Origin of the sequence: Alcaligenes sp. SMD-FA, assembly GCF_025960365.1 — a bacterium.
GTDB classification, from domain to species: domain Bacteria; phylum Pseudomonadota; class Gammaproteobacteria; order Burkholderiales; family Burkholderiaceae_B; genus Alcaligenes; species Alcaligenes aquatilis.
Map to the genome: position 1 here is coordinate 1,427,644 of NZ_CP110108.1, position 56,429 is coordinate 1,484,072.

Genomic DNA, 56,429 nt, shown 5'->3' on the forward strand with positions numbered 1-56,429 from the left:
CGCCATGCAAACCAGCAAAAAACCCATGATGCGTGAGATGGCATCGACGCCATTATGTCCGATCACGCGCACGATGCTCAGCGAGGAGCGCAGGCAAATGAAGAAGATCAAGCCGATCAGCAGGGCCAGAATAAGGGGCGTTGCCACCAGCACCCATTGGGCATAGTGTTCGCGCATGCCTGCCATTTTGGAGGAAGCACTAATGACCAGAGCCATGGTGCCGGGGCCCACGGTAGAGGGCAAGGTCAGTGGGACAAACGCGATATTGTCGTGGGCGGCCGTATTTTGATCCGCTGCTTTGGAGACGACCTCGCTGACGGACGGGGGGAACAGCATGCGAAAGCCGATATAGGCCACAATCAGCCCGCCTGCGATACGCATATCCACCATGGAGATGCCCAGGGCCGAGGTGATCCACAAACCTGCGTAATAGGTAATCAGCAAAGCAAGAATGACATACAACGTCGCTTGGCGCAGTTGCTGCTTCTTTTCTTGCGCGCTCAGGGTTTCGCCCAGAGACAGGTACATCACCATGGAGGTCAAGGGATTGGCCATGGGCAGCAAAAACGCCAGCCCCAGACCGATCAATTTGAACAACTGCATCAATTCGTTTGGCATGGACATTCCTAGAGGATGGGGGTCAGACGGGTAGAGCGTTCTTGTATAGCTTGCCGTCCTTGATGATCAGCAGCAGGTTCTGCTCGGGCTGCTCCAGAAAGCTCAGGCTTTGCTCGGGTTCACCATCGATCAGCAGCAAGTCGGCCAAAGCACCGGGGCGGATTACGCCCAATTCGCCGTCATAGGCTTGTCGCAAGCCCGACAGTTGTAGCAGTCGGCCATTGTCGCCGGTGGCCATTTTCAGCACTTTGAGCGGATCGTAAAAACGGGTCAGCTTGGACAGCATGCGGCCCTGGTGGGGCAGGTGGGCGGGGGTGAACAGAATGTCGGTGCCCCAGGCGGTCTGGATCTGGTACTTGTCTGCCAGCTCGTAGGCACGCACGGTGCCCACGGCCACTTGTTGCTGCTTGGCTTTGCTGCGCGGGTCGTGCTGAACGTTGGCATCCTCATCAGCCAAAAAGGGTTGCAGGCTCCACCACACGCCTTCGCCTGCCATCATGCGGGCGGTTTCCTCGTCCGCAAGCTGGCCGTGTTCGATGGATTTCACGCCTGCCTTGATGGCACGTTGGATGCCACGGGCGCAATACACGTGCACCATCACGTAAGTCCCCCAGTCGCTAGCGGCGCCCACGGCGGCGCGCAGTTCTGCATCGCTAAATTGCAGCCCTTCCAGCGGATCGTACAAGGAGGTAACACCGCCCCCGGCCATCAGCTTGATCTGGCTGGCGCCGAGCATGAGTTGCTCACGAGCGCGGCGCAGAACTTGATCGGCTCCATCGGCAATGCAGGTGACACCGGCTCGTTCCGTGTGGCTTAGCTCGCCCTCGGCGCGTGGGACTTCGTAGCGCATCCGGAAGTCCGCGTGGCCGCCCGTTTGCGCAATCATGGCACCACTGGGATAGATGCGCGGGCCATGCAGCAAACCCATATCAATACCGCGCTTCAAAGAGAAGCTGGGGCCACCGGCATCACGAACCGTGGTAAAGCCGCGCAGCAAGGTGCGCTCGGCTTCTTTGCTGGCAATCAAATGCAGGTCGGCTGGATCAGCCATCATGGCCGTCATCTGGTCGACAGCGCACAACAAACTATGCCAGTGGGCATCGATCAGGCCGGGCATCAGGACTTTGTTCTGGCAGTCCATGACCGTGGCGTCGGCCGGAATCTCGGCAATGGGCATGACAGCGGTAATGCGACCCTGGTCAATCTGGACGGCTAGTCCTTTTTTCAGCTCAGTCGTTTCACCATCAAACAGGCGCAGATTGCTCAGAATCAGTTTGGGAGCCAGGGTGATGGGCTTTTGATCCAGTGCATTATGGGATTGAAAGGCCGGGCCTGCGGGAGCCGCGTTTGGTGCAAAACTGGCCGAGGCGCTTAAACGCGTGTGAATGAAGGGGATGGAAGGGTGCGCGCAAACGCAGGCTGGTACACCGTGGCGATAGGCCTGGCGTTGCTGGCGCAGGGCAGGGGACTGTCCCAGGTAAGAGTGAGTCTGCATGGCGTCCTGAAAAATCAAAAAAGCATGAAAGAAGGAGGGCGGACTTAAGACATATGCAATTCGACCAGGTCTAACAAGCGGACCCGTTCGCGAGCCATTTCATCGGATACTTGGTGTGTACGGGCTAAAGTGTAAACGGCCTTACCTCGTCCATAGCAACTCGGCATACATGATGGCTGTCATTGAGACCCTAGCAGAAAATGGTTGGTCACTATACGCGTAAAAATGCGAGGTACACAGGGATCTAATTGGGCAGGAATAAATGGAATGGGTTTGAAAGGGCTCAGGTACAATTCTTCGCAGCGATCGGGGCAGCCTATGCAGATCGTATTAAAAACAATCGGGAGATGCCACGCATGCGTGCGCTAATAGCCGCTCTGGCCGCCTTGCCCTTGCTGGGGGGATGTTCTCTTGCACCGTCGGTCTCTCTGGCGGGCTCGTATTTTCCTGCCTGGCTGGTGTGCGTGTTGGGCGCCTTGCTACTGACTTTACTGATTCGTTGGGGGCTGATTCGCGCAGGTGTGGATGATGCCCTGCCCATGCGTTTGCCTGTCTATGCCTGCCTGACGCTAGCCCTGACCTTTGCCGCACTTCTTCTTTTTTTCGAGTGACTGAGCCATGACCCAGGCACAGAAATCTTCTTCCCGTAAAGGCGCTGCCCGCCTGCTGAGTGTGCTGATTGTTGTCGCCGCCCTTGTCTTGGCCTGGTGGTATTGGCAGCGATCTGCCAACAACCCCTTGTCCGAAGATGCGGTGGTGGGTGCCGATGTCGTGCATATCTCCAGCTCCTTGCCAGGGCGAATTGAGCGCATGGTGGTGCGTGACGGCCAGTTCGTTCACCGCGATGAATTGCTCTTTACCGTGGACCCGGTGTTTTATCAGTTGCGTCTGGAGCAAGCCCAGGCTGAACTGGCGCTGGCTCAGGCGACGCTGGACATGAAACAGCGTGCCGTGCGTGCAGAAGGGCATAACGCTGTGATTGCGGATGATCAAATTACGCGTGCAAAAACCAATTTGGCGATGGCTGCTCAAAGCCAGCGCCGTTTGGCCAATCTGGCGGCCAAGGGCTATGTGTCCCAACAGCAATTGGATGAGGCCAATACCTTGTTGCGCGATGCGCAAGTCACCTTGAAACAGGCCACCGAGCAATCGGGTGCGGCTCAGGCGCTGGTCGGTAACACGCAAGCAGAAGAAGCGATGGTGCAGGCGCGCCAAGCAGGGCTGGCGATGGCCCAGCGGGATCTGGAGCATACCCAGGTGAAGGCACCCCACAATGGTCGTATCGTGGGTTTGCGTATCGGGTCGGGGGAGCATCTGCTGCCGGGCACGTCTGTCTTTACCTTGCTGGATACGGACTCCTGGTATGTGACGGGCATGTACCGGGAAACGGATCTGAAAGAGATCAAACCGGGCACGTGCGCCACCGTGTATGTGTTGTCTGATCCTTCGCGCAAGCTCTCGGGCAAGGTGGAGGAAATTGGTTGGGGCGTCAGCAGCCAGGAACAGATCAATCTACCGCGCAGCCTGCCGTATATTCAAAAATCCATGAACTGGGTGCGGGTAGCACAACGTTTTCCGGTGCGTATCCGCCTGGATGCCCCGCCCGAGGATTTGATGCGTATGGGGGCCTCGGCCACCACGATTATTCATCGCGATGGCAACTGCTAAGACCGGTTTGTCAGGGCTGGCTCGGCTGGTCTGGCAAGACTTGCAGCCCACCCCTGGCCGTCTGGCGCAAAGCTGGCGAGTGGCCGTGCTGTGCGCCTTGATGGTGCTGCTGGCCATGAATTACGGCATTCCCGAATCTGCGGTCAGTTGTTTTGTCATCTTCTTTGTGATGAAGTCCGACGCCGGGGAAAGCTCGGTACTGGCGTTGGCCCTGGTGGTGCTGGTGTCTCTGGTGGTGCTGCTGCTGATACCACTGATCCAGGTCACGATTCAGTATCCGGCCTGGCGTTTGCTGGCCATGGTGCTGACGTCCTTTGTGCTGCTGTTTTTAGGGGTAGCCAGCAAGCTGGGCCCTTTGGGCGGCATTATCGCTTTGGTGATCGCCTTTGTGCTGACCTTGCTGGGCTATGTGCCTTTTGGCGAAATTGCGACCCGTGCGGTGTTGTATGCCTGGCTGATGACCTTCGCCCCCATGGGCTTGGTGCTGATCTTCAATCTGTGCTTTGGTTTGTATCCGCACAAGGTGTTGCGCCGTGAGCTGGCAGCGCGTTTGCGTTTGGCGGCTCAGGGTTTGACGGGGCAGGCAGACACGCAGGATTTGTGGGACGAGCTGGCCTTGGGCGTTAGCGCACAACAAAAACGACTGGGCTGGATACGGCTGTTTTATTTGCGGCCCACACACGAGCAGGCGGACCTGGATCAGGCCATTTTGAACAGTTATCGCGCCTTGCTGGCCGTGGCCGTTTTGCGCGATCAGCATCTGGATAATGAGCAGGCCACCGCTTTTGCCCAGATTTGCGAGCGCAGTGCACAGGATATTGAACAAGGCCGCTTGCCGCAGATGGATGATCTGCCCGAACTGCCGGCGTCCAGCTCCTTGGCGATACAAGACTTACGAGATGCTTTGCTGGCTTTGTCAGGGGCGGTGTCCATTGGCAAAGCGGACCCGGAGCATGGCTCTTTCATGGTGCCTGATGCCTTCACCAATCCCGTGTATCAGCACCATGCCTTGAAGGCAACAGCGGCCGCCGTGCTGTGTTATCTGATCTACAGCGCGGCAGACTGGCAGGGTATTCATACCGCCATGATTACCTGCTATGTGGCGGCCTTGGGTTCTACCGGGGAAACTGTGCACAAGCTGGCTTTGCGGATTGTGGGCTGTTTGCTGGGGGCGGCGCTGGGATTTATCACCATCCTGTTCGTGATGCCGCATTTGCTTGATATTGGTGGCCTGATGGTCGTCGTGTTCCTGGTTTCCTTGCTGGGAGCCTGGGTGTTTTATGGCCCAGAGCGTATTTCCTATGCCGGCATTCAAATTGCCTTTGCCTTTTATCTGGTGACTTTACAAGGCTTTGGCCCTAGCTTCGATCTGGATTCGGCTCGTGATCGTGTGATCGGTATTTTGCTGGGCAATGCGGTCATGTACGTGATGTTTACCCAAATCTGGCCTGTCAGTATTGCCGGTTCGGTGCGTCAGCGTTTGGCCAAGGCCTCTGATAGCTTGATGGGCTTGGCGGCGTTGTGGCAGGAGCGCCCGGCTCAGGCCGTGCAGCAGTCGGCCAGTGTGGCCCAGGAGCTGTCGGCGGCAAAATATGGATTGGCCTTGATGCAGTTGGAGCCGGCGCGTTTGCGGCCTGACGAGCAGCAGGCCCAGGACATGCAATCCCAATGGCAGACGCTGCGCCAGCAGTTCATCACTCAGGCCTATATGCCTGTGTCCAGCCACCCAAGCGATTGATAACCCTCATTACCTAGAGGTGATTTTCCTGTCTTTGACGGCTCGTAGAATGGGCCTCACTTCCCATTCTCGGGATTAAAAGAAGCGCCGCAAAGGCCTCGGTTCGGTCGGAGACACCCCCGTATACCTTTTTCTTCCTCGTCCATGTCTGCATTTTGTTGCGGGCAGGGCAGGACTCGTCTTTGCTCGGTACTTCCTTTGATTCAGTTTGTGTGAAGCCTCTCGCCCTTCTTGGGGCTGGGACTGTCCATTACTGATTCCTGATGACGGCAACGCACCGTTTCAGACATCACAATACTGATAAAGGAGCATGAAGTATGGCTGAGCAAGAATCCGCATTGCGACCCGGGCAGCAGGCCCTGGTCCCGCCACTTGCGGGTGGTTGGTTGCAAAAACATTTTGCTTATACAGAGCGCGGCAGCTCCTTGCGCCAGGAAGTTCTGGCAGGGCTGACCACGTTTCTGGCAATGGTGTATTCCGTCTTTGTGGTGCCGTCCATGCTGGGCAAGGCGGGCTTTGATACCTCGTCGGTTTTTGTGGCCGTGTGTCTGACCAGTGCCTTTGGTTCTTTGCTGATGGGGCTGTGGGCGAATCTGCCGATTGCCGTGGGCTGTGCCTTGTCTTTGACGGCATTTTTGGCCTTTGATCTGGTGCTGGGCCAGCAACTCAGTCCGGCTGTCGCCTTAGGGGCCGTGTTCCTGATGGGGCTGATCTTTACCCTGATTTCCGCCACCGGGATTCGCACCTGGATCCTGCGCAATTTGCCCTTGGGTATCGCGCATGGCACGGGTATCGGGATTGGCCTGTTCCTGCTGATGATCGCGTCCAATGAAGTGGGCTTGGTCACGCGTAATACCGGTGCAGGTTTGCCGCTTGCCTTGGGGGATGTTACGTCCATGCCGGTATGGCTGAGCGTGTTGGGTCTGGCCGCGATCTTTGGCCTGGAGCGCCGTCGTGTGACAGGCGGCATTTTGCTGGTGATTCTGGGGCTGTCGGCGGTGGGTCTGATTTTCGATCCCAATGTGCGCTTTACCGGCTTGTTTGCCATGCCTAGCCTGCTGGGCGAGCACTCCTTGATCGGTGCGATGGATATAGGCGGGGCGTTAAATGCCGTGGTTCTGCCCAGCGTTCTGGCCTTGGTGATGACGGCGGTGTTTGATGCCACTGGCACGATCCGGGCGGTGGCAGGCAATGCCGGGCAGTTGGACAAGGACGGCCAAATCATCAACGGCAGCCGCGCCTTGACGACAGACTCGCTAAGTTCTTTGGTGTCGGCCAGTCTGGGGGCGTCGCCTGCTGCCGCTTATATTGAGTCCGCAGCGGGGACGGCAGCAGGTGGCCGTACCGGTCTGACGGCCGTGGTGGTGGGCCTGGGTTTTCTGATGCTGATCTTCCTGTCGCCTTTGGCCGGTCTGGTTCCTTCCTACGCAACGGCGCCAGCCTTGATGTACGTGGGCTTGTTGATGCTGGGGGGCGTGCGTCATCTCAATACCGACGATACGGTCGATACCATGGCCGGTTTGGTGTGTGCCGTGTTTATCGTGCTGACCGTCAATATTGTCACGGGCATCATGCTGGGTTTTTGTACCTTGGTGCTGGGCCGCCTGTTCTCCGGCGAGCTGCGCCGCTTGAATGTAGGCACGGTTCTGATTGCACTGGCGTTGGCCGTTTTCTACCTGGGTGGCTGGGCTTTATAAGGTCGGACTTGGGAAGGGCGGGGGTTCCCCTTTACACTAGCCTGTTTTCCAAACACCAAAGGGGTATCTGTGCTGGTCGCATTTGATTTTGATGGCACGATTACAGATCGGGACAGCTTGCAGGACTTTATACGCCGCATGCGGGGCTGGCCGGTCTGTATTCGTGCTTATCTAGCCTGCGTGCCCCGCGTGTTGGTGTGGGATCGCGGCCCGCAGCGTCGTCAGGCGATCAAGCATCGTTTTTTGCGTAGTGCCTTGGGTGGATTGAACCGGGAGCAGGTTCAGGCTTTGGCCGACACGTATGTGCGGGACTATGTGCCACAGATTGTCCGTCCTGAAATGATGGAACGAATCCGTGCTCACCGAGAACGGGGCGATACTGTGCTGCTGGTCAGTGCCTCGCCGTCTATTTATTTGCAAGCCTGGGCTAAGGCTCAGGGCATGGTGCAGGTGCTGGCAACAGAGCTGGCCTTCGATGAGCAAAAAGGCTGTGTGGGAATGGCCAGTGCTAATTGTTGGGGGCAGGAAAAAGTAAATCGTCTTCAGGCCTGGCTGGGGGATAAACCAGTCGCACTGGATATGGCGTATGGCGATAGCCCTGGCGATGCGCAGATGCTGGCGCATACGCGTCAGCCTTGGCTGCGAGGACGAGATGCAGCTTTGCCGGAATTGGAGAGCCAATAATTGCGCTGGACGTTGGGTCAGAGAGTTGTGCTTCGAGTTTATTAGCGTTGGCCAATTTGGCAGCCGATGTTTTGCGGATGAGAAACAGCAAACAGGGTTCTAGCTGCAAGGGCTTTCCTACCTTTATGTGAAAATAATGCCCGACCAGACTGAGGCTGTGATCGGGCATTGTTTTGTGAGTTGTTATGTATTGCGCAGTGCTAACAAGGCGATCAAAACAGCAAGCAAACTTGCCTTTGAGTGTTGCTGTCAGATTACGTGTTGCTGCGTTTGATCGCCATGCCAAGCAAGAGGCTAGCCCAACCTTGGGTCAGCAAATCAATACCCAGGATCAAGCCCAGAATCCAGACACTATTGCCAGGCCAGCCTGCCGCAATGATCAAACCGGCTGCCAGCGTAATCAGGCCGGAAAAGGCCATCCAGCCGCCGCCTGCCTGGGCCCGGTTCTGGAACCAGATCCAGAGTCGGAACGCGCCGGAGGCGATCAGGAATGCGCCAAAAACCAGGGTCAGGACGGTAGCACCCACCAGAGGATTGCTAATGGCAATCAGACCGGCGAACAAGTACAAAATGCCGCTCAGGCTCCAGAACAGAAAGCCGCGCCAGCCTTTGGCGCTCCAGGCATGAGCCAGATGCAGCACGCCGCCTATGCTCATCAGGATACCGACATACACCACGCTGGCAACGGTGGCGCCAACCACGTAGATCAAGGCGATCAGACCCAAAATAATCAGGGCAATGCCCAGACCAATGAACCATCCTGGTTTCAAGGGCAGTTGACGTAGCAACTCAGAGCGATTGTTGTCATGTGGACTTAGAGCCATCTAGGTACTCCTTGCAAGGTTAAACCGACGCTACGGTTTTAACTGTACTCCAGACCTGGGCAGGGGCCTAGTGATACGCAATGAGACGGCTCCAGAAACACGAAGGCCCTACCGTTGCGGTAGGGCCTATATGCCGCTCTGGCGGCGGTGAACTACCATGATGGCAGTTTTGGGAAGCTGTGTTTCAGACAGCTTACTGACACTATGTCAGTGATTTCACTGTACGTCAGCGAATCAAAACCCGCCAATTATGGAAAACCCGCAAGTCTGAAACAAAGCCCTTCAAACAGCTAAGGTAGCTCGTGTTCAGGACTGCAGGCAGGTGGCTTAGTGGCCGTGTGCACCCTTGTGGCCCTGGTTGGCTTTGGTGTTCAAGGCACGGACCGGGGCGTTGATTTTCAGCTCCTCCTTCTGGCCAGCGGCATTCTGGATTTGCAAGGTGAGATCCACCGAGCTGCCTTCTTGAACCTGCTTGTCCAGACCCAGCAGCATGATGTGGTAACCGCCAGGCTTGAGTTCGACAGCTTTGCCGGTGGGCAGGTCGATTTTCTCGACCTGACGCATACGCATAACGTCGTTTTCCATGGCCATTTCATGCACTTCCACTTGTTTGCTCAAGCTGCTGCTGGCACCCACCAACTGGGCGTTGTCAGTCGATTGCAGCACCATGAAGGCGCCAGTGGCTTGCTGGCCGGGAACCGTGGCGCGAACCCAGGGATCGGTCACGGTGACTTCGGCCTGGGCCAGGGTAGGCAGGCTTATCAAAGCGGCCAGGGAGAAAAGCGAGGAAGCAATAGTACGTTTCATGTTGGTAATCCTGTTGGGGTTCATTTGCTCAAAGCCAGTACCTGGCCGATATCAGCCACGGCTTCTTCAGCCGTTTGCGTATGACGCAGGGCGATCTGCAACTTGCCTTGTGTGTCATACACATAGGTCAAGGCACTGTGGTCCATGGTGTAGCTGGAGCCGGTAGGAACCTTTTGGTAAAAAACTTTGAAGTCGCTGGCGGTTTTGGCCAGCTCCTCTTCGGTGGGGCGCAAAGCCACAAAACTGGGGTCAAAAGCCTGCATGTAGGCACGCAGCAATTCGGGCGTGTCGCGCTCCGGGTCAATGGAGATAAACAAGACTTGCAGCTTGTCGCCATCCTCGCCCAACTGCTCCTTGATGTCGACGGCCCGGGTCAGTGCGGTCGGGCAGACGTCGGGACATTGGGTAAAACCAAAGAAGATCAGTACGATCTTGCCGCGATAGTCGGCCATGGTGCGACGTTGGCCTTCGGTATCGAGCAAGCTGAAATCCTTGGCAAAGTCGGCACTGCTCATATCCACACCTTCCAGATTGCGAAAGGCAGGCTGCTTGGGGGCTTTGTCGCCGCAGGCGCTCAGGACCAAAGGAGTGGCCAGCATGGCAAGCAAGAGCTGGCGGCGTGAGAAGGAGGCGTTCATAGAAATATCCCGCTAATTGACAACATGGAGTGGCTGCGCCGGGCAGCCAGGGCTAGTCAGGAAACGGACGTAGCGGGAGGTCCGCGCGCACTCAGGGGCGGGCCCGTTAGGGGAAGAACGGGAGCCGCCGCCTGTTGGGCAGTGTCCCAGGTATGTCGTGGTGTTTGTGCCAGATCCCAGGCGGGGCTGGGCGTATCATTCAGGGCTTTTTGTGCTTGGGCCTGAGCAAATAAACAGGCGGCATGCAGCGTGTGCTGCTCGTCGTGTTCCGGTCCGGAGAATTGACCGCTCCATTGCGCCAGGAAAGGGTCGCCCTGTACGCATAAACTGAGGGCGGCTGCATTGGCGGGGTCGGCACTGGGCATATAGCCATTGGGAATCAGGCCACGCAAGAGCAGGGCGCATATCGCCAATACCAGTAAAAACTGGCGGCGAGTACCTGAGAGGGGGAGTGCGCAGTGCCTGACCATGATCAGAGCATTCTAGTACAGATGGAAATTTGTTTGCCCAAATTCTGTGGCACAGTAGACGCCTATCATCAAGGAGCTTGATATGCGACAGATTTATGGGGTGCTGAGCGCCTTGGTCATGGTCTTGGGACTGGCAGCGTGTTCAACACCGGACCGTTCAGCCGACAGCAGCTGGAGTCGGCCTTCCGGTGTTCAAGTCTACGGGGAAGTCGATGCAGGGGTAGGGATGCAGCGGCAGTCTCGCTAGGGAAACAGCCGCCATACCGCGTTCAGACCAGGGTTTGGCCGGCGCTGTCGGCGGCATCCTGTTTTTTGATTGTGTCCTCGGGGTCAGCCTCATCATTCAAGTAGGACAAGGCTTTGCTCAGGCTGTAGGCCGGTTCGAAGGAGTCGGGATTGGCCATGGGCCAGCCTACGCGGAAAATCGTTTGACGGTAGTGGCCGCGCAGCAGTTCGCCTTTTTTCAGATCCGGGAACAGAGCCGACATCACACGCACTTCGCCGTTGCTGATACGACGGGCGATATGGTGAGGGCGTAGCTGGTTCGGATGTTCCAGGCCTGCCGCACCCAGCAATTCAGCCAGCGCTTTGAGGGTATTGCCGTGAAAGCTGGCCACGCGCAAGGACTTGTCATCCACCACCAGGGCCTTTTGACGTTGCGGGTCTTGCGTTGCCACGCCGGTTGGACATTTGTCGGTATGACAGGCCTGGGCCTGAATGCAGCCCACGGCAAACATGAAGCCGCGTGCGCTATTGCACCAATCTGCGCCCAAGGCCATGATGCGGGCCATATCAAAGGCACTGATGATCTTGCCCGAGGCGCCCAGGCGGATTTGCTCGCGCAGGCCAATACCGACCAAGGTGTTGTGGACCAGACGCAGAGCCTCGCGCAAGGGAGTACCAACGTGGTCAATGAACTCCACGGGGGAGGCACCGGTACCCCCTTCAGCACCATCGACCACAATAAAGTCCGGTGTAATGCCTGTTTTCAGCATCGCTTTGGCAATGGCAAACCATTCCCAGGGGTGCCCGATACAGAGTTTGAAGCCTACGGGCTTGCCGCCGGACAAAGTACGCAGCTTGGCGACGAACTCCAGCAATTCGACGGGGGAGTGAAAGGCGCTATGGCTGGCTGGCGAATTACAATCCACGCCCTCGGGTACACCGCGCGCCAGGGCAATCTCCGGTGAGACCTTGGTGCCGGGCAAGATGCCGCCGTGGCCGGGTTTGGCTCCCTGCGACAGCTTGATTTCAATCATCTTGACGTGATCCTGGGTGGCGCGCTCGGCAAAGCGTTCGGGCGAGAAGTTGCCTTGTTCATCCCGGCACCCAAAATAGCCCGAACCAATATTCCAGATCAGGTCGCCACCGTGGCGCAGGTGATAGGTACTGATGCCGCCTTCGCCCGTGTCATGCGCAAAATTGCCCATCTTGGCGCCTTTGTTCAGGGCCAGGATGGCATTGGCTGACAGCGCCCCAAAACTCATGGCTGAAATATTCAGCACCGACAGCGAGTAAGGCTGGGTACAGTCCGGTCCGCCGACATCAATACGGAACTGCGCGTCCTTGATGTGTTTGGGCGTCATGGAGTGGTTCATCCACTCATATCCATTGTTATAGACCTCCTGGTGGGTACCAAAAGGCTGCTTGTCAATTTGCTGTTTGGCTCGCTGGTACACCAGGGAGCGGTCCGCACGTGAGAAGGGCAGTTGCTGCTCATCGCCCTCCAGAAAGTACTGGCGAATTTCTGGGCGAATGGCTTCAAAAATGAAGCGCAGATTGCCAATAACCGGATAGTTGCGACGAATGGCGTGACGAGTTTGCGTGATGTCCACCAAGCCCTGAATACACAGGGCCAGCCCTGGGATCGCCAGCCATAGCCAGCTTGCGCTTTTGAACAAGGAAAGCAGCAAGAACAAGGCGGTCAGGCCAATGATGATGTAGAAGGCGGTGTAGCGTGTCAGCCACTTTTGCATAATGACTCCTGCCAAGAAAACGGGGTGATAGGGCAGGATTTCGGGTACCCGCCTATCAGGATGCCAACATCATAGAACGGTCCCGTACGGTTTGACCATGTCTGGAGAGCGATAGTTTATGAAAACTGACAATGAACAATGAGGTGGCTGATAAATAGGGGTCAGGCGCGGGGTGTTTAGCCCTTAAAGGCGGGTGTTAATTGAATAGGTAGGTAAGCTATCTATATAATCATGCTTTAGCGACTGTTCAGTTTCCCTTTTCTTATGTTTGCCTTTTCTCCCTGGATGCAGTTGGATCGGCCTGCGCTCTTGCATGGCCTGAATATGGCCATGGCTGCCTGGCTGTCTTTTGCGATTGCTGTTTTGTTGTCCGTTGATAACCCCTTTTGGGCTGCCATGCCGGTGTGGGTCTTGTCCCAAGCCTATCGGGGCCTGGTGTATGAGCGGGCCTTGTGGCGAATCTTGGGAACCTTGATAGGAGCAGGGCTGGGCTTGGCGTTTTTACATTTGCCCAACGCCTATTTGCAATTGTTGGGTATGGCGCTGGTGGTGGGCGTGGCGTCGGCTTTGACCCACGTGTTGCGGGGTGCTTTGTCCTACTTGCCCATGTTGGCAGGCATCACCATTGGTGTGGTGGTCTTGCCGTCTGTGCTGGCACCGGATACGTCGCTGGACTTGGCCTTGTCGCGGGTGGAGTGCACCTTGATCGGGGTGCTGGTGACAACCTTGTTGTGTTCCCGGACGACACCGCGTAGTCAGCGCAAGACGTATTACCAGCGTGTGCGGGTTTTGGCAGCCGATGCCTTGCGTTTGGCGGCGCACGCCTTGGGGCCGTCTTATGCACAGCCGGATCAGGCCTTGCTCAGCCGGATCCGCCAGGAGATGGTGGACCTGGACGGCCAAGCCCGTATTTTGGCGGCCGGTTCCTGGGATGCGTATCGCCGCTTGCCTTATGTGGATGCGTTTTTGTATGCGGTGATCGAGTTGCTGGCTGCCAGTGAAATGATTGTGCGTCAAAGAGAAAGAGGGCGGTGCCTCGCCGCTGATTATGCATCGTCCTTGCTGGAGCAGGCGCAACGCCTGCAGGACGGTCAGCCTTTGAAGGTGCTGGCAAAGACGGCAGCCAGACAGGAGGGGCAAATCAGCCTGGCCCGTTTGCGCCGTGCCATGGGGCAAATCCAACGGGCAGAAGAAGGTTTGTTTGCCACTCAGGCGCCCGCCCGACGTGGTCGCCACCGCTTTCTGACCACGCCCGCTATTTCTGTAGATTGGCCCTTGGCAACTCGCACGGGACTGATCAGTGGCTTGGCGGCTTTTAGTGCCGGGGCAATTGCCTTTGCCTTGTCCAGCCCGGCGCTGGAATTGATGGCCATGGGGGTGTGTACCTTCTCCATCATTCTGGGCTCCATGCCGCGCCCGCAGTTAATGAGTCGCACCATGTTTACCGGGATTACTGTGGGTGTGGTGGTGGCCAGTTTGTATCGTTATCTGCTTCAGGGGCATTTGGTGACGGACTGGCAGGTGATTGCCTCGGTACTGCCCTTTGTGGTGATCGGCGGTTTGTTGCGTGCAAATCGTCCAACATCGGCTTGGGCGCTGGATGCGAATATGTGTTTTCAGTTGGCCAGCCAGGCGGGAATGGCAGCGGTGACTGGACCCATCATCCTGAAAGAATCCCTGCCTTTGCTGGCGGGTTCGGCGGTGGTGTGCAGCGCTTTTTTCCTTTTGCCGCGTCGTACGCATCCTCGTGGCCAAGCGCTGGTGCGGCGAGTCGTGCGTGAGCTGTATCCCTTGATACGTCGTTCCCGCCCCCGTTTGTTTCGTGTATGGCGTGGGCGAGTGGCCCGGCAATGGGTGCAGTTATTGCACTGGATGGGGGAGCAGACTCCGCCGGGCCTGTTGTCACTGATCAATTTGGGGCGTGGCGTGATTGAACTCAAACGCCTGGCCAAGCGCGGGGCGCAGCAGCAGGCGTGTGTATCGCTGGTAGGTGAGCTGCTGGAAGGGTTTGAGCACCAGCCGCAGGAATTGGCCCAACAATTGCAGCGCATCAGCCAATCTTGCAGCGATACCGTTTTAGCGCAGGCGATACTGGACGTCGCCCAGTCCCTGCAAGGGGCCACACCGGTTTTGGTTTATGCTTACCCGCCTAATGCTATGCCGCGCGCTGTGGAGACCTCCTGATGAATCACCAACTTTATGAACGGTTCGGCTTGTCCATGATTGTGCTGGCGCGCCTTTACCGTCGTGAATTGGATCAGACCCTGGTGCGTTACGGTGTGTCCGAGGCCACTATTTTGCCTATCCGTTATCTGGCTCAGTTGGGCGAACCGATACGGCAAGGGCAACTGGCACGCATGATGCGGCTGGAGGGACCAACGCTGGTGCGTCTGATCGATCAGTTGGAGTCTGGCGGCCTGCTGGCGCGCCTGCCCGACGAGCAGGACAAGCGTGCACGCCTTTTGTGCCTGACCGATAAAGGGCGCGACTTTCACAAACGTTTGCTGGAATTGCTGCGCCAATCTCGTGCTCCCTTGTTTGAAGGGATCCCGGACGAGGATATAGAAGCGGCCTTGCGCTGCTTTGATCAACTGGCTAGCAATCTGGGGCTGGAAGCAACGGATATGTCCAGCCTGTTTGGGGACTGATCAAGTTTTTGGGCAGCGTAAGCGTATGTTCCCGATGGTGAGCAGAAAGCAGGAGCTGGTTTCCTGCTTTTTTACTTTATGGTTGAATAAACCGTCCTTGTTTCAGCAATAAGGAGGGTATGCCATGAACGATGTAGATCTTGCTCGCTTGGTTAAAACCATGACCGAGGCCCGGCTGACGCTGGCAACCGCAGAATCCTGCACAGCAGGTCTGATTGCGTCCACGCTGGCTGACCAAGCGGGGGCGGCAACCGTACTCGATTGTGCTTTTGTGACTTACTCGCCGCAGGCCAAGTATCGATGCCTGGGCGTCGATCAGCGGGTGCTGGCAGAAAACAATCTGTGCAGTGAAGCAGTGGCACGGGCTATGGCCAAAGGAGCGGCGGAATTGACTCCGGCCAATGTGATCATTGCCAATACGGGGGTGGCGGACGATATTGCAGAGCCGCAGATTCCGGCCGGGACGCAATGTTTTGCCTGGCTGTTCAAGCCGCAGGATAAATATGATCCTTTGGTCGTCTATACCGAAACCATTGTGTTTGATGGGACGCGGGATGAAATCCGTCAGCAAAGTGCGCATCACGCCTTGCTGCGCATCGAGCATTGGTTGCGACTGGCCAAACAAGAACGCCAGGGTGTGACCCCTGGCGTTTGATGTGGCGAACTAGCTGGATGAGCTAAGCCTGCACAGGCTTAGTTCTCTAGGTACTTGCGCCAGACGCGTGGCAGGATACCGCCGTGGCGCCAGTACTCCATGTCCTCGACCGTATCCAGACGCACGATCACCGGCACGGACTGGGTGCTGCCATCCAGACGGTGGATGATCAGTTCGGCTTGGGAACGTACCCCCAGGTTTTCTTCCAGGCCTTTCACATCAAAGGTTTCGGTGCCATCCAGACCCAGGGTGTCGGCATTGGTGCCGTCCTGGAACTGCAGAGGCAGCACACCCATACCGACCAGGTTGGTGCGGTGGATACGCTCAAAGCCTTCTGCGACCACGGCCTTCACACCCAGCAAAGCGGGGCCCTTGGCGGCGGAGTCGCGCGAGGAGCCGCAACCGTAGTTCTTGCCGGCAATCACCAGCAGGGGAACCTGACGCTCTTGATAGGCCTGGGCCGCTTCAAAAATACGCATCACTTCGCCTTCAGGCATCACCTTGGTGACACCGCCTTCCACGCCGGGAACAATCTTGTTGCGCAGACGGATGTTGGCGAAGGTCGCACGTTTGACCACTTCGTGGTTGGCACGACGCGTGGTGTAGTTGTTGAAGTCTTTTTGCTCCACCCCCTTGGACAGCAGGAAGTCAGCGGCAGGCGTACCCAGGCTGATCGAACCTGATGGCGAGATGTGGTCGGTGGTGATGGAGTCACCCAAAATCGCCAGCGGACGCATGCCGCGCAGGTTGGCCACGGGGGCGGGCTCGCGTTGCAGGCCGTCAAAGTAAGGCGGTTTGCGGATGTAGGTACTGTCGGCTTCCCATGGGTAGTGGCCGCCATTGCTTTCGCGGGCCAGGGCGTCCCAAGGTTCGCCGCCGTCGTACAGCTCGGCATAGCGTTCGATGAACAGGTCGCGGTCGTAAGCGCCGTGGATAGCTTCTTGCACTTCGGCCGATTTGGGCCAGATGTCGCTTAGGTAGACGTCTTTACCGTCCTGATCTTTGCCCAGCGGGTCGCGGGTCAGGTCTACATTCAGGTTGCCAGCCAGGGCGTAGGCTACGACCAGAGCGGGCGATGCCAGGTAAGCAGCACGCACGTTGGCGTGAATACGGCCTTCAAAGTTGCGGTTGCCCGACAGCACGGCGGTGGCGATCAGCTTTTCCGACTCAATTGCGTTGACGATATTGGCAGGCAGCGGGCCCGAACCACCGTTACACGTGGTGCAGCCAAAACCAGCAATGTTAAAGCCCAGCACATCCAGGTCATCTTGCAGTTGGGCGCGTTCCAGCACGTCGGCAGTGACCTGGCTACCGGGCACCAGCGAAGTCTTGACCCAAGGCTTGCTGCGCAGACCACGAGCCACGGCGTTACGGGCCAGCAAACCGGCGGCCATCATATTGGCGGGGTTGGCCGTATTGGTACAGGAGGTAATAGCGGCAATGACCACATCGCCATCATTCAGAACAAAGTCCTCGCCTTCCACGGGCACCGCACGTTGCGGGTCGTAAGGACGGCCAGCAATTTTCTGGTGATGGGCGGGGAAGGACTGGGCCGCAGTATCCAGATCCAGGTGATCTTCGGGATTGCTGGGGCCAGCCAGACTGGGTTTGATGCTGCTCAGATCCAGTTTCAGTACGGTGTCGTAAACAGGAGCGGGAGCAGCCGGATCGCGCCACAGCTTTTGAACCTTGCTGTATTGCTCAACCAGATCAATCTGTTCTTGCGGACGGCCCGTCATGTGCATGTAGTGCAGGGCAGCGTCGTCAATCGGGAAGAATACGGCGGTGGCGCCGTATTCAGGGGCCATATTGGCGATCATGCCGCGGTCGCCCAGGGACAGCTCGTCCACGCTGGGGCCAAAGAACTCCACAAACTTGCCCACCACGCCCAGTTCGCGCAGTTTCTGGGTAATGACCAACACCAGGTCGGTAGGTAGCACGCCGTCATTCATCTTGCCGGTCAGCTCGATACCCACTACGGCAGGCAGGGCGATGGCAACGGGCAGACCCACCATCACGGCTTCGGCTTCAATACCCCCAACACCCCAGCCCAGAATGCCCAGGCCGTTGACCATAGGGGTGTGGCTGTCGGTGCCCACACAGCTATCTGGGTAGACCAGATCCACGTCCTTGCCTTCCTCGGTCCAGACAACCTGGCCAATATGCTCGATGTGCAATTGGTGCATGATGCCTTTGCCGGGCGGCACGACTTTGACGCCATCAAAGTTGCTGGAACACCAGCGCAGGAAGGCAAAGCGCTCGCCATTACGTTGGTATTCGCGTGCCAGGTTGATGTCGGCTGCCTTGGGGTTGGCCCAACTGTCCACTTGCAGGGAGTGGTCAATAATGACGTCGATAGGCACCTGTGGCCGAACGCGGCTGGCGTCGCCACCGGCGGCCTCAACGCCTTCGCGTAAAGCTGCCATATCCAGCAACATCACCAAACCCAGAATGTCCTGACCAAATACGCGGGCAGGGTAGAAGGTGATGCCGTCGCCCACCTTGCGCTGGAGCAGGGAATCAATCTCCTGATCCACGTCGGCGTGACGCACGGCCTTTTGACGACAGAGGTTTTCCAGTAGAACGCGCAGCGAATACGGCAGTTTTTCAATACCGGGTATGTCGGCGATAGGAACGTAACGTACGGAACGTCCGTTCAGGGACAGCGTTTCTAGGGCAAGAGACTGAGACATGGCAAACGATTCATCCGTAATGAGAAGGTTGGAGGGGGCCGACCTGAGGGCCCTCTGACTACGTCATCGCTGTGTGAATCCGTGTGGACTCGCGCGATGTCAGCGGGCTTTCGACAAGAATAATCCCAACAAAATTATGCGTCTGGAGCCTTTGTAAAACAATTAAATTGTATTTTGTTTGTATATAATACAATAAAACGATCCAGGATCGCTTCGATTTTTAGGAATGTCGGCATGAAAAGCCAATCCAATTCTTTGCATGTCACTTTGGCGCATCGCCTGCTGGATTACGTGCGGGCCGGGCATTTGCAGGCCGGGCATCATTTGACGGAACAATCTCTGGCCGAGGCGCTGGGTGCTTCGCGCTCGCCCATACGCGGGGCGCTGGCCTATCTGGCGGAAAAAGGGATTGTGGGCGCACAGCCACCTCGGCGTGGCTTGTACCTGTTGAAAGGGGCGGACCAGCTCGGTGTGATCGAAGAAGAGCTGGGCACCAGCCAGGACGACCAGATCTACTTGCAACTGGCCCGCGACAAGCTCTCGGGCATCTGGGGTGATACCTTGTCGGAAAACGACGCCATGCGCCGTTACGGTCTGACGCGCGAACGTGTGCGCCGTATTCTGGCTCGTGCCGCTAATGAGGGCTGGATAGAGCAACGTGCCAGCAAAGGCTGGTCTTTCCTGCCCATGATTGACGGCCCCCAGGCCTGCGAAGAAAGCTATACCTTGCGTCAGATGCTGGAACCCGCCGCCATGTTGCTGCCCGGTTTTGCCATTGACTCCACCGTTTTGCGCCGTGTGCGGCTGCAACAGCAAGCCTTGGCCGACGGCGGCTGGCGTCACGCCGGGCATGCCGAGATGTATCAGGCCAATGCCACCTTCCATGAGGCTTTGGCCTCCTTGTCCGGCAATCGCTTTATCGCCCAGACGGTGACGCGTCAAAACCAGTTGCGGCGCTTGCTGGAATATCAGGAAACGCTGGATCGGGAACGTATTCGTCGTCAATGTCTGGAGCATCTGGCGATTCTGGACTTGCTGGAAAAGGGCGAACGCGCCCAGGCCTCCGCCTTGCTGGCCCGCCATCTGGGCAATGCCAGCGAGGAAAAAGTGCAGCAACTGGAACGACAACAGCAGCGCACGACCCGATCAGACTCTTTTAGTGAACCGATTGTCTCTCACGCCGAACCCATGCAGGAGACGGCGCAATTTTCTTTAATGGCGCAAGCCAAGAACCAGGAATAACGTGATGAAGCAAAAATCCCTTCCCGCCGTGTTCATGCGTGGTGGCACCAGCAAAGCCTTGATGCTCAATATTGCAGACCTGCCTGCCGAGCGCGACGACTGGACGCCTCTGTTTTCCGCCGCCATGGGTACGCCGGACCCTTACGGTCGCCAACTGGACGGTATGGGCGGCGGCGTCTCCTCCCTGTCCAAGGTGTGTATTATCGGCCCGTCCAGCCATCCGGATGCCGATGTGGACTACACCTTTGCGCAAGTGGCGATCAAGGAAGAGAAGGTGGATTACCGTGGCAACTGCGGCAATATGAGCTCGGCAGTTGGCCCATACGCTGTTGAGCAAGGCATGGTCAAGGTTCAGGACGGTGACGCGTGTGTGCGCATCCTCAATACCAATACCAACAAGATCATCCACGCCCATTTCACGGTGGAAGAGGGTCAGCCCCGTTACGACGGCGATCTGTCCATTCCCGGCGTAGGCGGCACAGGTTCGCCTATCCGTCTGGACTTTGTAGAACCAGGCGGTGCCTCTACCGGTTCCTTGCTGCCTAGCGGTGAATTGACCGAATGGCTGGATGTGCCCGGCGTAGGCCGTATCGAAGTGTCGCTGGTGGACGCGGCCAACGCGGCGGTGTTTGTCCGTGCGGCCGATGTAGGTTTGACCGGTCTGGAATTGCCCGACTGGCTGGAAGCCCACCCTGAAGTACTGGAGCGTCTGGACGCGATTCGTGTACAGGCCTCCGTGCGCATGGGTATTGCTCCGGATGTGGACGCTGCGCGTCAGATTCGCATCGTGCCCTTTGTCTGCATCGTGTCGCCCGCCCAGGACAACCCCACCTTGTCCGGCGACGTGGTTCCCGCCCAAGAGATTGATCTGGTTGCCCGCGTGATTTCCAACGGCCAGCCGCACCGCGCCTTGCCACTGACCATCTCCTTGTGTACCGCTGTGGCGGCTCGTTTGACGGGCAGTCTGCCCTCGCAATGCCTGTCCGACTCGGTTGCCCCGCAAGGCCCGCTGCGTCTGGGCATGCCCTCTGGCGTACTGACAGTTGGTGCGGAAGTGGAAAAGAAAGACGGCCAGTGGTATGCCAAGGCTGGTTCCTTCTACCGTACGGCGCGCCGTCTGTTTGATGGCCGTGTCTGGGTTCCCGGCAAGGCCCTGAAGGACTAATCCACGATACGCAAGTCCTGCGAGGGCGAACGCCCGAAGCGGGACTTGTAGTCGGCACAGAAGCGGCCAAAATGGTTAAACCCACAGCGCAAGGCAATCTCGCTGACCTGGGTGCCCGGCACCGCGTGGCGGATGGCCTGTTGGGCCGCTTCCAAACGAATCTGCTTTAAGAACTGCATGGGGCTTAGCCCCCGTTCCGTACGGAACGCCAAGGTCAGGCTGCGTACACTGGCACAGGCAGCGGTGGCGATTTGCTCTAGCGTCAGGGCCTCGTCCAGGCTGGCCCGCATGAAATCTTCGGCTCTTTGTACCCGGCGCGAACTGGCCGGGCGCACGCTTTGCTGCAATTGCTGGCTGTAGTTACCCGGCTGGGTATGGAACAGATGCAGCAGAAGATTGTCCTCGGCCTGACGCGACCACTGATCCATTTCCGGCGGCAAATGCCCGCCATAGGCCAGCAAGCTGCCAATCTGGTGCTGCCAGGCACAGCCGTGTGGCGAGTCCAGAGACATGCCCGCCGCAAACTCAATGGGCCGATCCAGGCTCAAGCCCAAGGTCTGCCTGGCCACTTCTTCCAGCCTGTGGCGTGGGATCTTCACTAAAAACTGCTCACAGCCCTGTTCCCAATCCAGTTCAACCTGGAGGGAAGGGGAGATCACGCTGGCAATGTTAGGGTTGGCCTGGACGTACTCCCGACCAACCCGAATACAGGATCGTCCCTGTATGGGGACTTGAAACAGCAAAAAGTCTTCCAGAATGCCGGGCGATACCTGCACCGCCGCGCCATATTTCAGCAAGACAAAGGAAAAACTGTGGCTGCTGGCGTAGCGCAGGGACGCGTCGACTGGGCCGTCATTCCAGGTCAGACGGTGTTCGGTTAGAAAACCGGCGGTCTCGCTGCGTGTCTGGTCCGGGCAGCGCGATTCAAAGCGCGGCGCACTGTGTTGCAAGGGGGCCAGCCCTGACATAAACCACGCTTGCATGATGTGTGTCTCCAAATTTTTGCCGGTTAGGGATAAGGCTTGCCGAATCTGGATAGCCGCCTGTTCTGAGCTGGTCTAATGTATTTCAAACCTAAAACAGTAATCCTGTCCCGGCACCTTAGCAGATTGGGATACGACTGGGAATTGCTGTATTCACGTAGTCCCTTGGGGCCGTTCTCTGCGGCCTGCAGGACAAGCGCCGCACAAACCACAGGCGTCAGTGATACACAGCTTCCGTCGTAGTGGGGGTGATCCCAGGCAGACCTGAAGTCCAGTTTTTTGACAGACAGAGGACGGAGACAAACATGAAAAAACAAGTAGCGTTTTGTATGAGCACGCTGGCCTTGGCCCTGGCCTGTAGCCCGGCGTCCAGTCAGGAAGTATTCAAGGTGGGGCTATTGACCACCTTGTCCGGCCCTGGTGCGGCTATTGGCCAGGAAATCCGTGATGGTTTCGAGCTGGGCCTGAACCACTCGGGCGGCAAGTTCGGTGGTGTGGATGTGACCTTGGCGGTGCTGGACGATCAGCAAAAACCGATGGAAGGCCGTCAAGCAGTGGACCGTCTGGTCAAGCGCGACAAGGTCGATGTCATTACCGGCATTGCTTTTTCCAACGTGCTGCTGCCCGTGATGCCCACGATTATGGGCAGCGACACCGTCTATATTTCCGCCAACACGGGCCCGGCTGAGTATGCGGGTGAGCATTGCAACCCCAATTTCTTTAGCGTGTCCTGGCAGAACGAGGATATCCCTGCCGCCATGGGCAAGTACGTGACCGATCAGGCGCACAAGAAAGTCTATTTGATCGCCCCCAATTATCCCGGTGGACGTGAGTCCATTGAAGGCTTCAAGCGCCTGTTCAAGGGAGAGATTGCCGACGAAGTTTATGTGAAGGTTGGCCAGATGGATTACGCCGCCGAATTGGCCCAGATGCGGGCTTCGGGTGCGGATGCGGTGTTTTTCTTCCTGCCCGGCGGTATGGGCGTGTCTTTTATCAAGCAGTTGATCAACTCGGGTCTGTCTACGCAGATGGCCGTATATACCCCTGGTTTCTCGGCTGACCAGGACACGATTGGTGCTATTGGCGAGTCCATGAAGGGCATGGCCAACGCCGCCCAATGGTCGCCGGATTTGGATAACCCCGCCAACAAGCGTTTTGTGGCGGAGTTTGAAAAGACCTACGGTCGCCTGCCGTCCATGTATGCCTCCCAGGGCTATGACGCTGCTTTGTTGCTGGATGGCGCATTGAAGTCTGATCCCAAGGCCGCCACCGACCGCGAGGCCTTGCGCAAAGCCTTGCGCAGCGCACCGTTCGAGTCCGTGCGCGGGGCTTTTGCCTTTAACAACAACCAGTATCCGGTGCAGACCTACTACATGCGCGAAGTGGCCCCGAATGACAAAGGCCAGATGAGCAACAAGATTGTGTCCACCGTATTCGAGCAGTTCCAGGATCATTTTGCACCGCAGTGCAAGATGGAAAAGTCATAAAGAGGGTGCGTCAAGCATCCGGCAGCAAGGAGGTAATGATGAGCTATAGCAACGAACAGTTGTCCGCATTGGTGCGGGGAGACAGCGTACATAAATCGGTCTATACCGACCCTGAAATCTTCCGTCTGGAGATGGAACGCATTTATGGCCGTGCCTGGATCTACATCGGCCACGACAGCCAGGTGCCTAAGCCGGGCGACTACCACACTACTTTGTTGGGTGGTCAGGACGTCATCATGGTGCGCGGCAGCGACAAGAAGGTGTACGTGCTGTACAACCGTTGTCCACATAAGGGCGCGAAAGTGGTGGCCGATGGCTGTGGCAATGCCGGCAAGTTCTTCCGCTGCCCTTACCACGCCTGGACCTTCAAGCTGGACGGCCAGCATCTGGCCGCGCCCATGAAAAACGGCCTGGAAAACACCTGCTTTGATCCCAAGCACCCGGACTTCTCCATGCGCCGTGTGGCTCGTGTGGAAAGCTATCGTGGCTTTGTGTTCGCCTGTCAAAGCGCCCACGGCCCGGATCTGAAAGAGTTTTTAGGCCCCATCATCACCTCCATCGACAATCTGTGCGATCGCTCGCCTGTGGGTGAAGTGGAAGTGGCCGGTGGCAGCTTCAAGGTCTGGCAGCCTTCCAACTGGAAAGTGTTTTACGAAAACCTGCACGACACCATGCACGCGAATGTCACGCATGAGTCGTCCTACGTGGCTGCCCGCGAACAGGCCGAGGATTACGGTTCCATGCCGTTGGAACTGCATATCATGGACGGAAATGGTGAGCCTTACGGTTTTTGGGAAAAGCTGGATCTGTACGCGTTTGATAATGGCCACGGCTACATGGAAGGTATTTTCAATCCAGGGGCCATCGAAACCGACCCGGTCACCAAGGCGCACTACGAAACCCTGAAAGAAGCCTATGGTGAAGAAAAAGCCCTGAACATTCTGGGCGAGAACCGTCATAACAGCATTATTTACGGCAGTGGCTCGCCACACACTGTGTTCCAGCAGTTCCGTGTGATTCGTCCGGTAGCGGTGGACCGCACCCACGTGGAGATCCAGTTGTTCCGCCTGAAAGGCGCTCCGGACGATATCTACAAGCGTGGCCTGATGTACGCCAATCTGATCAACTCGCCCTCGTCCAATGTGATGCCGGACGATATCGAAGTCTATGGCCGTTGCCAGGAAGGCAATAAGACCCATGGCGGCGAATGGATCAGTATGCACCGCTACGACGGCACCGATAAGCCTATCGAAGGCGGCATGGTGGCCACCAACGGCACCAGTGAATTGCCCATGCGCAACCAGTTCCGCGCCTGGAAACACTTCATGACCACCACTATTTATGATGCGCCTGCGCAGTCGCAAGACAGTGGTAAAGCCACCGTGCGCTCGGCCTCTGGTGAGCCTATTGCCCCCGCAACACAGGCTTAAGCGGGCTGCTGTCCGAGCCAAGGAGAATTCTTATGTTGTTTGATATTGATTTTGACGTCAGCGTGGATCAGGTCACGCCTGTGAATCTGAGTCTGGAAGCCATTCGCGAAGTAGAGCAGTTCATCTATCACGAAGCTCGTCTACTGGACGAACGTCGCTGGCAAGCATGGCTGGATCTGTGGACCGAGGAAGGCATGTACTGGATTCCTCACAGCTACGATCAGGAAAGCCCGTACGAGCACATTTCCCTATGCTGGGAAAACAAGCTGCTGCGTGAACTGCGTATTCGTCGTCTGGAGAACCACCGCAATTGGTCCCAGCAGCCGATTACCCAGTCCTGCCGCGTGCTGGGCAATGTGATGATCGACGGCACCGACCCGGAAGGTTATCTGGTGGTGCGTTCCAGCTTTCACTCCATGGAGTGGCGCGGTAAAGATCCGGTCTACCGTGTGGGTAGTCTGATTCACAAGCTGCAAGCCCAGGAAGGTGGTGGCTGGAAACTGCGCATGAAGCAAGTGAACCTGGTGGACCGTGACGCGGTTCACGGCGCCATTCAGGTATACATCTAATGTCGGCAGCCCATCACACGGCCTTGCTGGCTCTGCATTATCAGAACGACGTCCTGCACGCCGATGGTCTGATCCGTGTAGGGGTAGAGGCCAACAGCCCTCAGCGTCAGGCCCTGATCGAGGCCGCAGGCCGTTTGCTGGCACAGGCCCGTGCACAAGGCGTGCCCATTGTGCATGTGCGGGTGGGCTATCGGCCGGATTATGCCGATCTGCTGTGCAACGCGCCGATTCTGCACAATGTGAAACGAATCGGTGCCATGCAGACCGGCAGTTGGGGAGCCCAGTTCTTTGACGGGCTGGCTCCCTTGCCCAACGAGTTTGAAGTCCATCACACGCGCATCAACGCTTTTTTTGGTTCTGCGCTGGAGCCGGTCGTACGTCGCTTGGGTGTGGAGCGTCTGGTGATAGCCGGTGTAGCCACCCATTCCGTGGTGGAAAGCACGGTGCGCCATGCGGTGGATATGGGCTATGAGGTAGCGGTGGTGGCCAGCGCCTGCGGCGCACCACCTGCGACCCATGAAGCTTCCCTGGCCAGCATGAGCCTGATTGCTCATATTGATCGGGATGAGGATTGGGCGACGGTTTTCGGCGCGCCAAAAGCAGAGTAGGAGAAGCACATGCAGCAGGACATGAAGGTGAATTTACAAGGTAAGGTCGCCATCGTGACCGGGTCCACGCAAGGGCTGGGGGCGGACATCGCCCTGGCTCTGTGTGCCGCCGGTGCGTGGGTGCTGATCGTGGGTCGCAGTCAGGAAGAAGGCCAGCGTACCGAGGCGCGTCTGCAGGCTGTGGGCAAGGCTCAGTTCATGGCTGCCAATATTTGCGATGATGCCCAGCTGGATGCCTGCGTGCAGGCCGCCCTGGCACAAACCGGCCGCATCGACATTGTGGTGAACAATGCCTGCTCTTACGGGGATGAAGGCTTGGCTTCCAGCCGGGAGCTGTGGCATCAGACGCTGGATGTGAATCTGATCTCCAGCGCGATTCTGGCCCAGAAAGTCACGCCGCATATGGGACAGGGCGGAGTCATCATCAATATGGGCAGTACAGGTGGCAAATTCGGCGTGGCCGGACGTGCGCTGTATCCGGCTTCCAAGGCGGCCATCTTGCAGTTCACCAAAAGTTTGGCCGTGGAATTGGCTCCTTCGGGGATTCGCGTGCTGACGGTTTCACCTGCCTGGACCTGGTCGCCGTCCGTCGAACGCATGAGTGGTGGTTCGCGTGAACTGGCCAATCAGGTGGGGGCGCAGGTTCATCCTCTGGGCCGAGTCGGTTCCGGTGAGGAAGTTGCCCAAGTGGTGTTGTTTGCCGTGTCGGGCGCCGCTTCCTGGATGACAGGGGTTGATTTGCCCGTTGACGGTGGTTTTTCCGTGCTCGGGCCCGAGCAGGGCAAGTCGCCCCGTCACTGGTTTGAACGCTGGCGGGCGCAGTCGTCTGGCTCATAAATAGAAAAGTGCGGTAAAAGAGGTCCAGGGCTTGTGAACACCTGTTTCTTGCTGCGTGTTCACAAGCCCTGACCCCGTTCAGGGCAATTTAAAAAAGGTGTGGGATGACAGACTCAACAAATAAAAAATCGTATTCCGTCATTGTGGTGGGCAGTGGCATCAATTCCCTGGTATGTGCGGCTTTGCTGGCGCAAAAGGGCAAGCAAGTCCTGGTGTTGGAACGTAACGACCGTGCGGGTGGGTGTATCCGTACCGAGGAGTTGTTTCCCGGTTTTACCCATGAATTGCTGTCGTCCTGGTACCCCTTGTTCACCTCTGGTGCTGCGTATGCCCGCCTAAAGGATGATCTGGCCGCCCAGGGCGTGGAGTTTCTGGAAAACGGCTACACCACCGGCGTGGTGGGTAGCGATGGCAAGGGCCTGGCCTTGCGCCAGGATGTGGGCGATTCGATTCAGCGTATCAATGCTTTGCAAGCAGGCGATGGCGATGCCTTTGGTGCCATGTGCAGTCAGTTGTTCGAGCGCGATGCGGGCCTGACCTTTGGTTTGCTGGGCACGGAGCCCTACAGCCGGGGCTTGTTGGGTCTGCTGTTCTCGCAATGGCGTAAACGCCGCATGGACGGTATGGTTCAGTACGGACGCGAGTCGCTGGAGTCCTTCCACCGCTGGGCCGACCGTGAACTGAAAGACGACCGTGTGCGCGGCATGATGGCGCCCTGGGTTCTGCACTCGGGCCTGGGCCCGGATGATGCCTGCTCGGCCCTGATCGGCAAGCTGACTTTTGCGGCCGTAGTCGCGGGCGGTATGCCTGTGGTGAAGGGCGGCGGCCAGAATCTGGTGCGTGCCTTGTGCGCCATGATTGAAAAGGCCGGCGGCCGTATTCAATTGAATACCGAAGTGGAGGAAATTGTGCTGGAAGGACAAAAAGCCCGTGGCGTGCGCGCTGGTGGCCAATTCTACGAAGCCAGTCATGTGGTGTGCAACGTCACGCCGCCACAGCTTTATGGTCGTCTGTTGCCGGACGCTCCCGCTCAAGTACGCGAACAAGCCAATGCCTACCGCTTTGGCCGTGGCGACATGCAGATTCATCTGGCGCTGGACAGCATGCCGAACTGGAGCGATCCGGAACTGCTGAAAGTGCCTTTGCTGCACTTGTCCGACAGCCTGGAGGACGTCAGCATGAGCGTGGCCCAGGCCAATAATGGCTTGATCCCCGCCAAGTTCACTGTGGCTATTGGCCAGCCATGTGCAGTGGACCCCAGCCGTGCGCCGGAAGGCAAATGGATACTGTGGATGCAGATGCAGGATATGCCGTCCAAGCTGCGTGGCGATGCGGCTGGCAAGATTGATGTGCCTGCCGACGGCAAATGGACTGAAGAAGTCAGCAAGGCCGTGGCTGAGCGCATTATCGACCAACTGGAAGGCGTCATGCCCGGTTTGCGTCAACAGATCGTGGGCCAGAAAGTGCTCTCGCCCGCTGATCTGGAATCCATCAACTGCAATCTGGTGGGCGGCGACCCGTATTCGGGTATTTGCTCCCCCGATCAGTTCTTCTGGATGCGTCCCTTTGCGGCCAGTAACGGTGCTCGCTCCCACGCCACACCGTACAAGAACATCTACCACATCGGTGCCTCCACCCACCCAGGTCCAGGCTTGGCAGGGGCGTCCGGATTCATGGTGGCGGAGCAGATTCGATAGGGAAGTTCGTTTCGGACAAAGAAACAGGCCAGACAGATCTCATGACGGTCTATCTGGCCTGTTTTCATGGGTCGGACATGGCTGTCCAGGCCCCGTATCCTCCCCGAAAGGCTATCGCCGGATCAGCGAGGAAGCGGGCCTGTTGCAGCCTTGAGGCTTATTTCTTGAACGTCAAACGCTTGATATTGACCAGGTGCCGCCAATGCACGGGTTCGGTAGAAATATTGCCTCCCCAGGATCCCGACCCTTGCATGAACGAGAGCGGGATATCCGAGCTGATGCCCAACATGCCTTGGGTAGCGGGCATATTGACCAGAATGCGCCCGGCAGGCAGGGTGCTGGCAAACTGATGAATCTCGTCCTGATCTTTGCTGTGGATGACGGCTGAATGCCCGGCTCCTTCCTGCCACAACAATTTTGCCGCCAGACTGATTCCCTGGCCGGCCTCAGATTTGTATAGCGTCACAATCGGAGCCATTTTTTCCCGGCTCAGGAAGGCGTGCTGCTCGGGATCGGCGGCAATCAGAATCAGCTTGATCGGTGTGGGGCTGTCCACATCCATTTGCTTGGCTAAGGTCATGGCGTCAACGCCAATCAGTGTGCGGTGCAGTCGGCCTGTGCTGTCATCAAAAAGGGCATCGATATGCTGTTTTTCCGATATCAACAGCGCCCCTTTCTGTTTCAAAATCTCGACAAATTCCTCGTAAACACGCTCATCAATAATGATGTTGCTTTCAGAGCCGCACACAATGCCGTTGTCATAGGTTTTGCCTTGCAAAATATCGTCGGCTGCCTGTGACAGGTCTGCGCTGGCACTGACATAGACTGGGACATTGCCTGGGCCGACTCCGATGGCTGGGGTGCCGGAGCTATAGGCTGTTTTCACCAGGTCGCCGCCACCGGTTGCCAGAATCAAGGAGACCTGGTCTGACTGCATGATGAGCTGGGTCGTCTCACGCGAAGGCGTCTGCACGGCTTGAATCAGCGTTTCAGGCAGGTGGTGCTTTTTTAGAATCGCTTGAACCGTGGCCACCACCTGCGCTCCCAGTTGATCCGATTTGCGGGGATAGCTCAGAATCAGGGCGTTTCGGGTCTTGAGGCTGAGCAGGGTTTTGAACAGCGAATTTGGCACCGGATTGGTCAGCGGAACAATGGCGAAAATGACGCCTACCGGACTGGCGTATTCAATAAAGGTTTTGCTGCCATGCAGGCGGCCATAGGTTTTTTCACCGTAGAGTTCCCGGTAAACCCGGTCGGTGACCAAGCCAAGCTTGTGTATCTTGTCAGGCAGGTTACCGATGCGCGTGGCGTCCAGTTCGGTTTGGGCCCAGTACTCCAGTTTTTGTTCAAATGCCTGGGCAATGTCGGTAATCAACGCATCAATTTGCTCGTCGCTGGCTTGTTCGAGTGCGGGTTGCGCCTGAACGGCGTTCTGGACGGTGACCAGGGCGCTGTCTGCAAGGCTGTGTTCTGGTGAGGCTAGGGTGTCCATAGGGCTCTCCTTCGGTATCGTAATGAAAAACGCTACCAGTTGATGGTGGATTTTTTATAGAAAAACTGACCGTTGATGTCGGCTTTGTTGGCCTCTGCGGCAAGCCAGATCGGTGTTTGGGCACCATCGAGGGCCGTGTTGGGCGCCTTGGAGGAGTCAATGTGGGGATCCAGGCTGGTTTGACACCATCCAGGGCTGCAGGAGCAGATGCTGATGTCAGTGTCCCGAAAGTGTTTGGCGTAGATCAGCGTGACCATATTCAATGCCGCTTTGGAAATACGGTAGCCAGGGGCCAGCACAGCGTCGAATCGGGACTGCGGGTCCGAGGCCTGGGACAGGGCTCCCAGGTCGCTGGACATATTGATAACGCGCGCATCGGGCGACTTGGCCAGCAGCGGCATGAATTCCTGGATAAGAAAGTAGGGGCCGGTGGTATTGGTCGACAAGGTAGAGGAAAAGTCCTCAAACGAGACCTTGTCAGGGGTGAAAATGGAGTCGATCATGATGCCGGCGTTATTGATCAGTACGTCCAGCTTTTCCTCGTGTTGGGCCAATTGCGTGCGTGCGCGGACAATGGACTGCGGATCCGTAATGTCCAGTTCAATGAAGCGGGCCTGTATGCCTTCCTGGCTCAGTTTCTGGGCCGCTTCCTGGCCTTTTTGGCTATTGCGCCCCGTGATGTAGACCTTATGGCCTTTATGGCCCAGACCCTTGGCGGTCTCATAGCCAATCCCTCTGCTGGCTCCGGTGATCAGGCATGTTTTTTGCATACTTTTTCCTTATGAGTGGGCCAATTCGCGTAGCTGTCGTTTCAGCTTCTTGCCTGTTACGCCGATGAATTCGTTAGCAGACTGGAATTCAACCGTGGATAGGGCTGGCCAGTTTTTTTGCCGCATGAGCTGATTGATTCGTTCAGTGATTTCATCTTTTGACACTGCGCAGGAATCAAGCAGTTCGATATAGGCGATCAGCTCATTGTTATCGGTCATGATGACCGTGGCCTCGAAGACTTCATTGATGTCCGCAATAATCGCTTCTTCGATCTGACAACTATAAATTTCCACGTTATTAAACGAGAGTGAATCGTTGGTTCTGTCTACATGATAGAAATTCCGCTTTTCATCAAAATAGACCAGATCACCCGTCAGCCAATAGCCGTCAATCTTGTTCATCTCGGTCAGGGAGTGGTTGTTCCAATACCCTTGAGTCACCGATTTGGATTTCACCGCTAGCCGGCCTACGCTGTTTTCTTGAAGATATTGTCCTTGCTCATTGAAAACAGCCACGTCAACCCAGGGAAACGGTTTTCCAATGCAACGCTTGTAATTGTCGGATTGGGGAGAGTGGACGTTTCTGAAAATGGCAAAGGCAAATTCCGACGAACCCAGATTGTCGACAAAGAACGAGCCTGGAACCGTTTGCCCGTCCCGCTCGTGATGGCCCAGGGATACCAGTTTTCTGATGTGTTTTTCATGGCTGGCATCGCCGGTTGCAATCCAGTAGCTGATGGATTGGAAGTCGGATTCGTTCAGTGTGTGACGGCACAGGTCTACGTAGACTTTCGGAAAAGCAATGACGACATTGGGACGGGTTTCCCGCACTGCCCGGATAATGGTTGCGGGATCTTTTTTGCTGAGAATAGTGACGTGTGCCCCACGGGTGAAAGAGAGCATCAGCAGTGAAATCGAGGCCCCATGGGAGTGGGGCAGGATGGACAGGATGTTGTCCCCTTTCTGTTTCTTGACCTGCGACCTGACGCCATGAAACATGGATTCATGCGTGAAAATGACCGCCTTGGGAATGCCAGTGGTCCCCGACGTGTGTCCAATCATGATCACGTCTTGTGGTTCATGCGAATAGAAAGGCCGTGACGTGGCTTGTTGTCGTGTTTTTAACGCGTCAATCGTGTGTACGGGCAAGCGGTAGTTCGCTTGTGCGAATACCCGTGTGATCTCTGCTTCTTTTTCGGGTGTGATTACAAGGTGGTTGGGACGTACGCTGTGCAAGAACTTGAGCAAAATATCGGTGTTCAGCTCGCCATTGATCAGTGCAGGAATGGCCCCGATACTGTTCAAGGCCAAGAAATGCAAGAAGTAGTCGATGCTGTCCTGAAAATACAGGCTGACCACTTCCTTGGGTTTGACACCTGTTTGTTCGTAGGATGAAGCAATCCGTCTGGCCGTTTCAATGATTTCCTGAATAGAGAAATCTTGCTTTTTGCACGCTTCATTGTCGATCAGGGACAGAATCTTTTTATCACTACCCTGATAGAATTTTTCATGGATTTTGTGGATGAAATTGCCTGCTCCAAGATGCTCGTCATTGAGCAGTTCATCCAGATGCAGCTCGTCGATCATAAATCACCCTCTTGTATGGAAAATGGTCTGTTTGTTAGCGGCTGATTTCGTAGTTCATGCTGATGGCCAAGCGGTTCCAGACGTTGACCAAGCCGATCAGGTACGTCAGATCAACGATTTCCTTGTCATTGAAGTGAGCCTTGAGTTCCTGCAGATGCGTCTGCTTGTCCTCCAGATTCTGAATAAAGGTCACTTGCTCAGCCCAGCGCAGCGCGGCCTGCTCTTGCTCAGTGAACAGGGGGGCTTCTTTCCAGGCATTTAAAAGCAGAAGTTTTCGTTCGGAAATGCCCAGGCTCAGCGCATGTTTGCTATGGACATCAATGCAAAATGCGCAGCCGTTCAGTTGCGAGATTCTGACCTTGACCAGCTCAATCAATTCTTTGTTCAGCGTGGTCTCGCTATAGATCTGGGCGTCGTACTTGACGATGGTCTTGTAGATGTTGGGGGACAAATTGGATGGGTTAAGTCGAGTCTCAGACACGGGATCTCCTGTCAGTGGGAAAAGGGTTGGGGCGTTCTTGTGAATACGCCGGTTTTAGCCTTGGGTTTTGCTACCGTCTTGGCAGGTTCGGTCTTTTTCTAGCTGCCATAGCAGCAAGGCACTGGCCGAGCAGACCAGGACGTTGAAATTGATCATGAGTTTTGTGCTCAGGAAAAAGCTCATGCTCAGAGCAAAAATCAGAAACAGCACACCGCTGAGTAGAGCCGCCAGCGCGCTTTTGTAGTTAAGGAGCAAGGCAATGCCCAGCAGCAATTCCAAAAGGGTGACAAACCAGCTCAGTGCGGGAATGGCAGCTGAAAAAAGCCACGGCGTCAGGCCCTCTACATCCTGGTGGAATCGGTGCATTCCGCCCCACGTGATATCGAAATTATTTAACTCCCCCCAAAGCCCAAAGCGGTCTGCCACCGCAGATAAAAGTGTGAGGGCAAGCGACAGTCTTAAAAAAAGCACGATGGATGTCATCTTGGTATTTCTGCTGTATTTGGTAAGGAGCACAATTATTCCTTTCTTTATATTTCAAAAAAAGTTTTCAAATTGCCTAACTATTTAGCGGCTAATTGTTTTTATTGTGATTTTATCTGTTGATTGTTTGTCGCCTGATTTTTTATTTTCTTTGTTTTTTTATATTTAATAGCCATCTTATAGTTAAAGCATGCTGCAAGAATAACTTAATTTTTAATCAAAAAAATGATTATGGATAATGCTTTTTGTTTTTTGGGGTTTTTATTGTTTTTTAATTTTCTTTGATTACTCTGTTGGGTTTTTCTCTTTTTGCGGCTGGTTTTTAAGACGTTTTTTTGAACTTTGCTTAGAGTGTTAGCCGACTTGCTATCCGGGGAAACTTGAAAGTGACCGTGGAAAAGTGGGGCAGGGCATGCTGTGCAAGATGATCTGAGCCGGTTGAGAACGGGGGAATTTGTTGTTGGCCCCTTCTGTTTTGTGCCAAGAGGATGATTCTTTCGGTATTCTGTGCATGTTTCTGCTGCCCTGACGATTTCATGAGGGGCCTGATGGTTTAGCCGGAGTTTTATTGATGCACGCTTTTCGCCGTTCGCGCCTGGGTACTTTTTTGTCCTTGTGGCTGCTGGTGCTTGCGCTGAGCATGGCGACGGTTTCCACTGCGGCTGAGACGGTAGCCTGGACGCCTGCCCAGGCCAGTGAGTCTTTGAATGAATTGCGGGACACGCTGCAAACGGTGCAGGAGCGTTTGCACAAAAATGACGGTTTAGGTGATACGGATCTGGTGGCTCTGCGCAACCAGCTCTTGCTGGCGCAAGAGCAGGCGCAGGATATGAGCATGCGTCTGGAGCCCGAGTTATTGAGTGTCACGGCGCGGTTGACTCAGTTGGGGCCGGTCGATGACCCGGCCGGCGAATCCGAGGACATTGCCCGTCAGCGCGCACAGTTGCAGCAAACGGTGACCGAACTGGACGGCATGATCAAGCTGGCCCGTTTGATTGGAGTGGAAACCACGCAAGGCCTGGATCAGGTGTCCAAGCAGCGCCGCGTGATTTTTCAGGCGGAGCTGGGGCGACAGTCGCAATCGGTTTTGACGCCGCGCTTCTGGCGCAATGTATCGCGTGATTTACCCGGTGATCTGGCTCGGGTAGAGCGCATGCGCAAGGATCTGGCCCAGCGGGTTACGGACTTGCCCGCTTATGTGCCGTGGTTGGCCGCAGCGTTAGCCCTGGTATTGCTGGGCCTGTCTGTATGGGCGGTGCGGGGGCTGGAGCGCTTTACCATCAGCCACACCAAGCCGTCGCGCCTGCGACGCTCTTTTTATGCCACCGCGTTGATCGTGCTCTATAGCCTGACCCCCGGTTTGCTGGCTTCGGTGGCGGCAGGGCTGTTTTATTGGAACGGCAATCTGACTGCGAATCTGGCCAGCTTTGTGTCCAAATCCGTGTTTGCCTTGTATCTGGGTGGTTTTGTGACGGGAATGGGGCGTGTGCTCTTGTCAGCACAACGTCCTAGTTGGCGTTTGCCTCCTATTCCCAGCAAGGTCGCCTTGAAGTTGGCCTGGCTGCCGCTGGCGCTGGGCATCATGGTGGCCTTGACCTGGATGTCGCAGCAATTGCTGGGACTGATCAACGCCACGCTAAGCACGACGTTATTGGTCAACAGCTTTAACACGTTGACCCTGAGCATTTTTATCGCCATCGCCGCCTGGAATTTAAGTCAGGGGCGGGACAAGACGCCGGCGCCTGACGCGGGTGACGACCCGCAAAAAACGGCCCCCGTACAGCACGGGACGACCTGGTTGCGGGCTATTCCCATCACCCTGGGGGTGGTGATTGTGCTGGGCATGATCGCCTTTTTGCTCGGTTATATCGCGCTGAGCAGCTTGATTGTGCAGGAGATGTTGTGGCTAAGTCTGGTGATTTGCACCTGTTATGTGCTGGTCGCGCTGATTGCCGATATCGGCCAAAGCCTGTTGCTGCAGTTCAAGGAAAAGCGGGCTGCTAATGAATGGACCAGTTCACAATTGCGCGGCAGCAGCCAGATTGTGATTGTATTGTCCGGGGCTCTGCGTCTGTGCTTGATTATCACGGCCATTACGCTGGTCTTGCTGCCCTTTGGGGAAGACCCCACGCAGTGGTTGCAGCGTCGTCTTGGTTTTTTGGTCACGGGTTTTTCTCTAGGACAGGTGCAGCTCAAACCTAGCTCTGTGTTGCTGGCGGTGCTGATTCTGGTTCTGGGTATTGTGTTCGTGAAAACCTTGCAACGCTGGGTTGCCAACCAGCTTTTGCCCGCAACGCGTATTGATCCCGGTATGCGCGTGTCTACCGCCAATCTGTTTAGCTACGTGGGCTATTTCATTGTGGTGGCCACGGCAATTTCGTCTTTGGGAGTTGGCCTGGAGCGCATGGCCTGGGTGATTTCCGCCTTGTCCGTGGGTATCGGTTTTGGTTTGCAGGCGGTGGTGCAGAACTTCGTGTCGGGTTTGATCCTGCTGGCCGAGCGTCCCATCAAAATCGGCGATTGGGTCAGCCTGAACGGGGTGGAGGGCAATGTTCGCAAGATCAATGCTCGTGCCACAGAAATCGAGATGTTTGACCGCTCCACCCTGATTGTGCCGAACTCCGAATTCATCACCAAAACCGTGCGCAATGTGACCTTGAGCAATCCTTTGGGGGTGGTGAAAGTCAAGATCAATATGCCTATCGACACGGACGCTAAACGGGTGCGTTCTATCATGCTGGATGTGATGCAGAACTATAGCGATGTATTGGCCGACCCCGCACCGGATGTGACACTCGATGGCTTTGATGCCAATGGTTTGCAGTTCACCGCCACCTGCTATGTCTCGTCACCTCGTATTGGCAGCCGGGTACGTAGCGTCTTGATGTTCGATATTCTGGATGAGTTGCGAAAAGAAGGGTTGGCGTTGCACCATACGCAAACCATGACGGTCTTGCCAACGACGCCGGCGGCCAGCCAGACAGAAAACAATAATCCCTTGTTGAATGATTAAATCCAGATAACAACAACAGGCAGGGTCCAGGGAGACGGAAACCATGAAGCCGCTACGACTAGGTGTACAGGTCTTGCTCTTGTGCCTGAGCCTGATGGGGGCCTGGGCAAGCGCACAGGCACAAGCCTTGTCCGAGGTCGAGCAAGAGCGTCAAATGATGCGCGATCTGCAGCGGACTCAGGACGAAATCCGCCTGATGCAGTACCGTCTGGACGACAACAAGATCTCGATACAACCGGAGCGTGCTTACGAGCAAGATCAGAAACTGTTGCAGGCGCTGGAGCTGTCTGGCCGGACGGTGCAGTCCTTGGAGCGCCGCAGCCGCCTGTTGCGAGCCCGTTTGCAAGAGTTGGGCGAGGACGCGGGGGATGAGGCGGATCAAGTTACGCTTCATAACGAGCGAATGCAGTTACGACGGGCTGATGCGGCCTTGCGCGCTGATTTGCGCGTAGCGCGCCTGGTACAGCTGGAAGCGCAGCAGACCCGCCAACTATTGCGAGAGGCGACCGAGCGTTACGAGCACGCCAAGCGCTGGCAACGCGATTCCTCCCTGATGTTGCTGGAAAGCCTGCCCGAGTTGGGCCAGGCCTGGCCTGCAGACCGCCAGAAACTGTCCGACTTTGCTCAGCAATGGCGTGAAACGTGGAGCAACAGCAGTTGGCGGCAAAGTAGTGCTTCATTGTGGATGGCGGCCGCTGTTGTGTTGTTGATGCTGGTATTGTTTCGCGGCATGCCAGTTTGGGTAAGCCGTTATCTGCCAACTGGGCGTTTGCGTCGCTCCAGCCTGACCATCGCCAATTTTTTCTTATGGTTTATCGCCATCTGGGTGGTGGTGGATCAGTTGATTGAACGGGTGTTTCAGCGGCCAGATCTTGTTCAAACCCAGTTGGAGCTCCTGGCTTACTTGAAAGTGGGTGCATGGGTGGCGGCCGTGGCGCTAGCCTGTATCAAGGGTATAGTGCTGCAGCCTCGGGCTTCCTGGCGTTTGATCCCTGTGTCCACGCAGACTCAACGTCGACTGCGTTACTTTGCGCCCGCTTTCTTTCTGGTCGTCTACGCGGACGTCATAAGTGGTTTTTTCCGAGGATCGATAGGTGTCTCGGATGCATTTCAGTCGCTGGCTGACGGTGTGAGCAGCCTGCTGTATCTGATCCTGTACGGCTATGGTTTGTGGGTTTTGCGTGACGAGCTATTCAACCGTACGGACGCTTCGGGGCAGGGGGCAGGCAGAACAGGTCGCAGTTGGGCGCGTTTGGCCTTTAAAGGCGGTGTCCTCGTGTACACCCTGGTGTTGGGCTTGTTCATCGCAGGCTGGCAAGGCCTGTCGGATGACTTGATGTCGCATTTCATGACCATGCCCTTGCTTCTGGGCTTGCTGGCCTACGTGGGGATGGTGTGGTTGCAGGACATGGCGGACTCTTTGCTGGCGTATCTGCGTCATCGCAGCCACGATCCGGATGCAGCGCCGATTCGCGTGCAAAGTCAGTTCATTATTGTGTTTTTTGCTATCGCCCGTATGACTGTTTTGGGTCTGGCCATCTGGATGGTCAGCGGGGATTGGCTGACTGAACCCAAACAGATGCTGGAGTCGGGCCTGGATGTCTCGCGTGAGGCCTTGCGCTTGGGGGCCGTGCAGTGGCGTTTGGACTTGTGGCTGATTGCCTTGGGCGTGATGCTGGTGGGGGCGGTACTGATCCACTTTCTGCGTACCTGGTTACGTCAGAGTTACATGCCCAACACCACTCTGGAACCCGGCCTGCAAAATGCCATCGTCGGCATGGTGGGCTATGTCGCTTACTTCGTTTTGTTGGTGATCTGCTTATCCATGCTGGGTGTGCCGATTGAGTCCGTTACCTGGATTTTTACGGCTTTGACGGTGGGGGTGGGTTTTGGCTTGCGGGGTATTGTGCAGAACATTGCTTCCGGTTTGATGCTGATGGTGGAGCGCCCCGTCAAAGTCGGGGACTGGGTGGAAGTGGAGGGCAGCGAAGGCAATGTGCGCCAGATCCGTTTGCGGGCGACGTATGTGGAGCGGTTTGATCGCACGATGGTGATGGTTCCCAACGCCCAGATGATGGGGCGGCAGGTACGCAACCTGACCTACACGCCCACCTCTCTGGGGGCGATTGAGTCCCGCTTGTTGTTCCCGCTGGATGTGGACGCGGATGCCGTCATGCAGATTCTGCGCGACGCTGTGCTGTCCGAGCCGGAAATTCTGGACGAGCCTGCCCCCATCCTGTCGTGTGACGGGATTTTTGGTGATGGGGTCGCGTTCAGTACGCGTTGTTTCATCAACAGCATGCGGGTGCACCGCCGGGTGCGCAGCAACCTGATGCTGGATATCTTGCGCCGTCTGCGTCAGCAGGGCATCAGCTTGCATCCGGCGCAACGCTGGGTGCAGGAAGCCATGGACAAGGACAGGGCCGAGGACGAAGACCTTTAGGGTTTTCCCAGTGATTGAAAGCTGAAATATTCATCCGTATAATTTGTTTAGCCACACTAAACAGAAAAAGCGCGTGATGCGCATCAGGATGGATGAGACATGAGCAAGAAACAGTCCTCTCAGGGCGAAGCACCCGTATCGCCCTGGCGTGCTGCCAGTGCTGCTGGTTTAGGCACCATGATCGAGTACTACGATTTTCAGTTGTACGGCGTCCTGGCGGTCACGCTGAGCGTGCTGTTTTTCCACGCCGGTAATGAAAATGCGGCCTTGCTGTCCACGCTGGTCGTGTTTGGCGGCGCCTTTCTGGCCCGGCCCTTGGGCGGGATCTTCTTTGGCTGGTTCGGTGACAAGCATGGTCGTACCGCTGCCTTGATGTTCACCATTGTGGGCATCGGGGTGGCCAGTGCATTAATGGGCATGCTGCCCACCTACGCTACCCTGGGCCTGGCTGCGCCGGCCTTGCTCTTGCTGTGCCGTTTGCTGCAGGGCTTTTTTGCCGGGGGTGAAATTACCGGCGCGGCCACGTATGTGGCGGAATGCTCGCCCCCCGGCAAGCGCGGTTTTTTTGGTGCATTCAATCCGGCAGCGGCCACTTTGGGTTTGTCCCTGGCCACGGGGGTAGCTGGTTTGGTGACGGCATTGGTGGGCAAGGAAGCCATGCTGGATTGGGGCTGGCGCATTCCCTTTTTGCTGTCCATTCCCTTGATCATTCTGTGCGTCTGGGCCCGTTCGCGCATTGAGGATTCGCCGCGCTTCAAGGAAATGCTCAAAAGCCATCACCCCGAGCATTCGCCCTTGTCCTTGATTGTGCGTGATTACCGCCGCCCCCTCTTGCAGGTCATTGCCATTGGTTTTGCCCAGAATGCGGCAGGTTACGTGGGCGTGGTCTACCTGAGTACCCACTTGATCCACACCCTGAAATACGACGGCACTGCGGTGTTCTGGCTGATTTCCCTGGTCACCTTGTGCTCGGCCTTCATCATGCCTTTTGCCGGCGGCCTGTCTGACCGCTTCGGTCGCAAGCCTTTGTTGACGATTGGCTTGCTGGGCTATCTGGTGCTAGTGCCCTTGACCATGTGGGTTGCCTCCTGGGGCAGTTTCCCGCTGGCGGTCATTGCCGTAGCCGTGTCCATTTTGCCCTTCATCGTGGTCCAGGCCGTGGGCTATCCCTTGTATGCCGAATTGTTCCCTACGCGAGTGCGCTATAGCGGCGTGTCGCTGGGCTTTAACATCGCCACCATTCTGGGTGGAGCGACGGCGCCGTTCGTGGCGTCCTGGCTGACGGGCCTGACCGGTTCCAGCATGGCACCCGCCTTCTATGTGATGGTGGTGGCGCTGATCGGGATTGCCGCCCTGAGCACGGTGCAGGAAACCTCTGGCCGTCAGTTGGCCGATTGATTTTCAAGGAAGTGAATGATGTCCGGATATTTTCTTTATCACTCCATTGGCATGTTCGAGGGCAAGGAAGCCGCCATGCGTGCCGAACTGGATCAGTTCAGCCAGGTCTGGTCGGCACAGGATGATGGCCAGTGGGGCTACGCCTTGGGCCAGAAACAGGCGTTCATGGATGCCTGGGCCAGCCTGATTGGCGCGGACTCCAAGGATATTGCGCTTAGCGAAAACGTCACTGGTGGCCTCTACAGCATTCTGGGCTCCTTGCCTGCGCATGTGCTCAAAGGGCGTACCTTGCTGGTCGCCGCTGATTGCTTCCCCAGCCTGCATTTTCTACTGCAAAAGCTGGCCCTGCGTCTGGGTTTCACCCTCCGTACCGTGCCCCTGAGCGCGGGCCTGTCCTATGTGACGGATGACGATTTCATCAATGCCTGGGACGACAACGTGGGCCTGGCCCTGGTGACCTGGGTCAGCTCGACATCCTCGCACCGGGTGGATGTCGATCGTATGGCGCAGTGTGCGACGGAGCATGGCAGCCTGATGGCGCTGGATTTGACGCAAGCGGCCGGTCTGGTGCCGTTTACCGTGCATGAAGGCGTGGCCTTTACCTTGTCGGCGTCCTTGAAGTGGGCCTGCGGCGTGTCGGGAGCCAGCCTTTTGCACGTGCGTGCGGATCTGATCGAGCAGTGCGAACCCGAGTTCCGTGGCTGGTTCAGCCAGGAAGATCCCTTTAACTGGAATCTGGACCAGTTCAGCTATGCCGAAGGCGCACGTCGTTTTGACCATGGCACACCGGCTATTTTGGGCAGTATCGCGTCCTTGCCTGGCATGCGTTTTGTGCTGGAAACCGGCGTGGAAAAATTGCTGGAACAAAACCGGGCATTGACGGCTATCTTGCTGGATCGTGCAGACAAGGCCAATTGGCCCGTGCTGACGCCCTTGGCCGAGAATGAGCGCGGCGGCAGCATCATGTTGCGTGCCAGCAGTGCCCAGCGTGCGCAGGCCATGGTGGATCAGTTGCGCGAGCAGGAGCTGTATTGTGACCAGCGTGATGGCGTTTTGCGCTTGTCGCCCGGCAATGTCTGCACCGAGCAGGATGTGCTGCGCCTGTGCGACACCTTGCAAGCCGGTTGGTAAGGAGAAACAGGGATGGATAGCCAAACTTGGGCGCATCAAGCCAGCCGCCGTATCGAACGACCGGCCAAGGTCGTGATGGACTATATGGCGGATCTGGATGCTCTGGGACGCTGGTCCCTGGGCTGCTTTGATACGCAAACGGTGGAGCCGGGCCTGGTCGTGGGCACGTCCTTGTTTGACGGTGGCCAGACCCATGTCAGCGTGGAGATTCTGGCCGAGCAAGGGCTGATTCGCTACTGGGTCGGCAGCGCCACGCAACGCACGCCACGCATCAGCGCCATGGTGCAGCCGCTGGATCAGGATTCCTGCATTTTGATCATGCTGGCGACACGCGGTGCAGACATGGATGAAAGCCGCTGGCTGCGTTTGCAGCGTTGCCATGAAACCGAGCTGGATCTGATCCAGGCCCAGCTGCACAGCGCGGCCTAGTTCTGGCGCTTAATAGCTGGGCGGGGTGATCGCCACAATAAAACGCACATCCTTGTCGTAAGGATTGCGATAGGCATGGGGCAGGCTGGAGTTGAAATAACAGCTGTCGCCCGTTTGCAAGCAGTGCTGATCATCCCCCACATCGACCAGTAGCTGGCCTTCGGTCACCAGCACACATTCCTCGGCAGGGTGGCTCCAGCGCTGCCCGACCGAGCTTCCGCCCGGCGGCAAAAAGCCCGCCAGCATTTCGATACTGCCAAAGCCGGGCGATACCCGCTGATACTGCACGCCCGAGGCGGATTGAATGCTCATGCGCTCGTTCTGGCGCACCACCGCCACTTGTTCCACATTGTCATCCAGCAAGGAAAACAAAGGCGTATCCAGCGCACGCGCGATCTGGCGCAAGGTGTCCAGACTGGGCTGGGTCAAGCCGCGCTCTACCTGGCTGATCAGGCCCGGGGAGACCTCGGCCAGCTCGGCGAGCTTGCGCAAAGACAGTTTTTTATGAAGTCGGACTTGGCGAATACGCAAAGCGGCCATGTAGGATCGGGCAGGAGATGATAAAGCCGTCATTGTAAGACAGGCCTGCCGGGCTGAGGGCGAACGGCCAGTCTGACAGCAGAGTTGCGGATGAGCTTGGGGCCTGTCTATGCCTTGGCCAGCGTATGCGGATCGTCCGCCCATTTTTCCTTGATATGCAGCATTTCGGGCAAGCATTTGTCCAGCAGGGCCACCAGTTGCGGATCAAAGTGCAGGCCGGATTGCTCGCGCAGATAGCTGATACAGCGTTCCACACTCCAGGCTTTCTTGTAGGGCCGGTCACTGGCGAGGGCGTCAAAGACATCGGCCACGGCCACAATGCGGGCGGGCAGGGGGATTTCCTCGCCCTTCAAGCCGTAGGGATAACCGCTGCCATCCCATTTTTCGTGGTGATACAGTGCAATTGTGCGCGCCAGTTTCAGCAGGCCATGGGAGTGCTGGCCAATAATGCGGGCGCCAATCAAGGTGTGCGTACGCATGATTTTCCACTCTTGGGCTGTCAGCTTGCCGGGTTTTTGCAGGATGGAGTCGGGGATACCGATTTTGCCGATATCGTGCATGGGTGCAGCATGCAGCAACTCGTCGGCCGCTTCACTGGAGTAGCCCAGCCAGTGCGCCAGAATGCGGGTGTAGTGGCTCATACGGATAACGTGGCGGCCAACCTCGTTGTCCTTGTATTCGGCGGCCGTACCCAGGCATCGAATAATTTGCAGGCGGCTATCGCGCAGTTCCTGCATTTGCACCAAAGACAGATGGTTGCGGATGCGCGCCTTCAGAATCGCCGGATTGAAGGGCTTGGAGATGTAATCCACCGCCCCCATGTCCAGGCCCATTTGCTCGTCATGTGGTTGCGAGAGCGCCGTCACAAAGACGATAGGAATATGCCGGGTCTTGATGTCTGCCTTCAAGGCCCGACAGACTTCGTAGCCCGACATTTGCGGCATCATGATGTCCAGCAGGATCAGGTCGGGCAGATCCCGTTGCGCCAGCTCCAGTGCCTTGACGCCATCTTTGGCAAAGAGCAAGCGGTAGTCCTGTTGCAGGGTATGACGAAGAATTTGAAGGTTGGCCGGCTCGTCATCGATGAGCAAGAGGGTAGAGCGTGGCGCGGTAAATTCATTCATGGCGTGGCGTATCCTTGGCCAAGCTGGCATTCAGGTCTTTGATCAGCGCGGACAGGATGATACTGGCCTGAGCAAAGTCGAATACGTCTATAGTTTTATTGAGATTATTCAGGGTATCCGTTTGCCCTGTGCTTTCCAGGTACTGGCAAACCACCTGCAAGGCGGGTTCATCAAGCTCGTTGAGCAAGACACTGTTATGCAGGATATGGAGGTAGTTCAAGGCCACGTCGGGGGTGTGCACCACGATGTTTTGCGGGTTCGAATAGGGCGTGGGGGCGCCATGATGGCTTAACTCGTGGGCAATGCGGCTGAACATGTCCTGCAGCTGCTCAATACGGCCACGCATCTGGCGAGTCTGACCATGCCGAATTTTGTCTTCCAGCTCGGCACTCAGGGCAGAGACTTGTGGCAGGCCCAGATTGCCGGAGGTGCCGCGAATACCGTGCAGGCTGCCCAGCACAATTTCCCAGTTCGGTGAGGGCTGCTTGATTTCGTCAAGCGGGTAGCGGGTATGCAGGTCTGACAGGAAACTGAGCAGGGCGCGACGCAGACGGACTTCCGAGCCCCACAGACTCAGGCCCATGTCCCAATCGATCAGGCTGCTCTCTTGCGGCTCAACGTTGTGCTCCGTAGAGTCAGTGGGGCTTAACCCCATGACCAGGGCAATTTCCTGCAGCAAAGAGGGCAGGTCCAGCGGTTTGGTGGCAAAGCCGTTCATGCCGGCTTCCTGTGCGGCGCGGCGATCGGATTCCATGACGCTGGCGGTCAGTGCAATCAGGGGCAAGGGAAGGCGTGCTTCGCGGCGTTCCTGCTCGCGCCAGCGGCGGGCGGTTTCCAGGCCGTCCAGCTCGGGCATATGGACATCCAGCAAGGCCACATCAAAGTCTTCCTCGGACAGCAGTTCCAGCACTTTGTGGCCATTATCGGTAGCAATCACCGAATGCCCGTGCTGCTCCAGTGCCAGGGTCAACAGTTCCTGATTCAGGCTGACGTCATCAGCCACCAGAATGCGCAAAGGAGGCAGTTGCGGAAGATGAGGATCGTCCGGGTTCAGGCTGGGCTCTTTACCGGGCTCCAGTGGAATGCGGACCTCGAACACACTGCCTACGCCCAGGGTGCTTTGAACTTCCAGCGTACCGCCCATCAAGTCGACCAGCTGGCGCGCAATGGACACGCCCAGCCCCGTCCCACCGAAACGGCGGCTGATGGACACGTCGGCCTGGGTAAAGGGGGTAAATACATGGCGCAGCTGATCGGGCGTCATGCCGATGCCGGTATCGGTGACACGGATGGAAACGGCATTGCGTCCGGGTTCCGGGTTCACCTCTACGCGCACTGCACCGCTTTGTGTGAATTTGATGGCATTGCCGATCAGATTGTTCAGCACTTGCTGAATACGCAGCGGATCGCCTTTGTAAAAGGGGTGCAGATTGGGCGCATAATTCAGACGGAATTCCAGGTTCTTGGCGTCGGCGGCCAAACGCAGCGAGGCCATGACCTGCTCGCACAGTTCAATCAAGGAAAAATCGACCTGTTCCAGCTCCACCGAGCCTCGTTCCAGCTTGGTGGTGTCCAGAATATCGTTCAGCAAGGCCAGCAAGGAGCGAGCGGACTGGTTGATGATGGCCAGGTGCTTGTTCTGTTGCGCATTGAGCTGGTCGTTCAGCATCAAGTCGCTAAAGCCGATAATCGCGTTCAATGGGGTGCGGATTTCGTGGCTCATATTGGCCAGGAAGGCACTTTTGGCCTGGGCCGCCTGTTCCGCTTTTTCGGCGCTTTGACGCAGGGACTGGGTCAGCGCGTTGTAGCGGCTCATGTCGGTGACAAAACCCACAAATAGCGGGTCGCCTGGTTGGCGAACCTTGCCGACCGCCAAGCGCATCGGCATCAAACTGCCATCTTTACGCAGTCCGGTCACATCCCGACCTACGCCAATAATCTTGGGATCATTGCTGCGCAGGTAATTGGACAGATAGCTGTCATGGCGCGAGCGATCCGGCTCGGGCATCAGCATGTTCACATTGCGGCCCAGCACTTCACCGGCTTTCCAGCCAAACAGGCGTTCTGCCGAATGGTTGAAGTCCAGAATGGTCCCGTGGCTGTTGATGGTAATGATGCCGTCAATCGCCGTATCCACAATGGCACGGTTATGCGATTCGCTCTCTTCCATCTTCAGAAACAGCTGGCGATAGCGCAGCAAACCATTGGCTGCGGTAACCAGTACCGTCACGGTAATGGTGAAGGTAGACAGCACCATGGACGCAAAGGTGCTGTTGAAGACGATCATGTCATCGGGCGGGGTGGTCTGGCCTATGAAACGGGCGGCGGCCATGCCGGTGTAGTGCATGCCGGAGATGGCCAGGCCCAGCACAATGCCGCTGATCACCACACGTTGCAGCAAGGTCAGGCGAGTGCGATGCAGGCGAAAGCGTATCCACAGGGCCACGGTTGCCAGTACCATCGCCAGCACAATCGACAAGAAGAAGGTAAAGGGCTCGTAGCGCAGCATCGGTGCCATCCGCATGGCCGCCATGCCGCTGTAATGCATGGTGCCTATGCCCAGGCCCACCAAAATGCCGCCCACAATCAGGTGCAAGCGCTGGACACGAGCTTGCGAGAGGATTTGCAGCGCCACCCAGGATGCGCCCACGCTGGGCAGAACCGACAGCATGGTGATGGCCGGGTCGTAATGGACGCTGGTACAGAGTTCAAAGGCCAGCATGCCAATAAAGTGCATGGTCCAGATGCCGCCGCCCAGAGCAATGGCACCCGTGCAGATAGCAATCTGGCGATGCAGGCGCAAGTCCGCCATGCGGGCAATATGGGCCGTGTGCAAGGCCATGCCCGAGGAGAAGATGGCAACCAGTAGCGACAGGATGACCAGACCACTGTTATAGCTGCCAACCAAAAAGGGAGCCATCTGGTCCGCACTGATGAAGAACTGGTCGAGTATCTGCATAGGTGCTTATGTCCGAAGCGGCCCAGGAAGGCCAAGTTAGACGAAATGTGTCAGGCTTCCCCTGCCTACCAGAGGGAATGTAACGGTGAAATTCGGATAGGTTACCGAGTTTGTCTCTTACTGTGCAGTTTTTTGTATGGATAGAACAAAAATATTCATAACTAGAGCAGCGTTCCGGTCAAGAGCAGCGCGGCTACGGAGAAATAGATGACCAAACCGAGCACGTCCACCAGAGTCGCCACCAGAGGCGCCGAGGCACTGGCCGGGTCAAAACCGACGCGTTGCAAGATAAAGGGCAGCATGGAGCCGATGCAGGAACCAAAGGTCACAATCCCGACCAGGGCCAGCCAGATGGTGAAACCGATCAGCAAGGAGTGTTCGCCGTAGTCGTACAGCCCCAGGTGTTGCCAGACTTCAATACGAATAAAGCCGATCGCCCCCAGCATAGTGCCCAGCACCAGGCCCACAGGCAGTTCACGCAGCAGAACGCGCCACCAGTCACGCACCCGGACTTCACCCAGAGCTAGTCCGCGAATCAGAAGGGACGTGGCCTGCGAGCCGGAGTTACCGCCCGAGCTCATGATCAAGGGAATGAACATGGCCAGGACCACAGCTTTTTCCAGTTGTATCTCGTAATACTGCATGGCACTGGCAGTCAGCATTTCACCCAAAAACAGAATGGCCAGCCATCCTCCACGCTTGCGGATCATGGTGCTAAAGCCGGCCTGCAAATAAGGTTTGCCAATATGTTCGGCCCCCCCGAAGCGGTTCATGTCCTCCGCGGCTTCGTCCATGAGGGCGTCAATGACGTCGTCCACCGTCACAATGCCGATGATGGCCTGGGTCTCGTCCACGACCGGGATGGCCAGAAAGTCGTGACGGCGTATCAGTTGGGCAACGGCTTCTTTATCGGTCAGCGCCTGCACGGCGATAGGACTGTCGCCACTCCACAGTTCAGTCAAGGCGGCTTGCGGGTCGGCACACACCAGTTTGCGCAAGGGCACGACAAATTGCAGTTGTTGTTTGTCGTTAACGACATAGATGGCGTAGACCGTCTCGCGAGTGCTTTCTACTTCGCGGATATGCTGCAGGGTCTGGGCGACGTTCCAGCTCATGGGCACTTGTAGAAACTCGGTGGTCATGATGCCGCCGGCGGTATCGGCCGGATAGTGCATCAGTCGCATGATGGAGGTGCGGGTAGCTTGGCTCAGGCGGCTCAGAATCTGCTCTTGGTCCTCGTGGTCCAGATCCTGTAGCAAGTCGGCCATACGGTCTTCGGCCAGTGTTTCCAGCACCGGCAGGCGCTCGGGGCTGCTTAGCTCCAACACAATGGCACTGGCCCAACGCAGCTCCGGTATCTCCAGCAAGGCTTGTAAGCGCTGGTTATCCAGCTCTTGGGCAGCTTGCAGGGCCGGGCGCCGTTCCAGCTCGTTCAGGGCCAGAGCAATGTCGGCAACAGGGGTCTGAGGGCCTAGTAAATCAGTTGAGGGGGGCAGGGACATGCAGTACTCCAGTGGACGTGCAAGTACAGAAAATGGTCTGGCGTGGGAAACGTCAGGCGAGTATTTTTTTGGGGGAAGGGCTGATAGAAGGGGTGAAGTATGTCTGTGAATCGATCCATGATTTACCCATAGAACCGCTCAGTGCTATCCCAAGCAGACAATCAGCGTGGTGAAGAATATCGCCATCGTAGGGAGGTCTGCGCGGGAAGTCAAAATGATTGCGATGAGGTGCGGATAAATGATTTGTGCGGTTAAGTTGGCGTTTGCGCCCATGCATCGAACTTGAGATGGCTCAGAGGGTGCTATAGTGCCCGCTTTGCCGCGTTGGCGGCGACTCGACCCAGGCGGGCCCAGGCCCACTACACGATCAGGAACAACCATGAGCAATGCGATTAATTTTGACCAAGGCAACTACCGCTTCATTCCGACCGGCGTGACCCGCTTTTCGGGCGGGGTGGCCGCTCAGCCCGGTTACGAGATCTGCCGGGTCGTGTTTTCGGCTCCCGTGCCACTGAAAGAAGGCTTTGACCTGATTCAAGCCGTGCTGGAAGCGGAAGAGCGTCCTTTGACGGCCTTGTGCGCTTGCGAGCTGCGCTCCCCCGAGCCAGTCAGCGACAGCGACTTCAACAAATTCAATGAGCTGTACCTGGAAACGCTGAAAGAGTGGGGCCTGATCAAAGGCAAACACAATCCGGTCGCGCGCAGCAATGTGTCGCCTTTGGTCGGTGCGCCTGCCGAGCCTAGCTTTTATGCCTTCAGCTATACGGTGGAAACCGATATTGAAGAAGCCACCTTTGTGATTGCGGGCAGTTGCGAAGTGCCCGAAACCCCCGATGATGATATTGAAAGCATTGTGGCTTATCGGGATGTATCGCCTGACGGCCTACTCAAGAAAGCCCAATGGGTTCTGGATGAAATGGAGCGTCGTCTGGAAGTGCTGGGCCATGAGTGGGCCGATACCACGGCCACCCATGCTTACACCGTGCATAATGTGCACCCCTTTATGGCCAGTGAGTTGGCCAGGCGCGGGGCGATTAGCCATGGTCTGGGCTGGCATCTGGCTCGTCCTCCCGTGAAGGATCTGGAGTATGAAATGGATTGCCGTCGTATCTTGAACGAGCGTGTGCTGACCATTGATTAATTGATTCACCCTTAAAAAAACAGGCCCACGCTTGCGTGGGCCTGTTTTTTTTATGCTCGGCTATACGCCGCTTCAGACGCAGAGCGTTGATAACGACGGCGTACGATCAAGCCCCATACCAACCCCAGGATGGCCGATGCCAGGGAGCCGCAGAGTACGCCCAACTTGGCTGCATCCAGCAAAACAGGCTCGGCAAAGGCCAGGTTTGCGACAAAGATGGACATGGTAAAGCCGATACCAGCCAGCAAACCGATCAAGGCGACACCGGACCAATTCATGCCAGCCGGCAGGGTGCACAGGCCCAGGCGCACGGGTAGCCAGGTGCCTAGCAAGACCCCCAAGGGTTTACCCACAATCAAGGCAATAGCCACGCCAAACAGGGCACTTTGCGCGCCGGCGGCATTCAGGTCCAGACCATTGAGGCTGACCCCGGCATTGGCCAGGGCAAACACAGGCATGATGATAAATGCCACCCATGGGTGCAGCAACGCGGGAATGCGCTGGACCGGAGGCAGGATTTCACGCTGGGCTAACTGCATTTTTTGCAGGGTATACATGATTTCATGGGTATCGTGCTGGCTTTCCAGCTTGGTGGCCAGCTCCAGATTCAGGTGTCGTGCCTTGCGTGGCAGGGGCAGGGCACGTACCGGGCTCATCATGCCCAGGACCACACCGGCCAAGGTCGGGTGAGCACCGGTTTTGAGCATGCCAAACCATAGAATGGCGCCGGGAACGACGTAGGCCCAAGCCGAACCGATGCCCATTTTTTGCAGACCCAGAACAGCCACAATGCCAACACCGGCAATTAGAAAGGCGCTGTAGTCCAGTCCGCCAGAGTAAAAGAAGGCAATGATTAGGATGGCAATCAGGTCATCAATAATAGCCAGCGCCAGCAAAAATATCCGCAAGCTGGGGGGCAGGGAACGGCCCAGCAACGCTAATACGCCAACGGCAAACGCAATATCGGTAGCCGTAGGAATGGCCCAGCCCATCAACACTTTTGGATCGGGGTTCATGGCCGCATAGATCAGCGCGGGCAGGGTAATGGCAGCCAGGGCGGCACAGATAGGCAGCATGGCCGAGCGCCAATCAGACAGGGCCCCGTCATGGATCTCGCGACGAATCTCCATCCCGACAACCAGGAAAAACAGGGTCATCAAAATGTCGTTGACCCAAAAATGCAGATCTTGCGAGAAACGCCATGGGCCCAGCTCCAAAGTCACTTGTGTGTGCCAGAGGGCTGAATAGCTATCGGAAAATGAGGAGTTGGCCCAGATCAAAGCCACGGTAGCGGCTAGCAATAAGACAACCCCGCCCAGGGCTTCGATATGCAAAAGCCGCTGTAATTGCGCTTGAAGCTGGCGGGTTACGACATGGGCACGCGGTAAGGGCGTACCGGAGGAGGGGTGGGACATGGTCGGCAAATCTCCACAAGGCGGCCCGACCTTGCGTATATGTTTAACCTGCCCTGCTGCACCATGCCAGCAAAACACCCTGCGCAATTATAGGGAGGGAGTTTCTTTAAGGCAAACGTCAGCTTGAGGCAGTGTCAGGAGTGATATGCAGGGGAATAGTGACTGGGCCATCGTTGGTCAGACTCAATTGCATATCGGCACCAAACACGCCGCACTGTGTATCAGGAAGGCGGGTGCGGGCCATGGACACCAGTTCATCAAACAGGGGTTGGCTAAGGGCAGGGGGCGCCGCACGGCTGAAACCGGGGCGATTACCCTTGCGCGTGTCTGCAGCCAAGGTAAATTGGCTGACCAGCAAAAGCTGGCCACCCGCTTGCAACAGGTTCAGATTCATCTTGCCCTGTTGATCGGAAAAAATGCGCAGGGCTAATAGCTTGTCCAGCAAACGTCTGGCTTGCTCGCTGGTATCACCGTGTTCAGCACAGACCAGCACGGCCATGCCAGCCCCAATCTTTGCAACGGTTTGGTTTTCAATATCGACTTGGGCCTGCCGTACCCGTTGAATCAAGGCAATCATAGATAGTTCACGAAGATCAGTGGCCGACAGCTTTGGAGAACAGATTCACAATCAGTACGCCCACCACAATAAAGGCGATACCGATCATAGCGGCCAAATCCAGTTTCTGCTTGAAAAGCACCCAGCCGATCAGCGAAATCAGCACAATGCCTACACCACTCCAGATGGCATACGCCACGCCAACAGGCATGACGCGCAGGCTAAGCGACAAAAAATAAAACGCGCCTGCATAAAACAGCACAGTCAATACGCTGGGTACGACAAGGGTGAACTGCTCAGAGCGTTGCAACAAGCTGGTGGCAATGATCTCGAAGATAATCGCGACGAATAAATGCAGGTAGGCCAGGCTTACAGGAGTCATGGGAAATTAAGGTTGAAAACTGAACCAGCCAGGCAGCAGCAGGACGCTGGCCCATAAAGCGGCTGAAGCCCAGGAGGAGATATGAAAGCTGACGGGTGACATGGCGCAGGTGCCCGCAATTAATGGAACCGTCGAGCGCAAAGGGCCCACAAAACGACAGGCTACGATACTGAACCACCCCCAGCGAGCAAAAAACGCTTGTGCTTTTGCATACAGGTGCAAACGCTTACGCGCCCATTCGAAATGGAACAGATTACCGCCGTAGCGCTGGCCCAGATAAAAGGAGATGGCATTGCCGATGCCTGCGCCCAGAGTGACGGCCAGCCAGACGGGCAGCAAATCCATTTCGCCAGCGCCAACCAGCGCACCGACAGATAAAAGGATAGCGGTACCTGGAATGATGAGCGCCAAAAAGGGCAGAGACTCAACCAGGCACAGCGCAAATACGGCAGGCGCAACCCATTGAGGGTGCGCGCTGATCAGCGCTGTGGCTTGTTCGGCAAAATTGCTTAAAGTACTTAGCATATCAACCAGAAGGAAGGGACAGTCATGGCTTGTCCTTTAGTTCAGGGGGAAACTCAGAATCAGGCGGTCTTTGTGCTGCAAACCGTCCTCAAACAGCGCTTCGTCGTAATGGTGCAGGAAGTAATCGGGTTCAATCGCCACAATCCGAAAACCGGCGCGTTGATAGAAAAACAGCGGGTAGCCTATTGTGCCGGTGCCGACAAACAAGGTCTGTCCACCTTGTTGGCGCACATAATCAATCACGGCTGACAGCAGCGTGTGACCCAGTCCCTGACCTTGATGCGAGGGCAAAACAGCCATGTTCATCAGTTCCCAGTCCTGGGCATTGTTGCGCTGCAAAATCGCTGCGGCCACAATGTGTTGCTGATCCCGGATGCACCAGGCGTGCGGCGTGTCCCTGTAGCGTTCAATCAGGCTTGTGCTGGGGTCAGCCCCCAGGAGTAAAGCCATGGGTAGGCTGGAACCATGAATCTGTTGCACTTGTTCCGGCTTACTGGGCTGGCTCATGAAAAATCCCCGTCCACGTAAAACCACTGGCCTTGCTCAAGGACAAAACGGCTGATTTCATGCAGACGATTGGCCCGGCCATGCAAACGGTTGCGTGCCACAAACTCTACAATCGCCTCTGTGTCGGAAACACGCTCATGGCGTCGCACGTCCAGGCCCAGCCATTGCAAACCCCGTGGATTGGGTTCCAGTGAATGGGGGCGGGTGGAGCAATGCCAAGTGGCCAGAAGGTAGTCCAGATCGTCGCGTACAAACGCGCAGTAGCGTGAACGCATCAACGTGACGGCATCGGGAGCTTGCAAGTATTGGGGGCCTTGATGCCATGGGCCGCAACAGGCTTCGTAGGGGTTGGAATTGCCACAGGGGCAGGAAGGTTTTGAAGAGGAATACTTTTTCAAGAGCGTAACTGCCAAGACCAAAGAATGGCACAAGCATACCTGAAAGCCGGTATTGGCTTATGGCCCCCCGCGACGAAAAGTAACTTTTTCAAGGCGGCGGCTTCTCATGCCTGGGGTGTTCGAGCTAGTACGAGTACTGAAGCTGTGTAATTGGTATTTCTGACTGCCGAAAAGTTCCTGCTTGCCTTTGTGGTGGCGACGTTGCGATTGTCCAAGTCTTGCTGCTCGCCCATGTGTGCACCATAAAAAACCCGCCCGCAAAAGCGGACGGGTCACAGGCATGCTCTTGGCTACGTCGAACTGGCTTATTTAGCCGCGTCGATACGCTGTTGCATGCGCTGGGCGCGCTCTTTGGAGCCGGGGTGCGAGCTCATCACGCTGCTCTCGCCGCCGTCCAGGGCTGCCAATTTTTCAAAGGCAGAGACCAGGCCTTGCGTCTTGAGCTTGCGCTCGGTCAGCAGGTCAAAGGAGTAGTCATCAGCAGCGGACTCTTGCGATTGCGAGAACTGAGCGTTCAGGAATGCTTCGGACAGCTCGCCCAATTGGCTGGAGTTCAACTGAGTCACCACACTGTTACCAGTCGCGGCGGCCGCATCACGAGCGGCGGACAGACCGTAGGCGGTTTGCATGGCTTTCTTGCTGTGGCCCAGTTCAACATGACCCATTTCGTGACCGATCACGCCGCGCAACTCGTCGTCGTTCATCTTGTCCATCAGACCGGCGTAAACACGGATACAACCGTTAGCCATGGCCCAGGCGTTGACTTCCTGAGTCTGGTAAACCTTGAAGTTTGGTGTTTGGCCGTTCAACTGTTTCGTCAATGGTTTCACGACACGTTGCAGGCGTTTGTTGTATTTGCTGTTGGCGCTGGCCACTTTGTTTTCAGCGTCCATCTGCTTGCAGGATTGATCAGACAAAGCGACCACTTCCTGATCAGACAAGCTGAAAGCCTGAACAGCCTTGCTGCCAGCACCCACCAAGCCACCCACATCCATAGTCTGACAGCCTGCGGTCAGGCCAGCGACGGCCAACATGGCAGCCAACGCACCCATACGAAAAGTCATGGATTTCCCCTTCTACTTATAAAAAAAGAAGCGATTTTAATGATTCGACAGTGAAGGGTCTGTATATAAAACAATATTTAACAATTATTGCTGCCGCCCTTGCGCGCAGATAAGAGGTGTAGGCGAGCACGATAAGCGAGGTTAAAGCATTTTAATCCAAGATGATATTTATGCTGGAATGCTTGCCGTGGGACGCCCAGAAGATAAGTCCCATTCGGAGGTAAACGCTAATGTAATGATTAGGTACCAGTGTTACTATTTACTTCACAAAACGAGAGGGAGACAAGGAAATGAGTAAGAAAATCATGGTGTTGCTGGGAACACTGGTACTGGCGGGGTGCGCGGCTCACACCCAGGGCGAACGTGGTCCGGGCGCCCAAATGACACAGAACTGTGCACCGATAGATGAGTCAGGCGTTGCCGCTTTGTTTGAACGTTGGAACCAGTCTCTACAAACTGGCAAGCCTGACGTTGTTGCTAAGAACTATGCAGAGCGTTCGATTCTGTTGCCCACACTGTCTGGAGTAAACCGCGTTAGCACGGCAGAAAAAGTAGACTACTTTGAACATTTTCTGGCCGCCAAACCGCAAGGCAAGGTAACGGACAGACAAATCACCCTGGGCTGCAATATGGCCGTGGACTCGGGCCTGTACACGTTTCATATGGGCAGCAGCGGTAAAGACGTAGGCGCGCGTTATACCTATACGTATCAGTGGAACGGCCAGGACTGGCTCATCGTCAGCCACCACTCCTCACTTTCGCCTGTTGATAAATAAGCGCTTTTCAAGCCTGGGTGACGTGCTCAAATAGCACCAAACCCAGGTTTTAAGCTTGCTGCTGGCTGGACGCCAAACGGCAGAGAACAAGCAAGTTCGGCATTATCATTATTTGTGTAGGCCGACGCTGGCAAGGGGAATGGGATGGTGCCCCCCCCGTGAGTCGAACACGGCACCAACGGATTATGAGTCCGCTGCTCTAACCAAGCATGAGCTAGAGGGGCAACAAGTCCGCAATTATTACATAAAGTCCGTGTTTATGCCTAGCGAAGCTGCGCGCAACGCAAGAGATGGGGGCGTCTGGGAAGCCAACCGTATTTGCTCGCGATTGGTAGCACCTTGTTGTTTATCCTCGGAGGACAATGGGTGCGTCTGAAATCCAGAGAATAATGATGAAAACACTGTTTTTAGCCCTGACCCTGACATCCATTCTTTCTGCCTGTGCTGTTCATACCCCCAGAGGTTCTGTCATTGTGGATCCAGATGGGCACGGCGGATATGGACAGCGCCACTGTCCACCCGGCCAGGCGAAAAAAGGCAATTGCTAAGCAAGCACTTCAGCCGGCATTTTTATTTGCGTTGATAGCGCTTGCTACCTGTGCTGGTTTCGCAATAGCGGCCCCCACGCGGGCCCGTGCAATAGGTGCCACTGGCACATGTGCAAGCGCTGTTTGACAGCAGCGTTTGTGGAGCCGATGGCGAACTTCGTCCTGTTGTACCGATGTACGCGGGGCAAGATCGTTTACTGCCGCTGGCAGAACCATCACGGCATACAAAAACCTCCCCCTCGCAATGGGAGATACCGCCTTTTTTGCCTGAACAGGGGGTATTTCGTGCCTGTGTATCGAGAGGTAGCAGTGCCATGATCAGGCACAGGAACAAGCATTTCATTTTTGTCTCACGCGCCAGGGACGAGCTTGAACCCCCGATGGTTTTGCCATAGAAAGAGCGTTGAAAATACATTTCTTTTTGTGCTCTGCTGTAATAGCTATTTTATTTTGGATGATGTCATGCGAATCGTAATGCTTTTCCCCGCTTTATTATTAGCCGCTTGTCAAACGATGGCGCCCACTGAGGCAGTTGGCAGCCAAGCATGGTTGGAACAGGTGGATCGCCAATTGGCTGTTTCAGATGGCCAAGGCCATGGTCCTGATTATGGCTCGCAGGAGTGGTGCAACGTGGTCCATTTTCGTTTGTACGGGAAAGCTTCTGTAGAGCCCGTACCTTGCGACCAGGCCTGGATGGAGAAGGTCGATCAGGAAATGAAAAAGCGTTAGGCCGCGCCACGCCGGGTAGGCCGCGCAGTCAGTGGCTTATGACCGGCGATAGTATTTCCGGTGTTCCACCATGGTGCCGATAATTTCAATGGCATGCTGGTCGCTGCGAATGGACGGGTAGTCTTCGTTCAGCGGCACCAGCTCAAAGATTTCTTGCCCGCCTTCATCAATGCACAGGAGGCGGTATTTCTTGAAAGTGGCTTCTTCTTCACTATTTTTGGCGACGACATAATCACCGGGGCGGGGCGTGAGCTCGCAATCAACAATAATTCGGTCGCCTTCCTTGAAGTCCGGCAACATGGAATCGCCCTTGATCTGCAGAGCAAAAGAGCGCTCGGACAGGCACAGATCTGTCAGCAGATACTCTACCTCTTCAAACGTGAAGTTCTGGCCCGGGTCTCGAAAGA

51 protein-coding genes and 1 tRNA gene (2 of these 52 only partly in view) are annotated in these 56,429 nt (G+C 56.5%); 25 read left to right on the top strand and 27 right to left on the bottom strand.

What is annotated here, in order from left to right; genetic code table 11:
- Positions 1–618: the 5' portion of a MarC family NAAT transporter gene (locus OKX01_RS06550; protein ID WP_230018661.1), read on the bottom strand. It extends 69 nt beyond the left edge of the window; the window shows 618 of its 687 coding nt (coding positions 1–618); the start codon lies at positions 616–618; the stop codon falls past the left edge of the window.
- A 22-nt stretch (positions 619–640) separates the two neighbouring features.
- A complete protein-coding gene (locus tag OKX01_RS06555) occupies positions 641–2,113 on the bottom strand; it encodes a metal-dependent hydrolase family protein (protein WP_108727239.1) in 1,473 nt (490 codons plus the stop codon).
- A gap of 356 nt (positions 2,114–2,469) precedes the next feature.
- Here OKX01_RS06555 and OKX01_RS06560 point away from each other — a divergent pair, with 356 nt between their 5' ends.
- From OKX01_RS06560 to OKX01_RS06580, 5 genes are all read left to right on the top strand, one after another.
- The gene (locus tag OKX01_RS06560) at positions 2,470–2,724 is read left to right on the top strand and encodes a YtcA family lipoprotein (protein WP_230018660.1); all 255 of its coding nucleotides are present in this window, start codon (positions 2,470–2,472) and stop codon (positions 2,722–2,724) included.
- Between the two features lie 7 nt (positions 2,725–2,731).
- Positions 2,732–3,781, top strand: coding sequence for a multidrug transporter subunit MdtN (gene mdtN / locus OKX01_RS06565; protein ID WP_094196213.1), 1,050 nt, complete (start codon positions 2,732–2,734; stop codon positions 3,779–3,781).
- Positions 3,768–5,519 (top strand): FUSC family protein, encoded by a 1,752-nt coding sequence (locus OKX01_RS06570; protein ID WP_264672649.1) that lies wholly within the window; start codon positions 3,768–3,770, stop codon positions 5,517–5,519. Before mdtN ends, OKX01_RS06570 begins: the two co-directional genes overlap by 14 nt.
- Positions 5,520–5,836: 317 nt before the next feature.
- A complete protein-coding gene (locus OKX01_RS06575; RefSeq protein ID WP_249461819.1) occupies positions 5,837–7,216 on the top strand; it encodes an NCS2 family permease in 1,380 nt (459 codons plus the stop codon).
- A 69-nt stretch (positions 7,217–7,285) separates the two neighbouring features.
- Positions 7,286–7,900, top strand: coding sequence for an HAD-IB family hydrolase (locus OKX01_RS06580; protein ID WP_108727241.1), 615 nt, complete (start codon positions 7,286–7,288; stop codon positions 7,898–7,900).
- 254 nt (positions 7,901–8,154) lie between these two features.
- On the opposite strand, the gene OKX01_RS06585 is transcribed toward OKX01_RS06580, so the two are convergent.
- The 4 genes from OKX01_RS06585 to OKX01_RS06600 form a co-directional block, all read right to left on the bottom strand.
- Positions 8,155–8,724, bottom strand: a complete 570-nt coding sequence (locus OKX01_RS06585) for an HdeD family acid-resistance protein (RefSeq protein ID WP_264672650.1) — start codon at positions 8,722–8,724, stop codon at positions 8,155–8,157.
- A 327-nt stretch (positions 8,725–9,051) separates the two neighbouring features.
- Complete coding sequence (locus OKX01_RS06590; protein ID WP_264672651.1) at positions 9,052–9,531, bottom strand: copper chaperone PCu(A)C; 480 nt, start codon at positions 9,529–9,531, stop codon at positions 9,052–9,054.
- A gap of 20 nt (positions 9,532–9,551) precedes the next feature.
- Positions 9,552–10,169, bottom strand: coding sequence for an SCO family protein (locus OKX01_RS06595; RefSeq protein WP_094196219.1), 618 nt, complete (start codon positions 10,167–10,169; stop codon positions 9,552–9,554).
- A 56-nt stretch (positions 10,170–10,225) separates the two neighbouring features.
- On the bottom strand, positions 10,226–10,561 hold the full coding sequence (locus tag OKX01_RS06600) for a hypothetical protein (protein WP_108727243.1): 336 nt from the start codon (positions 10,559–10,561) through the stop codon (positions 10,226–10,228).
- 160 nt (positions 10,562–10,721) lie between these two features.
- On the opposite strand from OKX01_RS06600, the gene OKX01_RS06605 reads away from it, so the two are divergent.
- The gene (locus OKX01_RS06605; protein WP_159063903.1) at positions 10,722–10,886 is read left to right on the top strand and encodes a hypothetical protein; all 165 of its coding nucleotides are present in this window, start codon (positions 10,722–10,724) and stop codon (positions 10,884–10,886) included.
- 22 nt (positions 10,887–10,908) lie between these two features.
- Here the strand turns inward: OKX01_RS06605 and OKX01_RS06610 are convergent, their stop codons facing one another.
- Positions 10,909–12,615 (bottom strand): FMN-binding glutamate synthase family protein, encoded by a 1,707-nt coding sequence (locus OKX01_RS06610; RefSeq protein WP_230018655.1) that lies wholly within the window; start codon positions 12,613–12,615, stop codon positions 10,909–10,911.
- Between the two features lie 264 nt (positions 12,616–12,879).
- On the opposite strand from OKX01_RS06610, the gene OKX01_RS06615 reads away from it, so the two are divergent.
- From OKX01_RS06615 to OKX01_RS06625, 3 genes are all read left to right on the top strand, one after another.
- Complete coding sequence (locus tag OKX01_RS06615; RefSeq protein WP_094196222.1) at positions 12,880–14,799, top strand: FUSC family protein; 1,920 nt, start codon at positions 12,880–12,882, stop codon at positions 14,797–14,799.
- Entirely contained in the window at positions 14,799–15,263 is a 465-nt protein-coding gene (locus OKX01_RS06620; protein ID WP_094196223.1) for a MarR family winged helix-turn-helix transcriptional regulator, read from the top strand. The genes OKX01_RS06615 and OKX01_RS06620 overlap by 1 nt, the downstream gene beginning before the upstream one ends.
- A 124-nt stretch (positions 15,264–15,387) precedes the next feature.
- Positions 15,388–15,918, top strand: coding sequence for a CinA family protein (locus OKX01_RS06625; protein ID WP_094196224.1), 531 nt, complete (start codon positions 15,388–15,390; stop codon positions 15,916–15,918).
- A 38-nt stretch (positions 15,919–15,956) separates the two neighbouring features.
- On the opposite strand, the gene acnA is transcribed toward OKX01_RS06625, so the two are convergent.
- Positions 15,957–18,611, bottom strand: coding sequence for an aconitate hydratase AcnA (gene acnA / locus OKX01_RS06630; RefSeq protein WP_108727245.1), 2,655 nt, complete (start codon positions 18,609–18,611; stop codon positions 15,957–15,959).
- 234 nt (positions 18,612–18,845) lie between these two features.
- Between acnA and OKX01_RS06635 the strand changes: the two genes are divergently transcribed.
- Both OKX01_RS06635 and OKX01_RS06640 read left to right on the top strand, forming a co-directional pair.
- Entirely contained in the window at positions 18,846–19,853 is a 1,008-nt protein-coding gene (locus OKX01_RS06635; protein WP_094196226.1) for a GntR family transcriptional regulator, read from the top strand.
- A gap of 4 nt (positions 19,854–19,857) precedes the next feature.
- Positions 19,858–21,018 carry a 2-methylaconitate cis-trans isomerase PrpF family protein gene (locus OKX01_RS06640; RefSeq protein ID WP_264672652.1) on the top strand — a complete coding sequence of 387 codons (1,161 nt, stop codon included), beginning with the start codon at positions 19,858–19,860 and terminating at the stop codon, positions 21,016–21,018.
- Here OKX01_RS06640 and OKX01_RS06645 read toward each other — a convergent pair.
- Positions 21,015–22,001: a helix-turn-helix domain-containing protein gene (locus OKX01_RS06645; RefSeq protein ID WP_094196228.1), complete on the bottom strand. Its 987-nt coding sequence runs from the start codon at positions 21,999–22,001 to the stop codon at positions 21,015–21,017. The two genes, OKX01_RS06640 and OKX01_RS06645, sit on opposite strands and share 4 nt — an antisense overlap.
- A 305-nt stretch (positions 22,002–22,306) precedes the next feature.
- On the opposite strand from OKX01_RS06645, the gene OKX01_RS06650 reads away from it, so the two are divergent.
- The 6 genes from OKX01_RS06650 to OKX01_RS06675 all read left to right on the top strand — a co-directional run bounded on the left by OKX01_RS06650 (position 22,307) and on the right by OKX01_RS06675 (position 28,629).
- Positions 22,307–23,488 (top strand): ABC transporter substrate-binding protein, encoded by a 1,182-nt coding sequence (locus tag OKX01_RS06650; RefSeq protein WP_094196229.1) that lies wholly within the window; start codon positions 22,307–22,309, stop codon positions 23,486–23,488.
- A 38-nt stretch (positions 23,489–23,526) separates the two neighbouring features.
- Positions 23,527–24,918 carry an aromatic ring-hydroxylating dioxygenase subunit alpha gene (locus OKX01_RS06655; RefSeq protein ID WP_094196230.1) on the top strand — a complete coding sequence of 464 codons (1,392 nt, stop codon included), beginning with the start codon at positions 23,527–23,529 and terminating at the stop codon, positions 24,916–24,918.
- A 32-nt stretch (positions 24,919–24,950) separates the two neighbouring features.
- Positions 24,951–25,487, top strand: a complete 537-nt coding sequence (locus OKX01_RS06660; protein WP_035268326.1) for an aromatic-ring-hydroxylating dioxygenase subunit beta — start codon at positions 24,951–24,953, stop codon at positions 25,485–25,487.
- The gene (locus OKX01_RS06665; protein WP_264672653.1) at positions 25,487–26,095 is read left to right on the top strand and encodes a cysteine hydrolase family protein; all 609 of its coding nucleotides are present in this window, start codon (positions 25,487–25,489) and stop codon (positions 26,093–26,095) included. The genes OKX01_RS06660 and OKX01_RS06665 overlap by 1 nt, the downstream gene beginning before the upstream one ends.
- A gap of 9 nt (positions 26,096–26,104) precedes the next feature.
- Entirely contained in the window at positions 26,105–26,932 is an 828-nt protein-coding gene (locus tag OKX01_RS06670) for an SDR family oxidoreductase (RefSeq protein ID WP_264672654.1), read from the top strand.
- Between the two features lie 104 nt (positions 26,933–27,036).
- The gene (locus tag OKX01_RS06675) at positions 27,037–28,629 is read left to right on the top strand and encodes a phytoene desaturase family protein (RefSeq protein ID WP_264672655.1); all 1,593 of its coding nucleotides are present in this window, start codon (positions 27,037–27,039) and stop codon (positions 28,627–28,629) included.
- Positions 28,630–28,786: 157 nt separating this feature from the next.
- On the opposite strand, the gene OKX01_RS06680 is transcribed toward OKX01_RS06675, so the two are convergent.
- From OKX01_RS06680 to OKX01_RS06700, 5 genes are read right to left on the bottom strand one after another with little or no spacing between them, the layout of a single operon-like run.
- Positions 28,787–30,121: an aldehyde dehydrogenase family protein gene (locus OKX01_RS06680; protein WP_264672656.1), complete on the bottom strand. Its 1,335-nt coding sequence runs from the start codon at positions 30,119–30,121 to the stop codon at positions 28,787–28,789.
- A 32-nt stretch (positions 30,122–30,153) separates the two neighbouring features.
- Entirely contained in the window at positions 30,154–30,891 is a 738-nt protein-coding gene (locus OKX01_RS06685) for an SDR family oxidoreductase (protein ID WP_264672657.1), read from the bottom strand.
- A gap of 9 nt (positions 30,892–30,900) precedes the next feature.
- Positions 30,901–32,478 (bottom strand): class I adenylate-forming enzyme family protein, encoded by a 1,578-nt coding sequence (locus OKX01_RS06690; protein WP_264672658.1) that lies wholly within the window; start codon positions 32,476–32,478, stop codon positions 30,901–30,903.
- Between the two features lie 34 nt (positions 32,479–32,512).
- Complete coding sequence (locus tag OKX01_RS06695; RefSeq protein WP_264672659.1) at positions 32,513–32,959, bottom strand: carboxymuconolactone decarboxylase family protein; 447 nt, start codon at positions 32,957–32,959, stop codon at positions 32,513–32,515.
- Between the two features lie 54 nt (positions 32,960–33,013).
- Entirely contained in the window at positions 33,014–33,442 is a 429-nt protein-coding gene (locus OKX01_RS06700) for a DoxX family protein (RefSeq protein WP_264672660.1), read from the bottom strand.
- A gap of 571 nt (positions 33,443–34,013) precedes the next feature.
- On the opposite strand from OKX01_RS06700, the gene OKX01_RS06705 reads away from it, so the two are divergent.
- From OKX01_RS06705 to OKX01_RS06725, 5 genes are all read left to right on the top strand, one after another.
- Positions 34,014–36,455, top strand: a complete 2,442-nt coding sequence (locus OKX01_RS06705) for a DUF3772 domain-containing protein (RefSeq protein ID WP_264672661.1) — start codon at positions 34,014–34,016, stop codon at positions 36,453–36,455.
- Positions 36,456–36,498: 43 nt separating this feature from the next.
- Complete coding sequence (locus OKX01_RS06710) at positions 36,499–38,898, top strand: mechanosensitive ion channel family protein (protein WP_264672662.1); 2,400 nt, start codon at positions 36,499–36,501, stop codon at positions 38,896–38,898.
- A 99-nt stretch (positions 38,899–38,997) separates the two neighbouring features.
- Positions 38,998–40,296 carry an MFS transporter gene (locus OKX01_RS06715; protein ID WP_264672663.1) on the top strand — a complete coding sequence of 433 codons (1,299 nt, stop codon included), beginning with the start codon at positions 38,998–39,000 and terminating at the stop codon, positions 40,294–40,296.
- A 15-nt stretch (positions 40,297–40,311) separates the two neighbouring features.
- Positions 40,312–41,427 carry an aminotransferase class V-fold PLP-dependent enzyme gene (locus OKX01_RS06720; protein ID WP_240513939.1) on the top strand — a complete coding sequence of 372 codons (1,116 nt, stop codon included), beginning with the start codon at positions 40,312–40,314 and terminating at the stop codon, positions 41,425–41,427.
- Between the two features lie 12 nt (positions 41,428–41,439).
- Positions 41,440–41,856 carry a hypothetical protein gene (locus tag OKX01_RS06725; protein ID WP_063693193.1) on the top strand — a complete coding sequence of 139 codons (417 nt, stop codon included), beginning with the start codon at positions 41,440–41,442 and terminating at the stop codon, positions 41,854–41,856.
- A 9-nt stretch (positions 41,857–41,865) separates the two neighbouring features.
- Here the strand turns inward: OKX01_RS06725 and OKX01_RS06730 are convergent, their stop codons facing one another.
- From OKX01_RS06730 to mgtE, 4 genes are all read right to left on the bottom strand, one after another.
- A complete protein-coding gene (locus OKX01_RS06730; protein ID WP_223254014.1) occupies positions 41,866–42,429 on the bottom strand; it encodes a helix-turn-helix domain-containing protein in 564 nt (187 codons plus the stop codon).
- 74 nt (positions 42,430–42,503) lie between these two features.
- On the bottom strand, positions 42,504–43,520 hold the full coding sequence (locus tag OKX01_RS06735) for an HD-GYP domain-containing protein (RefSeq protein ID WP_063693191.1): 1,017 nt from the start codon (positions 43,518–43,520) through the stop codon (positions 42,504–42,506).
- Complete coding sequence (locus OKX01_RS06740; RefSeq protein ID WP_081251553.1) at positions 43,513–46,479, bottom strand: MHYT domain-containing protein; 2,967 nt, start codon at positions 46,477–46,479, stop codon at positions 43,513–43,515. The genes OKX01_RS06735 and OKX01_RS06740 overlap by 8 nt, the downstream gene beginning before the upstream one ends.
- Before the next feature lie 161 nt (positions 46,480–46,640).
- On the bottom strand, positions 46,641–47,981 hold the full coding sequence (gene mgtE, locus OKX01_RS06745; protein WP_264672664.1) for a magnesium transporter: 1,341 nt from the start codon (positions 47,979–47,981) through the stop codon (positions 46,641–46,643).
- Between the two features lie 379 nt (positions 47,982–48,360).
- Between mgtE and OKX01_RS06750 the strand changes: the two genes are divergently transcribed.
- Complete coding sequence (locus OKX01_RS06750; RefSeq protein WP_094196249.1) at positions 48,361–49,122, top strand: hypothetical protein; 762 nt, start codon at positions 48,361–48,363, stop codon at positions 49,120–49,122.
- Positions 49,123–49,172: 50 nt separating this feature from the next.
- On the opposite strand, the gene nhaA is transcribed toward OKX01_RS06750, so the two are convergent.
- The 7 genes from nhaA to OKX01_RS06785 form a co-directional block, all read right to left on the bottom strand.
- Positions 49,173–50,537 carry a Na+/H+ antiporter NhaA gene (gene nhaA, locus OKX01_RS06755; RefSeq protein WP_094196250.1) on the bottom strand — a complete coding sequence of 455 codons (1,365 nt, stop codon included), beginning with the start codon at positions 50,535–50,537 and terminating at the stop codon, positions 49,173–49,175.
- A 118-nt stretch (positions 50,538–50,655) separates the two neighbouring features.
- Positions 50,656–51,114: a D-aminoacyl-tRNA deacylase gene (gene dtd, locus OKX01_RS06760; protein WP_264672665.1), complete on the bottom strand. Its 459-nt coding sequence runs from the start codon at positions 51,112–51,114 to the stop codon at positions 50,656–50,658.
- A 16-nt stretch (positions 51,115–51,130) separates the two neighbouring features.
- A complete protein-coding gene (locus tag OKX01_RS06765; RefSeq protein WP_094196252.1) occupies positions 51,131–51,475 on the bottom strand; it encodes a DMT family transporter in 345 nt (114 codons plus the stop codon).
- 6 nt (positions 51,476–51,481) lie between these two features.
- On the bottom strand, positions 51,482–52,000 hold the full coding sequence (locus OKX01_RS06770) for a DedA family protein (RefSeq protein WP_108727256.1): 519 nt from the start codon (positions 51,998–52,000) through the stop codon (positions 51,482–51,484).
- 36 nt (positions 52,001–52,036) lie between these two features.
- Complete coding sequence (locus tag OKX01_RS06775) at positions 52,037–52,507, bottom strand: GNAT family N-acetyltransferase (RefSeq protein WP_264672666.1); 471 nt, start codon at positions 52,505–52,507, stop codon at positions 52,037–52,039.
- Complete coding sequence (locus OKX01_RS06780; RefSeq protein ID WP_264672667.1) at positions 52,504–52,905, bottom strand: YchJ family protein; 402 nt, start codon at positions 52,903–52,905, stop codon at positions 52,504–52,506. The genes OKX01_RS06775 and OKX01_RS06780 overlap by 4 nt, the downstream gene beginning before the upstream one ends.
- A gap of 305 nt (positions 52,906–53,210) precedes the next feature.
- Positions 53,211–53,969, bottom strand: a complete 759-nt coding sequence (locus OKX01_RS06785) for a M48 family metallopeptidase (protein WP_108727259.1) — start codon at positions 53,967–53,969, stop codon at positions 53,211–53,213.
- 290 nt (positions 53,970–54,259) lie between these two features.
- Here OKX01_RS06785 and OKX01_RS06790 point away from each other — a divergent pair, with 290 nt between their 5' ends.
- Complete coding sequence (locus tag OKX01_RS06790) at positions 54,260–54,745, top strand: DUF4440 domain-containing protein (protein ID WP_108727260.1); 486 nt, start codon at positions 54,260–54,262, stop codon at positions 54,743–54,745.
- A gap of 145 nt (positions 54,746–54,890) precedes the next feature.
- On the opposite strand, the gene OKX01_RS06795 is transcribed toward OKX01_RS06790, so the two are convergent.
- Positions 54,891–54,969 (bottom strand) — tRNA-Ile (locus tag OKX01_RS06795).
- 786 nt (positions 54,970–55,755) lie between these two features.
- On the opposite strand from OKX01_RS06795, the gene OKX01_RS06800 reads away from it, so the two are divergent.
- Entirely contained in the window at positions 55,756–56,022 is a 267-nt protein-coding gene (locus tag OKX01_RS06800) for a hypothetical protein (protein ID WP_108727262.1), read from the top strand.
- A gap of 36 nt (positions 56,023–56,058) precedes the next feature.
- Here the strand turns inward: OKX01_RS06800 and OKX01_RS06805 are convergent, their stop codons facing one another.
- A protein-coding gene (locus OKX01_RS06805) for a LexA family protein (RefSeq protein WP_199827875.1) crosses the window boundary here: on the bottom strand, positions 56,059–56,429 show its 3' portion. The gene runs 319 nt beyond the window's last position; only the last 371 of its 690 coding nucleotides appear in the window; its start codon lies off the right edge, out of view; the stop codon is at positions 56,059–56,061.

Excerpts from the sequence above, each read along its gene's own strand:
- OKX01_RS06560 (WP_230018660.1), top strand. The coding sequence starts at position 2,470 with ATGCGTGCGCTAATAGCCGCTCTGGCCGCCTTGCCCTTGCTGGGGGGA.
- OKX01_RS06765 (WP_094196252.1), bottom strand. The coding sequence starts at position 51,475 with ATGACTCCTGTAAGCCTGGCCTACCTGCATTTATTCGTCGCGATTATC.
- OKX01_RS06620 (WP_094196223.1), top strand. The coding sequence starts at position 14,799 with ATGAATCACCAACTTTATGAACGGTTCGGCTTGTCCATGATTGTGCTG.
- OKX01_RS06570 (WP_264672649.1), top strand. The coding sequence starts at position 3,768 with ATGGCAACTGCTAAGACCGGTTTGTCAGGGCTGGCTCGGCTGGTCTGG.
- OKX01_RS06735 (WP_063693191.1), bottom strand. The coding sequence starts at position 43,520 with ATGAATGAATTTACCGCGCCACGCTCTACCCTCTTGCTCATCGATGAC.
- OKX01_RS06655 (WP_094196230.1), top strand. The coding sequence starts at position 23,527 with ATGAGCTATAGCAACGAACAGTTGTCCGCATTGGTGCGGGGAGACAGC.
- OKX01_RS06770 (WP_108727256.1), bottom strand. The coding sequence starts at position 52,000 with ATGCTAAGTACTTTAAGCAATTTTGCCGAACAAGCCACAGCGCTGATC.
- OKX01_RS06750 (WP_094196249.1), top strand. The coding sequence starts at position 48,361 with ATGAGCAATGCGATTAATTTTGACCAAGGCAACTACCGCTTCATTCCG.
- OKX01_RS06790 (WP_108727260.1), top strand. The coding sequence starts at position 54,260 with ATGAGTAAGAAAATCATGGTGTTGCTGGGAACACTGGTACTGGCGGGG.
- OKX01_RS06730 (WP_223254014.1), bottom strand. The coding sequence starts at position 42,429 with ATGACGGCTTTATCATCTCCTGCCCGATCCTACATGGCCGCTTTGCGT.
- OKX01_RS06555 (WP_108727239.1), bottom strand. The coding sequence starts at position 2,113 with ATGCAGACTCACTCTTACCTGGGACAGTCCCCTGCCCTGCGCCAGCAA.
- OKX01_RS06610 (WP_230018655.1), bottom strand. The coding sequence starts at position 12,615 with ATGCAAAAGTGGCTGACACGCTACACCGCCTTCTACATCATCATTGGC.
- OKX01_RS06720 (WP_240513939.1), top strand. The coding sequence starts at position 40,312 with ATGATGTCCGGATATTTTCTTTATCACTCCATTGGCATGTTCGAGGGC.
- OKX01_RS06675 (WP_264672655.1), top strand. The coding sequence starts at position 27,037 with ATGACAGACTCAACAAATAAAAAATCGTATTCCGTCATTGTGGTGGGC.
- OKX01_RS06785 (WP_108727259.1), bottom strand. The coding sequence starts at position 53,969 with ATGACTTTTCGTATGGGTGCGTTGGCTGCCATGTTGGCCGTCGCTGGC.
- OKX01_RS06690 (WP_264672658.1), bottom strand. The coding sequence starts at position 32,478 with ATGATCGACGAGCTGCATCTGGATGAACTGCTCAATGACGAGCATCTT.
- OKX01_RS06700 (WP_264672660.1), bottom strand. The coding sequence starts at position 33,442 with ATGACATCCATCGTGCTTTTTTTAAGACTGTCGCTTGCCCTCACACTT.
- OKX01_RS06585 (WP_264672650.1), bottom strand. The coding sequence starts at position 8,724 with ATGGCTCTAAGTCCACATGACAACAATCGCTCTGAGTTGCTACGTCAA.
- OKX01_RS06605 (WP_159063903.1), top strand. The coding sequence starts at position 10,722 with ATGCGACAGATTTATGGGGTGCTGAGCGCCTTGGTCATGGTCTTGGGA.
- dtd (WP_264672665.1), bottom strand. The coding sequence starts at position 51,114 with ATGATTGCCTTGATTCAACGGGTACGGCAGGCCCAAGTCGATATTGAA.
- OKX01_RS06640 (WP_264672652.1), top strand. The coding sequence starts at position 19,858 with ATGAAGCAAAAATCCCTTCCCGCCGTGTTCATGCGTGGTGGCACCAGC.
- mgtE (WP_264672664.1), bottom strand. The coding sequence starts at position 47,981 with ATGTCCCTGCCCCCCTCAACTGATTTACTAGGCCCTCAGACCCCTGTT.
- OKX01_RS06715 (WP_264672663.1), top strand. The coding sequence starts at position 38,998 with ATGAGCAAGAAACAGTCCTCTCAGGGCGAAGCACCCGTATCGCCCTGG.
- OKX01_RS06635 (WP_094196226.1), top strand. The coding sequence starts at position 18,846 with ATGAAAAGCCAATCCAATTCTTTGCATGTCACTTTGGCGCATCGCCTG.
- acnA (WP_108727245.1), bottom strand. The coding sequence starts at position 18,611 with ATGTCTCAGTCTCTTGCCCTAGAAACGCTGTCCCTGAACGGACGTTCC.
- OKX01_RS06740 (WP_081251553.1), bottom strand. The coding sequence starts at position 46,479 with ATGCAGATACTCGACCAGTTCTTCATCAGTGCGGACCAGATGGCTCCC.
- OKX01_RS06645 (WP_094196228.1), bottom strand. The coding sequence starts at position 22,001 with ATGCAAGCGTGGTTTATGTCAGGGCTGGCCCCCTTGCAACACAGTGCG.
- OKX01_RS06725 (WP_063693193.1), top strand. The coding sequence starts at position 41,440 with ATGGATAGCCAAACTTGGGCGCATCAAGCCAGCCGCCGTATCGAACGA.
- OKX01_RS06665 (WP_264672653.1), top strand. The coding sequence starts at position 25,487 with ATGTCGGCAGCCCATCACACGGCCTTGCTGGCTCTGCATTATCAGAAC.
- OKX01_RS06685 (WP_264672657.1), bottom strand. The coding sequence starts at position 30,891 with ATGCAAAAAACATGCCTGATCACCGGAGCCAGCAGAGGGATTGGCTAT.
- OKX01_RS06670 (WP_264672654.1), top strand. The coding sequence starts at position 26,105 with ATGCAGCAGGACATGAAGGTGAATTTACAAGGTAAGGTCGCCATCGTG.
- OKX01_RS06625 (WP_094196224.1), top strand. The coding sequence starts at position 15,388 with ATGAACGATGTAGATCTTGCTCGCTTGGTTAAAACCATGACCGAGGCC.
- OKX01_RS06680 (WP_264672656.1), bottom strand. The coding sequence starts at position 30,121 with ATGGACACCCTAGCCTCACCAGAACACAGCCTTGCAGACAGCGCCCTG.
- OKX01_RS06800 (WP_108727262.1), top strand. The coding sequence starts at position 55,756 with ATGCGAATCGTAATGCTTTTCCCCGCTTTATTATTAGCCGCTTGTCAA.
- OKX01_RS06660 (WP_035268326.1), top strand. The coding sequence starts at position 24,951 with ATGTTGTTTGATATTGATTTTGACGTCAGCGTGGATCAGGTCACGCCT.
- OKX01_RS06590 (WP_264672651.1), bottom strand. The coding sequence starts at position 9,531 with ATGAAACGTACTATTGCTTCCTCGCTTTTCTCCCTGGCCGCTTTGATA.
- OKX01_RS06775 (WP_264672666.1), bottom strand. The coding sequence starts at position 52,507 with ATGAGCCAGCCCAGTAAGCCGGAACAAGTGCAACAGATTCATGGTTCC.
- mdtN (WP_094196213.1), top strand. The coding sequence starts at position 2,732 with ATGACCCAGGCACAGAAATCTTCTTCCCGTAAAGGCGCTGCCCGCCTG.
- OKX01_RS06705 (WP_264672661.1), top strand. The coding sequence starts at position 34,014 with ATGCACGCTTTTCGCCGTTCGCGCCTGGGTACTTTTTTGTCCTTGTGG.
- OKX01_RS06615 (WP_094196222.1), top strand. The coding sequence starts at position 12,880 with ATGTTTGCCTTTTCTCCCTGGATGCAGTTGGATCGGCCTGCGCTCTTG.
- OKX01_RS06650 (WP_094196229.1), top strand. The coding sequence starts at position 22,307 with ATGAAAAAACAAGTAGCGTTTTGTATGAGCACGCTGGCCTTGGCCCTG.
- nhaA (WP_094196250.1), bottom strand. The coding sequence starts at position 50,537 with ATGTCCCACCCCTCCTCCGGTACGCCCTTACCGCGTGCCCATGTCGTA.
- OKX01_RS06575 (WP_249461819.1), top strand. The coding sequence starts at position 5,837 with ATGGCTGAGCAAGAATCCGCATTGCGACCCGGGCAGCAGGCCCTGGTC.
- OKX01_RS06595 (WP_094196219.1), bottom strand. The coding sequence starts at position 10,169 with ATGAACGCCTCCTTCTCACGCCGCCAGCTCTTGCTTGCCATGCTGGCC.
- OKX01_RS06710 (WP_264672662.1), top strand. The coding sequence starts at position 36,499 with ATGAAGCCGCTACGACTAGGTGTACAGGTCTTGCTCTTGTGCCTGAGC.